The sequence below is a fragment of the Cupriavidus sp. 2SB genome (assembly GCF_005503625.1).
Taxonomy (GTDB): Bacteria; Pseudomonadota; Gammaproteobacteria; order Burkholderiales; family Burkholderiaceae; genus Cupriavidus.
The window spans coordinates 1-41,626 of sequence record NZ_SCMX01000063.1 but is presented as its reverse complement, the minus strand read 5'-3'; the positions used below and the strand labels follow the sequence as shown (position 1 = coordinate 41,626).

General features: G+C 62.7%; 34 protein-coding genes. 3 read left to right on the top strand and 31 right to left on the bottom strand.

Annotated elements, in window-relative coordinates:
- The 3 genes from rluB to FFS21_RS23990 all read right to left on the bottom strand — a co-directional run.
- Window positions 1-1,892 (bottom strand): 23S rRNA pseudouridine(2605) synthase RluB (gene rluB / locus FFS21_RS24000; protein WP_137927202.1); only part of this gene is annotated, 1,892 nt, incomplete at its 3' end.
- Between the two features lie 28 nt (window positions 1,893-1,920).
- Window positions 1,921-2,829 (bottom strand): SMC-Scp complex subunit ScpB, encoded by a 909-nt coding sequence (scpB, locus tag FFS21_RS23995; protein WP_137927201.1) that lies wholly within the window; start codon window positions 2,827-2,829, stop codon window positions 1,921-1,923.
- Window positions 2,830-3,377: 548 nt separating this feature from the next.
- Complete coding sequence (locus FFS21_RS23990; RefSeq protein ID WP_137927200.1) at window positions 3,378-4,148, bottom strand: sulfite exporter TauE/SafE family protein; 771 nt, start codon at window positions 4,146-4,148, stop codon at window positions 3,378-3,380.
- 84 nt (window positions 4,149-4,232) lie between these two features.
- On the opposite strand from FFS21_RS23990, the gene fnr reads away from it, so the two are divergent.
- Window positions 4,233-4,958, top strand: a complete 726-nt coding sequence (gene fnr, locus FFS21_RS23985; RefSeq protein ID WP_137927199.1) for a fumarate/nitrate reduction transcriptional regulator Fnr — start codon at window positions 4,233-4,235, stop codon at window positions 4,956-4,958.
- Between the two features lie 66 nt (window positions 4,959-5,024).
- Here fnr and FFS21_RS23980 read toward each other — a convergent pair whose 3' ends face one another.
- The 18 genes from FFS21_RS23980 to ugpB form a co-directional block, all read right to left on the bottom strand.
- Window positions 5,025-5,270 carry a hypothetical protein gene (locus FFS21_RS23980; protein ID WP_137927198.1) on the bottom strand — a complete coding sequence of 82 codons (246 nt, stop codon included), beginning with the start codon at window positions 5,268-5,270 and terminating at the stop codon, window positions 5,025-5,027.
- Window positions 5,267-5,494 carry a FixH family protein gene (locus FFS21_RS23975; RefSeq protein WP_137927197.1) on the bottom strand — a complete coding sequence of 76 codons (228 nt, stop codon included), beginning with the start codon at window positions 5,492-5,494 and terminating at the stop codon, window positions 5,267-5,269. The genes FFS21_RS23980 and FFS21_RS23975 overlap by 4 nt, the downstream gene beginning before the upstream one ends.
- An 11-nt stretch (window positions 5,495-5,505) precedes the next feature.
- A complete protein-coding gene (gene ccoG / locus FFS21_RS23970) occupies window positions 5,506-6,999 on the bottom strand; it encodes a cytochrome c oxidase accessory protein CcoG (RefSeq protein ID WP_137927196.1) in 1,494 nt (497 codons plus the stop codon).
- 51 nt (window positions 7,000-7,050) lie between these two features.
- Complete coding sequence (gene ccoP / locus FFS21_RS23965) at window positions 7,051-7,980, bottom strand: cytochrome-c oxidase, cbb3-type subunit III (RefSeq protein WP_137927195.1); 930 nt, start codon at window positions 7,978-7,980, stop codon at window positions 7,051-7,053.
- Between the two features lie 2 nt (window positions 7,981-7,982).
- Window positions 7,983-8,144 (bottom strand): cbb3-type cytochrome oxidase subunit 3, encoded by a 162-nt coding sequence (locus FFS21_RS23960; protein WP_137927194.1) that lies wholly within the window; start codon window positions 8,142-8,144, stop codon window positions 7,983-7,985.
- Window positions 8,145-8,148: 4 nt separating this feature from the next.
- Window positions 8,149-8,799, bottom strand: coding sequence for a cytochrome-c oxidase, cbb3-type subunit II (gene ccoO, locus FFS21_RS23955; RefSeq protein ID WP_137927193.1), 651 nt, complete (start codon window positions 8,797-8,799; stop codon window positions 8,149-8,151).
- Between the two features lie 16 nt (window positions 8,800-8,815).
- A complete protein-coding gene (ccoN, locus tag FFS21_RS23950) occupies window positions 8,816-10,264 on the bottom strand; it encodes a cytochrome-c oxidase, cbb3-type subunit I (protein WP_137927192.1) in 1,449 nt (482 codons plus the stop codon).
- A gap of 167 nt (window positions 10,265-10,431) precedes the next feature.
- On the bottom strand, window positions 10,432-10,626 hold the full coding sequence (gene ccoS / locus FFS21_RS23945) for a cbb3-type cytochrome oxidase assembly protein CcoS (protein ID WP_137927191.1): 195 nt from the start codon (window positions 10,624-10,626) through the stop codon (window positions 10,432-10,434).
- Window positions 10,627-13,194 carry a heavy metal translocating P-type ATPase gene (locus tag FFS21_RS23940; RefSeq protein ID WP_171020482.1) on the bottom strand — a complete coding sequence of 856 codons (2,568 nt, stop codon included), beginning with the start codon at window positions 13,192-13,194 and terminating at the stop codon, window positions 10,627-10,629.
- Between the two features lie 132 nt (window positions 13,195-13,326).
- Window positions 13,327-14,424, bottom strand: a complete 1,098-nt coding sequence (gene zapE / locus FFS21_RS23935; RefSeq protein WP_137927190.1) for a cell division protein ZapE — start codon at window positions 14,422-14,424, stop codon at window positions 13,327-13,329.
- Between the two features lie 97 nt (window positions 14,425-14,521).
- On the bottom strand, window positions 14,522-15,946 hold the full coding sequence (gene lpdA, locus FFS21_RS23930) for a dihydrolipoyl dehydrogenase (protein WP_137927189.1): 1,425 nt from the start codon (window positions 15,944-15,946) through the stop codon (window positions 14,522-14,524).
- A gap of 148 nt (window positions 15,947-16,094) precedes the next feature.
- A complete protein-coding gene (gene odhB, locus FFS21_RS23925; RefSeq protein ID WP_137927188.1) occupies window positions 16,095-17,351 on the bottom strand; it encodes a 2-oxoglutarate dehydrogenase complex dihydrolipoyllysine-residue succinyltransferase in 1,257 nt (418 codons plus the stop codon).
- 96 nt (window positions 17,352-17,447) lie between these two features.
- Complete coding sequence (locus FFS21_RS23920) at window positions 17,448-20,300, bottom strand: 2-oxoglutarate dehydrogenase E1 component (protein WP_137927187.1); 2,853 nt, start codon at window positions 20,298-20,300, stop codon at window positions 17,448-17,450.
- 297 nt (window positions 20,301-20,597) lie between these two features.
- Window positions 20,598-21,350 (bottom strand): glycerophosphodiester phosphodiesterase, encoded by a 753-nt coding sequence (ugpQ, locus tag FFS21_RS23915; RefSeq protein WP_137927186.1) that lies wholly within the window; start codon window positions 21,348-21,350, stop codon window positions 20,598-20,600.
- A complete protein-coding gene (locus tag FFS21_RS23910; protein ID WP_137927185.1) occupies window positions 21,347-22,456 on the bottom strand; it encodes a sn-glycerol-3-phosphate import ATP-binding protein UgpC in 1,110 nt (369 codons plus the stop codon). The genes ugpQ and FFS21_RS23910 overlap by 4 nt, the downstream gene beginning before the upstream one ends.
- Before the next feature lie 9 nt (window positions 22,457-22,465).
- A complete protein-coding gene (gene ugpE / locus FFS21_RS23905; protein ID WP_137927184.1) occupies window positions 22,466-23,314 on the bottom strand; it encodes a sn-glycerol-3-phosphate ABC transporter permease UgpE in 849 nt (282 codons plus the stop codon).
- Between the two features lie 19 nt (window positions 23,315-23,333).
- Complete coding sequence (gene ugpA / locus FFS21_RS23900) at window positions 23,334-24,215, bottom strand: sn-glycerol-3-phosphate ABC transporter permease UgpA (RefSeq protein ID WP_137927183.1); 882 nt, start codon at window positions 24,213-24,215, stop codon at window positions 23,334-23,336.
- Between the two features lie 111 nt (window positions 24,216-24,326).
- Window positions 24,327-25,637, bottom strand: a complete 1,311-nt coding sequence (gene ugpB, locus FFS21_RS23895; RefSeq protein ID WP_137927182.1) for a sn-glycerol-3-phosphate ABC transporter substrate-binding protein UgpB — start codon at window positions 25,635-25,637, stop codon at window positions 24,327-24,329.
- A 207-nt stretch (window positions 25,638-25,844) separates the two neighbouring features.
- Between ugpB and FFS21_RS23890 the strand changes: the two genes are divergently transcribed.
- Window positions 25,845-26,648 (top strand): HAD-IIB family hydrolase, encoded by an 804-nt coding sequence (locus FFS21_RS23890; RefSeq protein ID WP_137927181.1) that lies wholly within the window; start codon window positions 25,845-25,847, stop codon window positions 26,646-26,648.
- A gap of 94 nt (window positions 26,649-26,742) precedes the next feature.
- Here FFS21_RS23890 and ntrC read toward each other — a convergent pair whose 3' ends face one another.
- The 4 genes from ntrC to FFS21_RS23870 form a co-directional block, all read right to left on the bottom strand.
- Complete coding sequence (ntrC, locus tag FFS21_RS23885; RefSeq protein ID WP_137927204.1) at window positions 26,743-28,302, bottom strand: nitrogen regulation protein NR(I); 1,560 nt, start codon at window positions 28,300-28,302, stop codon at window positions 26,743-26,745.
- An 87-nt stretch (window positions 28,303-28,389) separates the two neighbouring features.
- Window positions 28,390-29,553, bottom strand: a complete 1,164-nt coding sequence (gene glnL / locus FFS21_RS23880; RefSeq protein ID WP_137927180.1) for a nitrogen regulation protein NR(II) — start codon at window positions 29,551-29,553, stop codon at window positions 28,390-28,392.
- A 5-nt stretch (window positions 29,554-29,558) separates the two neighbouring features.
- Complete coding sequence (locus FFS21_RS23875) at window positions 29,559-30,089, bottom strand: DUF4124 domain-containing protein (protein WP_237380293.1); 531 nt, start codon at window positions 30,087-30,089, stop codon at window positions 29,559-29,561.
- A gap of 185 nt (window positions 30,090-30,274) precedes the next feature.
- Complete coding sequence (locus tag FFS21_RS23870) at window positions 30,275-31,690, bottom strand: 3-hydroxylaminophenol mutase (protein ID WP_137927179.1); 1,416 nt, start codon at window positions 31,688-31,690, stop codon at window positions 30,275-30,277.
- Window positions 31,691-32,220: 530 nt separating this feature from the next.
- Between FFS21_RS23870 and FFS21_RS23865 the strand changes: the two genes are divergently transcribed.
- On the top strand, window positions 32,221-32,685 hold the full coding sequence (locus FFS21_RS23865) for a rhodanese-like domain-containing protein (RefSeq protein ID WP_137927178.1): 465 nt from the start codon (window positions 32,221-32,223) through the stop codon (window positions 32,683-32,685).
- An 86-nt stretch (window positions 32,686-32,771) separates the two neighbouring features.
- On the opposite strand, the gene FFS21_RS23860 is transcribed toward FFS21_RS23865, so the two are convergent.
- The 6 genes from FFS21_RS23860 to hrpA form a co-directional block, all read right to left on the bottom strand.
- Complete coding sequence (locus FFS21_RS23860; RefSeq protein WP_137927177.1) at window positions 32,772-33,572, bottom strand: competence/damage-inducible protein A; 801 nt, start codon at window positions 33,570-33,572, stop codon at window positions 32,772-32,774.
- Window positions 33,573-33,584: 12 nt separating this feature from the next.
- Complete coding sequence (locus FFS21_RS23855; protein WP_137927176.1) at window positions 33,585-34,457, bottom strand: EI24 domain-containing protein; 873 nt, start codon at window positions 34,455-34,457, stop codon at window positions 33,585-33,587.
- Between the two features lie 66 nt (window positions 34,458-34,523).
- Window positions 34,524-35,519, bottom strand: a complete 996-nt coding sequence (locus FFS21_RS23850) for a sterol desaturase family protein (protein ID WP_137927175.1) — start codon at window positions 35,517-35,519, stop codon at window positions 34,524-34,526.
- Window positions 35,519-36,352 carry a polysaccharide deacetylase family protein gene (locus tag FFS21_RS23845; protein ID WP_137927174.1) on the bottom strand — a complete coding sequence of 278 codons (834 nt, stop codon included), beginning with the start codon at window positions 36,350-36,352 and terminating at the stop codon, window positions 35,519-35,521. The genes FFS21_RS23850 and FFS21_RS23845 overlap by 1 nt, the downstream gene beginning before the upstream one ends.
- Before the next feature lie 29 nt (window positions 36,353-36,381).
- Complete coding sequence (locus tag FFS21_RS23840; protein WP_137927173.1) at window positions 36,382-37,362, bottom strand: YVTN family beta-propeller repeat protein; 981 nt, start codon at window positions 37,360-37,362, stop codon at window positions 36,382-36,384.
- A gap of 132 nt (window positions 37,363-37,494) precedes the next feature.
- Window positions 37,495-41,562, bottom strand: a complete 4,068-nt coding sequence (gene hrpA, locus FFS21_RS23835) for an ATP-dependent RNA helicase HrpA (protein WP_137927172.1) — start codon at window positions 41,560-41,562, stop codon at window positions 37,495-37,497.
- Window positions 41,563-41,626: the final 64 nt, after the last annotated feature.

Below are 41,626 nucleotides of genomic sequence, written 5' to 3'. Positions count from 1 at the left end.
CGCGGACGCCGTGCGCCACCACCACCCGCCCCGCCACCGCTATTGCCACGGGCATTGCCGCCGCCCTTGGCAGCCTTCGGCATCACATTGCCGTTCACCTCGCCACCGCCACGACGCGGACGGTTGCCACCGGCGTTGCTAGCATTGCCAGCGCTTCCACCACGCCCACGGCCACCTGCACCGCCAGGACCACGCGCACCGCCACCCATACCGCCCATGCCACCCCCAAACTTCGTCGAGTGTGACGTCAGCGGCGCAGGACCCGACGGGATGTAGCCCATTGACGTCTGCATCGGATCAGGCTGGCCGCGGCCGGCGTTACCGCCACCGCGATTGCCACCGGCTTTCTCGAACCGCGGCAGTCCATCCATGCCCGTGACCATGGGCATCCCCGCGATCGCAGCCTCGGTGCGCGCCTTCCGCCCGCCCACCTTGGTCATTCCCTTGCCGCCGCCCTGCTCGCCCTTGGCCGGTGCTTTCAGGCCGATATTGGCCATCAGGTTGCGCACCTCGGTGGCTTCGAGTTCCTGCCAACGGCCACGCTTGAGACCACGCGGCAACAGGAATTGCCCGTAGCGTGTGCGAATTAGGCGTGAAACGGTCAGGCCCACCGCCTCGAACATGCGGCGTACTTCGCGGTTCCGTCCTTCGGTCAGCGCTACGTGATACCACTGGTTCACACCCTCGCCACCGCCATCGGCGATCTGCAGGAAGTTAGCCTGGCCGTCGTCGAGTTCGATGCCGTGAAGCAGACGCTGACGATCGGACTCGGCCAGCTCACCCAGCGTGCGCACCGCGTATTCACGCTCCACGCCATAGCGCGGGTGCATGAAGCGGTTGGCGATATCGCCCGAAGTCGTGAAAATCAGCAGGCCCTCGGTATTGAAGTCCAGCCGGCCCACGGCCACCCACTTGCCGTTCTTGATTCGCGGCAGGCTGTCGAATACGGTCGGACGGCCTTCCGGATCCGACTGGCTGACGATTTCGCCGGCTGGCTTGTGATACAGCAACACCCGGGGCGGCTTGGTCGTAATCTTGCGGTGGATCAGCTTGCCGTTTACGCGCACCTGATCGGCCGGCAGGATCCGCTGGCCAATATGTGCCGGAAGCCCGTTGACGGAAACACGACCCTGCAGGATCAGTTCTTCCATTTCGCGGCGGGACCCCAGCCCACCGTCAGCCAACACCTTGTGCAGCTTCGGCGCATCGTCATCCGATGTCAGCTCGCGAACGGGCTTCGCCTTTGTGCGCGGAACGACCATGTCTTCCTGGTCGAACTGCTCGGAGATCACAAAGCGAAACAGATCCTCGCCACCTGCAGCCTTGAGCGCCTTGCCGGCGGGCTTCGCCGACTTGTCACCTTGACGGGATTCACCCTGGCGCTGATCGCCGCGACCACCCGGTTTGCCAGCGCCACCCTGGCCCTTGCGCTGCTGCGGGCCTGGCTTGTTGCGCCTGCCGGCCTGCTCGGCTGCTGGCTTGTTCTCACCGTCGACCATCGCAGCCTTACGTTGCGGCTGCTGCCGCCGACGGCGCTGCGACTGGCCTTCGCCCGATTCGGACTGGCGCGGATTAGCCGGCCGCATTTCCGCCCGTGGAGCCGCGACCTGTTCACCGGCATCGGCGGCAGGCGCAGGCTTGCGTCGGCCGCGTGTCCGCGGTGCTGCGGGCTGCGCACCCTCTTCGGCCTGCACCGGCGGCGCATCGGCATCACCCCGACCGGCATCCCGATCCTGGGCACCCTGGCGGCGGGACGCCACCAGGTTTCGCAGACCGCGGCGGAGGCCCTTGCGGCGCGGCGCGCCGTCCGCGCCATTGCCCGTATCGGGCGCTGCGCCGGTGTCGCCCGGCACGTCCGGCTGGCGGACGTCTTGATCAGCGGAATCAGACAAAGTATTCACTATCGATGTTGCATGTTATTCAGTTGGACACGCGCTCGTCGTCCTCGGCCGGATAAGGCGCGTCGCCCTCCAGACCCGATTCCTCGGCAACTTCCGAAACGGAAGCCTGAGTGTCCACGTGGAAACCGTTGGCATGCGCCAGCGGCACGTCGTCGTCCTGCCCGAGTGACGGGGGATCGGACTCGACGCTGCTTTCTTGTTCTTGCGATGCGCCTTCAATGACCGCGGTGGAATCGGCAGTTTCCAAATTGGCCGGCGTCTCCGCATCGGCCTTCTCGGTGTCCGCCGGCGTCACGGCGTTGGGGACCACTTCCGTGGCCGCAAAAGCCTCTTCGTCGCCAGCAGGCGGATTGGCCGTGGCGATATCTTCGAAGTCGATGGCTTGTTGATCCAGCAACGTTGCCTGGGCCTGCGCCTGAGCATCCTCAAGCGGCGGGAGTTCGTCCAGCGAACGCAAGCCAAGGTCATCGAGAAACGCCTTGGTCGTCGCATAGAGTGCCGGGCGTCCAGGAACGTCACGATGGCCGATCACTTCGATCCAGTCGCGGTCCTCAAGCTTTTTGACGACTTCCGTACTGACCGTCACTCCGCGGATTTCTTCGATGTCGCCACGCGTCACCGGCTGGCGATACGCGATGATCGCCAGCGTTTCCATCACCGCGCGGGAATACTTGGGCGGCTTTTCCGGATTGAGCCGGTCGAGATACTCGCGCATTTCGGGCCGGCTCTGAAAACGCCAGCCGCTCGCCAGCGCCACGAGTTCCACGCCACGCCGTTGCCAATCGTTCCGCAACTCTTCGAGGAGCACCCGGATCGTGTCGGCACCGACATCGTCGGCAAACAACCGTCGCAGATCACCGACGCGCAACGGTTCCTGCGCACAGATCAGCGCGGTCTCGAGGACGATCTTCGCCTCTTGGGTATTCATGTGATTGTGTGCAGCCTGTCTTTGCACCTGCCCCCGGACGAATCCCGGGGCACTGGAGATTGCAGATACAGCGAGGCCAAAGCCATCGCCATCTCGTCGCGCAGACGGTCCACGCTGGTTTCAGCGCCGCCGTGCACCTCGTTCTTTGCATCGAATTGCCGGGACTGTCCGGCAGGAGATCGTCCAGGGCCGGCAGCCATCACCGGTCGACGGACCTCTTGCGTCGCGCCTCCCCTTCGGGGCGGACATTCGCCTGGGCCAACGCATGACCAAGACGGCAAGAAACAATCGGATATCGGCTCAGGAAACTTCGCCCTGACCCGGCGTCACCTTCCACACCGCCGTCGGCCTTTTAACCAGATCTTTTGAACCGGATGGACTGTGGGGATGGTTCCGGCATGCAACTGCATGGCCAGAAACCCTGGGCGGGCATCCCTGATGAGAGAAACCGCCCCGGCGACGCCTCGTGCATGACGCGGCGCGATACCGTGGTTCTCGCGATTGTATGGCATTACCGCCGGATACCGCAACCCGGGGCTGTGGCCGATTCAGAACACCACGCAGAATCCGGCGTGCGCAAGGGTCTCCGGAAGCCATACGGCGCGGGCCACCCCCAGCAACCCGAAACCCGCCACGAGCAAAGCTGAAACGGTGCGAACCCACCGCTTGCGCGACCACTGCCGCAGGTAACCGGACAACCCCGAGATCACCAGCAGATTCGGCAAAGTACCTAGTCCGAAGGCTCCCATGACGAGTGCGCCCGACGAAGCATTGCCCGCCAACAACGCCAACCCGAGCGCACTATAGATCATTCCGCAGGGCACCATACCCCATACAAGACCCATGCCGAATCGGTGCATCGCTGACGGCACCGCGGCAGGACCGCCATGCAACCCCTGAGTCGATCGAACATGCCGCAAGAGCTTGGCGACGTGCGAAGCGATCCGCGCGACAAAACGTTCCACGGCACCCATGCGCATCTGCCAGCCGAAAAGCAACCACAATCCGGCCATGATCAGCAACAGGCTCCCCACGCCGAACAGCCATCGCTGCAATGGCAGATAGTCGTGCGCCCACGCCGCCGCACCCACTGCACCGGCCAATGCGCCGAGCAACATGTACGTCGTCACCCGGCCCGCATGCATGACGCAAATCGACATCCACCAGTGCCGTCTAGAACGGTGCAAGAACGAGACCGTCTGTTGCACTTGCTGCGGATTTTGTTCGACTGCAATAGCAATTCCTCCACACATCGCCGCGCAATGCACACCGCCAAACAGGGCAATCAGAAAAACGCTTAAAAGCACGCCAAATGGCAACTGTTCCTCGCTTCCGCGTCACTCGACGCTGTAAAATGCATGCATCGCGCCCTCGCTGCAAGCGCATTCAAACGAGCACTTCAATTGCTGACTTCCATCCCCGTTACCGAGATGTCGCCACGCTGCTCCACGTGTGCCATGGGCCAACTCTGCCTGCCCGTGGGCATGTCGCAGCAGGACCTCGTAAAAATGGACACTATCGTGCAGGAGCGCGTGCGTGTCCACAAGGGCGAAACGCTGTATCGAATGGGTGAACCGCTCTCCGCGGTCTACGCCATTCGTTTCGGCACGCTGAAAACCCACGTCACCATGGAGGATGGGCGTACTCAAATTACCGGCTTCCATCTTCCGGGAGAAGTCATCGGCCTCGATGGACTCGGCGAGATGCAACATGCATCGGATGCGACCGCCCTCGAGGACGCTGAAGTCTGCGTCGTGCGGTTCGACGATCTGCAATCGCTGTCGAATCATCTGCCTTCGCTGCAAGGTCAGTTCCTGCGACTTATGAGCAAGGAGATCTCGCAGGACCAGGTCATGCTGATCACGCTTGGCTCGATGCGTGCCGAAGAGAGACTCGCCGCCTTCCTCGTCAATATGTCCGAGCGCCTCTCCGCACGCGGTTATTCCTCCACGGAGTTCGTGCTGCGCATGAGCCGCGAGGAAATCGGCAGCTATCTCGGCCTCAAGCTCGAAACCGTCAGCCGCCTGTTCTCCCGGTTCGCGGAAGCTGGCCTGATCCAAATTCGTCAACGGCATGTGAAGATCATCGACATGGCTGGCATCAAGCAGGTCTATAGTCGCTCCTGCTAGGCGCCATCCTGCTGCAAGACCAGAGCCGCACAGCATCACGCTGTTGCGGCTTTTTTTGCGAAATTGCTATTCGAGTTCATCGGTATCGCTGAGCCTGCCCGGCATCGTGTAAAGCGTGAGACCGCTGGACAGTGCGCAGAACAGCCACGCCAGCAGAAAGCCCACGGTGTAGATCGCCTGCCTCGAAGCCTCCACCGGTTGGCCGAAGAAACTGATGTCTCCCGGGTCGACAACGGAAAACACTACCGCCGTAGCCGCGCCACCCATCAGAAACGCTGGCCACAGTACCCACATCAGCCAGCGCAACCTCATGGATGACTCCCTTGTTCCGTGGCGCTTCCGACATCGGCTTTCTCGACGACCAGTCCATGGCGGGTGGCATCGCGCACAGGGACGTCCGCATGTGTGCTGGCCAGCCAGATCGTGATACCACAACCCACCATCGCCAGCATCGGGCCGGCCATCAAGATCCACGGCCACGGCTCCTTGTACCAGGGTCGAACGGCATGGGGAGGCTGTTGGGGGCGCTGAGCCATTGCATCTCCTCTTACAAGTTGCGGGGAACGATAAAGCTTGTGCTCTGACGGATCTGCGACCGGCGTTGCGACTCGGTTTCCGCCGTGACCGTCACGTCGATCTTGTGGGTACCTTGCCTGGCGTCTTCGATCGGCACACGGATGCGAATTGGCAACAGCCGGTTCGACGTGGGATCTAGAGTGCTGGCCGTCTGGTCATACTCGACGGTGAGCCCTTTCATATCGTAGCCATCTACCTTCACATCGATTGTCACTGGTGACTCGGTGGCATTGATCAACTGCAACCGGTACACGTTCTCGACCCAGCGTCCATCCACCTCGCGACCAAGCGCTCCACGGTCTCGAATGATGTCGACCTTCAGCGGCGTGCGCATCGCCAGCGACGCGGCAAAGCCACCCATCAGTGCCAGCCAGATCACCATGTAGATCATGGTGCGAGGCCGCACCAGCCGCTTGCGGGCCTCGGCAATGGACAACGCCGATCGCATGGCATTCTCGGAGGTGTACCGGATCAGCCCGCGCGGGTACTCCAGCTTGTCCATGACCTGATTGCAGGCGTCGATACAAGCTCCGCATCCAATGCATTCGTACTGGAGGCCGTCCCGGATATCGATCCCCGTCGGGCACACCTGCACGCAGATGCTGCAGTCCACGCAGTCGCCCAGGCCGGCGGCACGGTGATCCAGCTTCCGCGAGCGGCCGCCGCGCGGCTCACCACGCCCCACGTCATAGGTCACCACAAAGGTGTCGCGGTCCACCATCACGCTCTGGAAACGCGCATACGGACACATGTACTTGCAGACCTGCTCACGCATGAAGCCGGCGGCGCCCCAGGTAGCGAACGCATAGAAAAGCATCCAGAATGCCTGCCACGGCCCCAGTGACCACTGCAGTATCTCGCTGCCAAGCTCCCGGATCGGCGCGAAATAGCCGATGAATGTGAAGCCGGTCCAGAGGGCGATCAGGATCCAGAGCGTATGCTTCGTCGTCTTGATCCTGAACTTGCGCAAACTCCATGGATCGCCATCGAGCCGGATGCGCGCGATGCGATCACCTTCCACACGCCGCTCGATCCACATGAATATTTCCGTGTAGACCGTCTGAGGACAAGCGTAGCCACAGAAGAGCCGGCCGGCGATGGCGGTGAACAGAAAAAGTGCCAGCGCCGAAATGACCAGGAGCACGGCGAGATAGATCACGTCCTGCGGCCAGAGCACAAGACCGAAAATGTAGAACTTGCGTGCTCCGAGGTCGAACAGAACGGCCTGCCGGTCGTTCCATTGCAGCCAGGGCGCACCGTAGTAGACCAGTTGCGTCAGGATGACGAGCCATACGCGCCAGCTCGAAAACGCGCCTTTCACCGAGCGCGGGTAGATCTTGCGGCGCACCTCGTACAACGCTTCTTCCGTTGCATCGTTAGCGGTCTTGGGCGGTGGCGCGGGGCGCCATCCCCGAGTCTCTGAGACCTCGGGTCCTTCAGGAGGGGATTTCAGGGGCGCATTCATGGGACTAGCCCTAATGCCCCGGTCAGCGCCGTCGCTGGCCGGGGCGGTTTGTCATTGCCCGGCTGCTCCGGCCGCAGCGCTGGAGGTACTGGAGAGTCCCCACACGTAGGCAGTCAGCATCCGGATACGCTCCGGCGTCAGGATTTCTTCGTGCGCTGGCATGTGGCCGTTGTGGCCCTTCAGGATGGCATCGACGATCGCGCCTTCCGAACTGCTGTACAGCCAGACGTTATCGGACAGGTTCGGCGCGCCCAATGCCTGGTTGCCTTTGCCTGTGCCACCGTGGCACGCCGCACAGGTCGACTTGAACGTGCTTTCGCCGCGCGATGCCCGGATCGGGTCGTAGGCCAGCCCGGACAGCGAGCGCACATACTGCGCGGTATCGCCAGCCAGCTTTGCGTCGATGACGCCAGTCAGCGGCGGCATCACGCCATTGCGCCCCTTGGTGATCGATTGCTGGATGGTGTCGGGCTCACCGCCATACAACCAGTCGTTGTCGGTCAGGTTGGGAAAGCCGCGGCTGCCACGCGCATCGGATCCATGGCACTGCGCGCAATAGTTGAGGAATAGTCGCTGGCCGATCTCGCGCGCCTCGGGGTCGGCCGCCACCTGCTTGACATCCATCTTCAGGTACTTGGCGTAGATCTGATGCTGCATGCGCTCGGCGGCCTCGCGGTGCGCGGCCAGCTCCACCTGGGACGAGGTCTTCAGCACGCCAGGATAGGCGCCCAGTCCCGGAAAGAGGATCAGATAGCCCAGTCCGAACACGCAGGCCAACAGGAACATCCACATCCACCAGCGCGGCAGCGGATTGTTCAGCTCGCGTAGGTCGTCATCCCACACGTGGCCCGTGTCGTCGGAGGTGCTGACGCCCTTTGGCATCTTGCGCTGGGAGAACAGCAGCCAGACGCACCAGGCAATGCCGATCAGCGCGATGGCCGCAATGTAGTGGCCCCAGATATCGGAGATGAAATCGCTCATGGTTACGAATTCCGCCTTGGATTGTTATCTTCGTCAGGCAAGGCAAAGGGCAGCATCGCCGATTCCTCGTTGGCGCCCTTGCGCCCCGCCGACCATGCCCACCAGCAGATGGCCAGAAATGTCACCATCGAAATGACAGTGGCAATGGCAGTGATGATCACCATGGCTTCACTCCTTCGGCGCCGCTTCCACGCGCACATTGCGGCGGTTCAGGCCCAGACCCTGCAGGTACGCCACCATCGCGTCCTCCTCGGTCTTGCCCACCAGATCCTCCGGTGCCCGCTCGATTTCCGCATCGGTGTACGGCACGCCAAGCCGTTGGAGGGCCCGCATACGCGGCTGCACCGAATCGGTCGGCAACGGCGTCTTCTCGAGCCACGGATAGGACGGCATCACCGATTCCGGCACGACATCACGCGGACTGCGCAGATGGATGCGCTGCCAGTCGTCGGAGTAGCGGCCGCCTACGCGCGCCAGATCAGGACCCGTGCGCTTGGAACCCCACAGGAACGGGTGGTCATACACCGACTCTCCTGCCGTCGAGAAATGGCCGTAGCGTTCCGTTTCGGCCTGCAGCGTGCGAACCTGTTGCGAATGGCAACCCGCACAACCCTCGCGGATATAGATATCGCGGCCCATCAGCCGCAGCGGCGAATACGGCGTGATGCCGGGATCGGGCTTGGTGGTCGAGTGCTGGAAGAACAGCGGTACGATCTGCACCAGGCCCGCAATACTCACGACGATGATCGTCGCGACAATCAGCCATCCGACGTTCTTCTCGAGCGTCTCGTGACGAAAGAAACTTTGATTCTGAGACATCGTTCTATCCTCGCGATCAGTGGGCGGAAGCCGGCAGGCTGGTCGGAATCGGCGCATCGACGGCAGGCTTGCCAACGATGGTGCGGACGACGTTGTAGGCCATGACGAACATCCCGGCCAGGAAGCAGATACCTCCGAGCAGACGGATCAGGTAGAACGGATACTTGGCTTTTACGGCTTCGACGAACGCATAAGTCAACGTGCCGTCCGGCTGCGTGGCGCGCCACATCAGGCCTTCCATCACGCCAGCAATCCACATCGAGGCGATGTACAACACCACGCCGATGGTTGCGATCCAGAAATGCCATTCGATCAGGCGGACGCTGAACATTTCCTTCTGCCCGAACAAGCGCGGAATGAGGTAATACAGGGAGCCGATCGAAATCATCGCCACCCAGCCGAGCGCGCCGGAATGCACGTGGCCGATCGTCCAGTCCGTGTAGTGAGAAAGCGCATTGACGGTCTTGATCGACATCATCGAGCCTTCGAAGGTCGCCATGCCGTAGAACGAGAGTGCGACAACGAGGAACTTGAGAATCGGATCGGTGCGCAGCTTGTGCCAGGCGCCGGACATGGTCATGATGCCGTTGATCATGCCGCCCCAGGATGGCGCGAGCAGGATCAGCGAGAACACCATGCCAAGCGATTGCGCCCAGTCGGGCAGCGCCGTGTATTGGAGGTGATGGGGACCCGCCCACATATACGTGAAGTTGAGCGCCCAGAAGTGGACGATCGACAGGCGGTAGGAATAGATCGGGCGCTCGGCCTGCTTCGGAATGAAGTAGTACATCATGCCGAGGAAGCTGGTGGTCAGGAAGAAGCCCACTGCATTATGGCCGTACCACCATTGGATCATCGCGTCCTGCACGCCTGCATAAGCGGAGTACGACTTCCACATCGACGCCGGCATCTCGATGTTGTTGACGATATGCAGGATGGCGATGGTCAGGATATAGGCGCCGAAGAACCAGTTGGCCACATAAATGTGGCGGGTCTTGCGCTTGACAATCGTGCCGAAAAAGACGATGGCATACGCCACCCAGACCAGCGTGATCAGGATGTCGATGGGCCATTCGAGTTCCGCATACTCCTTGGAAGTCGTAATGCCCATCGGCAGGGTGATCGCGGCGGCGATGATGACAAGTTGCCAGCCCCAGAACGTAAAGGCGGCGAGCGGTCCGCAGAACAGCCGCGCCTGGCACGTACGCTGAACCACGTAATACGACGTGGCAAACAGTGCGCTACCGCCGAAGGCGAAGATAACGGCGTTGGTGTGAAGTGGACGCAGACGGCCGAATGACAGCCACGGCGTATTGAAATTCAGTTCCGGCCAGATCAGTTGCGCCGCAAGCAGAACGCCTACGGCCATGCCGACGATACCCCAGACCACGGTCATGACGGCAAACAGCCGCACCACGCCATAGTTGAAGGTGTCGACGCGTGGAGACGCGGTGGTGACAGCCATTCAGACCCCCAAGCTAAGAAAGAATAAACCTATTGACGGTGTGACTTTAGAAAAACGGCACGGCCATCGTCTTGACTTCGATCAACACAACCGCATGTCCGGAGAACCGAGCGCAAATAAGTTGGTCTGTTGCGCCCACGCTGTCCCCAGGCACTTTCCCAGTGCTTCTAAGACTTGTCCGACCCGCGCGACGAACGCCCGATACGAGTCAAATCCGCAGGGGTATCGTTGTCGAGAAGAATGGCTTCGCCGGGACGCTCCAGATCGTCGTACTGGCCGGCATGCAAGGCCCACCACAAGGCACCCGCGATCAACGCGGCGAGCACCAGGCTCATCGGCACCAGCAGATACAGTGTTTCCATTCAAGACTCCCGAGGCCGCGTCGCGGTGCGCACGCGCAATAGTCGCCAGGCATTCGCCACCACCAGTAGCGAGGACAGCGACATGCCGATGCCAGCCATCCATGCGGTGACGAAGCCCGTTGCGGCCAGCGGGATTGCGACCACGTTGTAGGTAAATGCCCAGCCCAGGTTCTGGCGGATGACGCGGCGCGTTCGGCGCGCGACGGCAATAGCCGTGGCAATCTCCGCGATGCCGCCATGAGTCAACACCGCATCGGCGCCGGCCTGCGCGAGCGGGGCACCGCCACCAATTGCGATCGATACCTGGGCCTGCGCCAGCACCGGCGCATCGTTGATGCCGTCGCCAACTGCCAGCACTACCGCGCCATTGCGCTGCAGTGCGCTGACATACTCACGCTTGCCCTCAGGTGTCACGGCGCCTGCCGCAGTTGCTATCTGGAAATGCCCGGCCCACCAACGCACCGCCGCATCCGTGTCGCCGGAAACGAGGTGGCAGCGCACACCGAGCGCTTTTAACTGGCACAGCAGCGCGGCGGTCTGCGGCCGCTCGACATCGGCAAGTCGAAAGCATCCGAGGATATTGTGGGTATCGCCAAGCCAGACTTCGGTTGCGCCGGGGTGTCCGGCATCCAACCGCGCGACGCCCCCATTGACATCGCCTGACAAAACCGCTACGAATTCTCGACGACCGAGACGCACCTTACGGCCATCGACTGTTGCCTCCAGCCCCTGCCCCGGCACGTTGCGCAGATCTGTCACTGTCAGTGAGGCATCGCCGGCCGTGCCCGCCGGCTCGGCAAATGCCCGTGCGATCGGATGCTCGCCGCCACGTTCGAGGGTCCGAGCGATCTGCGCGCAGCCCGCCGCATCGAGATCGCCGAAAGTTTGCGTTTCGACGAGCGCGAATCGTCCCTCGGTCAACGTGCCTGTCTTATCGAGCATCACGTCGGTGACGCTCGCCAGCGTCTCCAGCGCATGAGCGCGCGTCAACAGCACGCCCCGCCGCGATAACGCCGCACCGGCCGCCGCCAGCGCCGCCGGCGTAGCCAGCGACAGCGCACACGGACAACTCACCACCAGCACTGCCACTGTCACCAGCACCGCACGTGACGGATCGATCCAGACGGCCCAAACCAACCCTGTTACGGCTGCCATCAGCAGCAGCAGCCCCACGAACCATCCGGCCACCCGATCCGCCAGTTGGGCGAGCCGTGGCTTGTCAGCGAGCGCGCGGTCCAGGACTGCAACGATCTCGGCCAATCGCGTTTGCGCACCGATCCGGTCAATGCGCACTTCCAGCGGACTCGCGGCATTGAAGCAACCTGCCAGCACCGCATCGCCTATTTCACGCGTCACCGGGCGCGCCTCGCCGGTCAGCATGGATTCATCTATCTCGCTCGCACCGGCCACCACCACACCATCGGCAGGCACGATCTCGCCGGCCTTGACCCGAATCCGGTCACCGGGCTGCAACCGTGCCACGGGGATGCGCTCGCCCTGCCCGCCACCATGGGCGATACGCTCGCAGGTAGCGGGAAGTTGCCGCGCGAGCATCTCGGCACCACTGCGCGAGGCCTGGCGCATACGCAATTCCAGATAGCGCGCCAGCAGCAGGAATGCCACGAACATCGTGACCGAATCGAAATAGACTTCTCCGATGCCTCGCACCGTTGCCACGGCGCTGGCGAGGAAGCCGGCAGCAACGCCAATCGCCACGGGGACGTCCATCCCCATATGGCGCTGCCGCAGCGCACGCCAGGCTCCTGCAAAGATTGGCGAGGCCGAATAGAAGACCACCGGTAGCGTCAGCGCAAAGCTGGCCCAGCGCATCAACTGAAGTTGGCCGGGATCGATCGTGGCTTCATGCGTATAGAGCGGCCACGCATACATCATCACCTGCATCATGCCGAGCATCGCCACGGCCATGCGCATCAGCAAGCCGCGCCGCTCGCGACGATCCTGCCGATCCGTGCGCGACACCTCGAACGGCCAGGCCGTGTAGCCAATGTCCGCCAACCTGCCAAGTAGTGCCGCCACACCCTGCGATGCCGCGCGCCAGCGCACGACAACGCGGCGTGTCGCCACGTTCGCCACCACCGACTCCACGCCTTCCAACTGATTCAGATGCTGTTCGATCAGCCACGCGCAGGCCGCACAACGAATGTTCTCTGGCGCGAGCGTAATCTCGCAACGCCCGTCGCCCAACTCGCGAACGAACTGGCCGCGCAACTCGGGCGTGTCGTAAGCCGCCCAAATTGGCTCGGCCTCACGCCGGGCCTCGGCATCGAGTGGGCGGGCAAAGCGGGTGATGTCGCGATAGAGGTGGCCAAAACCGGCCGCATGGAGCGTCTGCGCGAGCGTCTGGCAGCCTGCGCAACAGAAGACGCGTTGTTGCCCTTCGATAGGCGCGACTAATGGCGCGGCATCATTGAGAGGCTGGCCACAGTGAAAACAGTCGGATGCAGAATCTGAGGAGGTCGCCGTCGAGTGATTGGTGCCGACGGGAAGGCTCGCAGCACTGGCTACGGAAAGAGATGGCGCGAAGGGGGCAGGATTTATCGACGGCATGGCGCGCTTTTTTTACCCAACGGATATTAGGTAAAAAAAACTCACCCTGCGTTGATGCAAGTCAAGTCAGAAACTACCGGGGCGGATTCTCCCGCCACCGGTTTCCCACAAACAACAGCGGGCTTCCAGAGGTCAGGTCAGCGACGTGTCCATCACGCGTCGTTCCGACTCCAGGTATTCGCGCGACTGCATCTCGATGATTCGCGAGACCGTGCGATGGAATTCGCTGGCCATCTGCCCTTCCGTGTAAAGCTCGTCGGCGGGGACCTCGGCCGATATCAGCAGCTTGACCTTGTGGTCGTAGAAGACATCGATCAGCCAGGTGAAGCGGCGCGCCTCAGAGGACATACGCGGTGTCATCTTCGGCACGTCCGACAGGATCACGGTGTGGAACTGCGAAGCGATTTCCAGGTAGTCGTTCTGTGAACGCGGACCGCCGCACAGCGTGGCAAAGTCGAACCAGACCACGCCATTGGCCTTGCGCAGCGATTTGATTTCGCGATGTTCGATATGCAGTATCGGCGATTCGTCGGCCGTACCTGCAATAGACGTGAAAGCATCGCGCAGCGCAGCGCTGGCCTCGCGGCTGAGCGGCGTGTGGTATGCATCTACCTGCTCCAGTGCGCGCTTGCGGTAGTCGATGCCGGCATCGACGTTCAGCACATCCAACTTGGTTTGCAGCAATGCGATAGCTGGCAGCACGCGATCACGGTGCAGGCCGTCCGGGTACAGCAAGTCCGGGCGATAGTTCGAAGTCATCACGAACTGCACGCCGTTGTCGAACAGTTGTTGCAGCAGCCGGTGCAACATCATGGCGTCGGCCACGTCGCTGACGTGGAACTCATCGAAACAGATCAGTCGGAAGCGTCGTGCAATCCGTTTTGCCAACTCGTCGAGCGGATCGGGCCTGCCGCGTAATTCTTCGAGTTCGCGGTGTACCTCGCGCATGAACTCGTGAAAATGGAGTCGCGTCTTGCGCACCACGGGCACGCAGGAATAGAAGCTGTCCATCAGGAAGGACTTGCCGCGCCCTACCCCGCCCCACAGGTACACGCCCTTGGGCACGTCAGGATGCACGAGCCACTTTTTCAGCGTATTGTTGCGGCGGCTTTTGTAGGCCACCCATTCGTCGTAGCAATGCTGCAGCCGCGCCACGGCACGCAGTTGCGCCTCATCGGACTGATAGCCGCGCTGCTTGAGTTCGTGCTCGTAAAACTCGGTGACGTTCATCGTGGGGGCCTACGAAAATTCTGATGCTTGCAAAGCGAAAACGGCGCGCCGCAGAAATCGCGGCGCGCCGGGGTTCACCGGAAGGTGAACGGATGCATTACATATTCAACTGACGCTTGTCGACAGCCAGCGCAGCTTCGCGCATGACTTCCGACATCGACGGGTGCGGGTGGCAAACGCGGCCGATGTCCTCGCTTGCTGCCTTGAACTCCATCGCCACCACGGCTTCGGCGATCAGGTCCGAAGCGTTCGCGGCCACGATGTGCACGCCGAGGATTTCGTCGGTCTTGGCATCCGCCAGCATCTTGACGAAGCCGTCAGCAGCGCCCATGCCCAGCGCACGGCCGTTGGCCATGAACGGGAACTGACCGGACTTGTAGGCACGGCCTTCGGCCTTCAGCTGTTGCTCGGTCTTGCCGACCCAGGCGATTTCCGGGAACGTGTAGATCACCCACGGCACCGTGTTGAAATCGATGTGCGGCTTCTGGCCAACGATACGCTCGGCCACGGCCACGCCTTCGTCTTCTGCCTTGTGTGCCAGCATCGGGCCACGCACCACGTCGCCAATTGCCCAGATGCCCGGCACCTTGGTCTGGCAGTGGTCGTCCACCTCGATGAAACCGCGCTGGTCCACACCCAGGCCAACAGCTTCCAGGTTCAGGTTGTCGGTGTTCGGCACACGGCCGACCGACACGATCAGACGATCCACTTCGAGCGTCTGGTCCTTGCCGTCCTTGTCCGTGTAGTTGACAGTGACGTTGTCCTTGCCGGTCTTGACTTCGTTGACCTTGACGCCGAGGTTGAACTTCAGACCCTGCTTGGTCAGCAGCTTCTGGGCTTCCTTGGCCACGCCTTCGTCAGCGGCGCCCAGGAATGCGGGCAACGCTTCCAGCACGGTCACGTCGGCACCCAGGCGGCGCCACACCGAACCCAGTTCCAGGCCGATCACGCCAGCGCCGATCACGCCGAGCTTCTTGGGCACCGAGTCGTACTTCAGTGCGCCTTCGTTATCGCTGATCAGCTTGTTGTCGACGGTGATGCCCGGCAGATGACGAGCCTTCGAACCCGTGGCTACGATGACTTGCTTGGCAGTCAGTGTCTCGCCGTTGACTTCCACCTGGAAACCTTCGGCAGCCTTGCCTGCGAACTTGCCGTAGCCCTTGAACAGCGTGATCTTGTTCTTGCGGAACAGGAACTCGATGCCCTTGGTCATCTTGCCGACGATGTCGTCCTTGCGCTTGAGCATCTTGGCCACGTCGACCTTGATGTCGCCCACGGTGATGCCGTGGTCAGCCAGGTGGTGCGAAGCGTTCTCGAATTCTTCCGAGGAAGCCAGCAGTGCCTTGGACGGGATGCAGCCCACGTTCAGGCAGGTACCGCCCAGGCGGGCTTCGCCCTTGGGATCGTCGTAAGCGTTGCCTTCCAGGCAGGCCACGTTCAGGCCCAGCTGGGCAGCGCGAATGGCGGCGATGTAGCCGCCGGGGCCGGCGCCGATCACCAGCACGTCGAATTGTTTGCTCATGGGAATTATCTCTTTGGCACGTCATGCCCGCCGCAGGTTGGCGACCATCCGGGCACATCGCGATGGCGATGCGCTCGCCGGGTCCCCACGCCGAAGCGTGGGGACGACGACAAACGAAAGACCAAGGTCTGTCTGGGGATAGGACCGATTACAGGTCCAGCAGCAGGCGTGCCGGATCTTCCAGCGCTTCCTTCATGGCCACCAGGCCCAGGACGGCTTCGCGGCCGTCGATGATACGGTGGTCATAAGACATGGCCAGGTAGTTCATCGGACGGATCACGATCTGGCCGTCTTCCACCACGGCGCGGTCCTTGGTGGCGTGCACGCCCAGGATGGCCGATTGCGGCGGGTTGATAATCGGCGTCGACAGCATCGAACCGAACGTACCGCCGTTCGAGATCGAGAACGTACCGCCGGTCAGCTCTTCCAGAGACAGCTTGCCGTCACGGGCCTTGGCACCGAACTCGGCAATCTTCTTCTCGATGTCGGCCAGGCTCATCTGGTCGGCGTTGCGCAGGATCGGCACCACCAGGCCACGCGGCGAACCCACGGCGATACCGATGTCGAAGTAGCCGTGGTACAGGATGTCGTTGCCGTCGACCGAAGCGTTGATGATCGGGTACTTCTTCAGCGCGTGCACGGCGGCCTTCACGAAGAACGACATGAAGCCCAGCTTCACGCCATGTTCCTTCTCGAAGCGATCCTTGTACTTGTTGCGCAGATCCATCACCGGCTTCATGTTCACTTCGTTGAACGTGGTCAGGATGGCGTTGGTCGATTGCGACTGGATCAGGCGCTCGGCGATACGGGCACGCAGGCGGCTCATCGGCACGCGCTCTTCCGGGCGATCACCCAGCGCAGCGAAGTCCACCTTGGCTGCCACTTGCTGCAGCGCGGGCTTGGCCGCGGCCGGTGCCGGAGCAGCCTTGGCAGCCGGGGCAGGAGCCGAACCAGCGGCCAGCACGTCACCCTTGGTGATGCGGCCGTCCTTGCCGGTGCCGGCAACCTGCGAAGCCGACAGGCCACCTTCGGCCATCAGCTTGGCAGCCGACGGCATGGCGATGCCGCCAGCCGTAGCGGCTGCGGGGGCAGCAGCGGCCGGAGCCGGTGCAGCTGCGGCGGGTGCCGGAGCTGCAGCTGCCTGGGCCACGGCGCCAGCAGTGGCTTCCGTGTCGATCTTGGCGATGATCTCATCGGCCACCACGGTGTCGCCGTCGTTCTTGATCACTTGCGACAGCACGCCAGCCGACGGGGCCGGCACTTCCAGCACAACCTTGTCCGTTTCGATTTCAATCAGGATTTCGTCCTGAGCGACAGCTTCGCCCGGCTTCTTCTTCCAGTTCAGCATGGTCGCTTCGGCGACCGATTCAGACAGCTGCGGAACCTTGACGTCAACAATAGCCATGGTTTGGTATTTCCTCGATGTATGCGTATGTGTTTCGTTTCGGGCAGGTAGCCCCGCGATGCGCATCCCTGTGCGCGCTCGCGGGGTACCAACGAATTACTTGGTCAGAACAAAGCCCTTGAGCTTCGAGAACGCCGCGTCCAGCAGCGCCTTCTGTTGCTCGTTGTGCTTTGCGTAGTAGCCCACCGCCGGCGAAGCCGAGGCAGGACGACCGGCATAACCGAGCTTCTGGCCTTCCGTCATGTTTTCCATGATGTAGTGCTGGACGAAGAACCAGGCGCCCTGGTTCTGCGGCTCGTCCTGGCACCACACGATTTCGGTCGCGCCGGAGTACTTCTTGAGTTCTGCTGCCACAGCCTTGTGCGGGAACGGGTAGAGCTGTTCCAGGCGGATGATGGCCGTATCGGTGACTTCGCGCTCCTTGCGGGTGTTGACCAGGTCGTAGTAGACCTTGCCCGAGCACATGATCACGCGCTTGACCTTGCTGGCGTTCAGTTCCTCGTGATCGGGGATCACGGTCTCGAAATGACCCTTGGCCAGATCGGACAGCGGCGACACGGCGTCCTTGCTACGCAGCAGCGACTTCGGCGTCATGATCACCAGCGGCTTGCGGAACAGACGGATCATCTGGCGACGCAGCAGGTGGAAGATCTGGGCCGGAGTCGTCGGCTGGACCACTTGCATGTTGTGGTCCGCGCAGAGCTGCAGGAAACGCTCGATACGGGCCGAGCTGTGTTCCGGACCCTGGCCTTCGTAGCCGTGCGGCAGCATCATCGTCAGGCCCGAGGCGCGACCCCACTTCACTTCGCCGGACGAGATGAACTGGTCGATCACCACCTGGGCACCGTTGACGAAGTCACCGAACTGGGCTTCCCAGATCACCAGCGCATTCGGCTCGGCAGTCGAGTAACCGTATTCGAAGCCGAGCACGGCTTCTTCGGACAGCACCGAGTCGATCACCGTGAACGGTGCCTGGTTCTCGGACACGTTCTGCAGCGGAATATACGAGCCCGCATCCCAACGCTCGCGTGCCTGGTCGTGCAGCACGGCGTGACGGTGCGTGAAGGTGCCACGGCCGGCATCCTGACCCGTGATACGGACCGGGTAGCCCGACGCCACCAGCGAGGCGAAGGCCAGGTGCTCACCCATGCCCCAGTCCAGCATCTGGTCGCCACGGCCCATGTTCGAGCGGTCCTTGATGACCTTCTCGACCAGCGGGTGCAGCTTCAGGTGTTCGGGGATCGTGGTGATCCGCTCGGCCAGGCGCTTCAGTTCGGTCACCGGCACGGCGGTGTCGGCAGCGTCGGTCCACTTGCGGTTCAGGAACGGCATCCAGTCCACGGCGAACTTGTTCTTGAAGTTCGACAGGACCGGGTCGGCCGTATGCTTGCCCGCATCCATCGCGTTGCGGTATTCCTTGACCTTGTCGTCACCAAACGATGCGGCGGTCAGGTTCTGTGCGACGAGCTTGTCGGCGTACAGCTTGCGCGTGCCCGGATGCTGGGAAATCTTCTTGTACATCAGCGGCTGGGTCATGGCAGGGGTGTCCTGCTCGTTGTGGCCCAGCTTGCGGAAACAGATGATGTCGACCACAACGTCCTTGTTGAATTCCATACGGAAGTCAACAGCCAGTTGCATGGCGTACACCACGGCTTCGGGATCGTCGCCATTCACGTGCAGCACCGGCGCTTCGATCATCTTGACCACGTCCGTGCAATACAGCGTCGAGCGCGCATCGCGCGGGTCCGAGGTCGTGAAGCCGATCTGGTTGTTGATGACGATGTGCATCGTGCCGCCCGTGCCGTAGCCACGGGTCTGCGCGAGGTTCAGCGTTTCCATCACGACGCCCTGGCCGGCGAAGGCCGCGTCGCCGTGCACCTGCACCGGCAGCACTTCCTTGTGGCCAGCATCGCCACGGCGTTCCTGGCGCGCCTTGGACGAGCCTTCCACCACCGGGTTGACGATTTCCAGGTGCGACGGGTTGAATGCGAGCGACAGGTGAACCGGGCCGCCTTCGGTCGAGACATCGCTCGAGAAGCCCTTGTGATACTTCACGTCACCGGCCGGCAGGTCGTCGACGTGCTTGCCTTCGAATTCGGCAAACAGGTCAGCCGGCATCTTGCCCAGCGTGTTGACCAGCACGTTCAGACGCCCACGGTGGGCCATGCCGATCACGATTTCCTGCACGCCCTTCGAACCGGCGTGCTGGATCATTTCGTCCATGGCGGCGATGAAGCTTTCGCCGCCTTCCAGCGAGAAGCGCTTCTGGCCAACGTACTTGGTGTGGAGGAAGCGCTCCAGGCCTTCGGCCGCGGTCAGGCGGTCGAGGATGTGCTGCTTCTTCTCCAGCGTGAACACCGGCTTGGAACGCGTGGTTTCCAGGCGTTCCTGCCACCAGCGCTTCTGCGCCTGGTCGCTCACGTACATGAACTCGGCGCCAATGGTGCCGCAGTAGGTCTCGCGCAGATTGTTGAGCAACTCGCGCAGGCTCATCGACTCCTTGCCGAAATACGTGTTGCTGGCATTGAAGACGATGTCGAGGTCAGCCTCGGAGAAACCGTAGAACGCCGGGTCCAGATCCGGCAGGGGCGGACGCTCCTGGCGCTTGAGCGGATCGAGGTCGGCCCAGTGCGATCCGATGTTGCGGTAGGCGGCGATCAGCTGGGTTGCAGCGACGCGCTTGCGGCCCATGTCGGAATCGGCCGAGGCAACAATGGTCTTGATGGGACCCTGCTTGGCGCGCTCGGCGAACGAGGCAACGATCGGTGCGTGGGGGATGTCGCGGGCGTTGGAACCGTCCACAGCCGGGACATTCTGCATCGCGTCGAAATACGCGCGCCAGTTGTCGGGAACCGAGCTGGGATTCTGGAGGTAGGCCTCGTACAGCTCTTCCACATAGGGGGCGTTGCCGCCGAAGAGGTACGAATTGCTCTGATACTGCTGCATCATGGGGCGCTCACTATTCTCCGGGAATGCCGGAGTTAAGCGGGTTCATCAACCTTCCGCGACACGGCTTGACCGGTTAGCGGATTGCAAACAACTCTTGAGGATACTGACTGCGATACCTTGAACGAACGGCACCGACGGGAATATGTATTGCCCGGGTGCCGTTGGTCTTCGGCCTCACCGCCAGACCCGGAAGGGTCAGTTGTGCGGGGAAGGACCTAAGTCTTCACTCGCAAAAGAATAGCACGTTATCCCATCGACAGTGGGGACTTTTCGTGATGCAAAATCGAGACACTTTGATCAGGGGCCTATACGATCCGGCGCAATCCGGTCCACTGCGTCCGTGATCAGCCCGTCCAGACCCCACCCCAGCAGGTGGTTTGCGCGAGTTTCGTCATTGACCGTGTAGCACAAGACCTTGAATCCCGCCGCATGAGCCTGCCCGATGACGGCGGCATCGAGTTCGCGATGGTTGGCGTCGAGCGCCACGCAGTCCAGACGCCGCAGGCGGTCGAGCCAGTCGGGCGGCAACTTGTCGAGCAGCAGCGCGCGCGGCAGCGCTGGCGCCACTTGGTGCGCAGCTTCTAGCGCCGCCTCGGAAAAGGACGACAACAGCGGCGGCACCGCCGCGTCTCTCCACAGCGAGAGTGCATCAAGCGCCACTGCAGCACCAGTCCGGTACTCCGTACCCGGCACGGGCTTGATCTCGATATTGACCAGGAAGCCGTTGGCTTGCGTGTACCGGGCAATGGCGGCGAGCGTCGGCACTGGCTCGCCGGCGAACGCCGGGCCATGCCAGCTTCCGGCGTCGAGCGCGGCCAGCTCGCCAAGCGTCAGCGCATCGACGCGACCGCTGCCCGAGGTGGTGCGGTCCAGCGTAGCGTCGTGTATCAGCACGGCCTTGCCGTCGCCGGACAGCTTCACGTCGAATTCGAACATGCGATAGCCGAATGACGCCCCATGCCGGAACGCCGCCAGCGTGTTCTCGGGCGCCAGCTTGCCGGCGCCGCGATGGGCAATATGGCGTGGATACGGCCAAGCGGCTTGGGTCATGCCAGCGCCTCGATTCGCTTGCCGCTTTGCGTGTCGAAGAAATGCAGATGCTCGGCCGATGCGGTGATCGGCAACTTGTCGCCGGCGCGCACGGGCATGTGCGTATCCAGCCGGACTACGATCGGCTGGCCACCCAGGGTGCCATATGCATAGGAATCGGCACCGAGCGCCTCCACGACACGGACGTCGACTTCGGCGATGGCCTCGTGCGTCGCGCACGGCTCCACGTGTTCGGGACGCAGACCCAGCAGCGCCTCACCGGGCAGATGCAAACCCATTGGCAAATGGCCCAGCGTGGCGGAACCCGCCTGCCCTTCCTTCGGCACGACACGCATGCGAGCCTCGCCGCCCTGCCCCGCACCCTCGCGCACCACCGGCACGAGATTCATCGGCGGCGATCCGATAAAGCTCGCCACAAACGTGCTGGCCGGCTTGGCGTAGACGTCCAGCGGCGTGCCGATCTGCTCGACCCGACCACCGTTGAGCACCATCATGCGGTCTGCCAGCGTCATGGCCTCGACCTGGTCGTGAGTCACATAGAGGCTGGTCGTGCGCAGGCGGCGATGCAGTTCCTTGAGCTCCAGCCGCATCTGAACGCGCAGCTTGGCATCAAGGTTGGACAGCGGCTCATCGAACAGGAAGACCGAAGGCTCGCGCACGATGGCACGCCCCATCGCCACGCGCTGGCGCTGGCCACCCGACAGCGCACGCGGCTTGCGTTCCAGCAACGGCGCCAGTTCCAGGATGCCCGCGGCGTGGTTCACGCGCTGTGCGATCTCGGCCTTCGCCATGCCCCGGATCTTGAGACCGTAGGCCATGTTGTCGTACACGCTCATATGCGGATACAGCGCGTAGTTCTGGAACACCATGGCGATGTCGCGTGCCGCCGGCTCCAGGTCGTTGACGACCTTCTCACCGATATGCACCTCGCCGCCGGAAATTGTTTCGAGTCCCGCCACCATGCGCAGCAGCGTGGACTTTCCGCAGCCGGACGGCCCGACGATCACGATGAACTCGCCGTCGGCGATCTCCATATCGATGCCATGCACCACCTGCGTGCCGCCGGGGTAGGTTTTCTGTACGTTACGTAGAGACAGCTTTGCCATGCTTTGACCTTATTTTTCCGTTTCCACGAGGCCCTTGACGAACCAGCGTTGCATCAACACCACCACCACGGCCGGCGGAATCATCGCCAGCATCACGGTAGCCATCACGAGGTTCCAGTCGGTGGCGGCATCGCCGGACCGGGACACCATCTGCGTCACCCCCACCACCACCGGGGTCATCGACTTCTGCGTGGTAATCAGCAGCGGCCAGAGATACTGGTTCCAACCGTAGATGAACTGGATCACGAACAGTGCCGCGATACTTGTACGCGATAGCGGCAGCAAGACATCCCAGAAGAACCGCAGCGGCCCGGCACCGTCGATTCGTGCCGCCTCGGCCAGCTCGTCCGGGATCGTCAGGAAGAACTGCCGGAACAGGAACGTGGCCGTGGCCGACGCGATGATCGGGATAGTCAGGCCGAAGTAGCTATCCAGCATGCCCAGATCCGACACCACCTTGTATGTCGGCAAGATCCGCACTTCCACCGGCAGCATCAACGTGATGAAGATCATCCAGAAGAAGGTCTTGCGCAGCCGAAACTTGAAATAGACGATAGCGAAGGCCGAGATGATCGAGATGGCAATCTTGCCCACCGCGATGCCGAGCGCCATGATCAGGCTGTTCTTCATCATCGTGGTGACCGGCGATGCGGCCTCGCCCACGCCCTGGAACAGCACGGTGCGATAGTTTTCGATCAGGTGGCTGCCCGGGATCAGCGTCATCGGCGCGTCAAGCACCTGCTCGGCGGTCAGCGTCGATGCCACGAAGGTCAGGTACACCGGGAATGCCACCACGGCAATGCCGACGATGAGCACCAGGTGCGTGATGAAGTCCAGTACAGGACGACGTTCTACCATTGCGTTTCTCCTGTGCCTGTCAGTACTGGACCTTGCGTTCCACGAAGCGGAACTGCACCACGGTCAGCGCGATCACGATCACCATCAGCACCACGGACTGGGCCGCCGAGCCGCCGATATCCATCCCACGGAAGCCGTCGTGGAACACCTTGTAGACAAGCGTGTTCGTCGAGTTGAACGGACCCCCGTGCGTAACGGCATCGATGATGGCGAAGGTGTCGAAGAACGCGTAGACCACGTTGATCACCAGCAGGAAGAACGTGGTCGGCGACAGCAGCGGGAAAATAATGGACCAGAAGCGTTTCCACGGTCCTGCCCCGTCGATGGCAGCCGCTTCGATCAGCGATTTCGGAATGCTCTGCAGACCGGCCAGGAAGAACAGGAAGTTGTAGCTGATCTGCTTCCACGCCGCGGCCAGCACCACAAGCAGCAATGCCTGGTTGCCGTTCAGCAGGAAGTTCCAGTCCACGCCCATCTGGCGCAGCGCGTACGAGACCACGCCGAGCGTCGGATTGAACATGAACATCCACAGCACGCCGGCCATGGCCGGTGCCACCGCGTAGGGCCAGATCAGCAGCGTCTTGTAGCCAGTGGCCGCGCGCACGACGCGATCGGCAAAATACGCCAGCAGCAGTGCCACGGACAGGCCTACTACGGTCACGCCCACTGCAAAGATACCCGTCGTCTGGAAGGATTCCACGTACTGCGGGTCATTCCAGAGCGTGAGGAAATTATCGAACCCGACAAAGTCGAGGCTGATGCCGAAGGCATCCTGCTGAAGCATCGATTGCCACAGCGCCTGCCCGGCGGGCAGGAAGAAAAAGACCAGCGTGATGACGATCTGCGGCAGTACCAGCAGATACGGCAACCACGGCGACCGGAAGACAACGCGTTTTTCCATCTTTCAGGGTCCCGAGTTCGAGTCGGATTTCTAGTCCGGCTCTATAACGCAAGCGGGCGACGGTGTTGCCGCCGCCCGCCTCAGACCTTCAGGCGATTTGCCCCGAAGACCTTATTCCTTGGCCGTCTTCTGGAAGCGTTCCAGTTGCTCGTTACCACGTGCGATGGCGGTGTCCAGCGCAGCTTTCGGTTCCTTCTTGCCGGCCCACACCGCTTCGAGTTCCTCGTCGATGATCGTACGGATCTGCACCAGGTTGCCCAGGCGCACGCCACGCGACTTGTCGGTGGTCTTCACGATCATCTGTTGCACCGACACGTCCGCGCCAGGGTTCTTCTCATAGTAGCCGGACTTCTTGGTCAGTTCGTAGGCTTCCATCGTCAGCGGCAGGTAGCCGGTGGCCTGGTGCCAGTCGGACTGGATCTCCGGTTTGGACAGGAACGTGAAGAACTTGGCCACGCCCTTGTATTCCTCGGCCTTCTTGCCGCCCATCACCCACAGCGACGCGCCGCCGATGATGGTGTTCTGCGGGGCGCCCTGCACGTCCGCATAGTAGGGCAGCTGCGCTACGCCGAACTGGAACTTGGCGTTCTTGCGAATGTTGGCCAGCGAAGCCGACGAGCCCGTGAACATCGCGCACTCGCCGTTGTAGAACTTGGCCTGCGACTCCGCCTTGCGGCCGCCGTAGCTGAAGTAGCCCTTCTTGACCATGTCCTGCAGGTTCGTGATGTGCTTGACGTGCAGCGGGCTGTTGAACACCAGGCGGGCGTCGGTGCCGCCGAACCCGTTGTTCTTGCTGGCGAACAGCGTGTTGTGCCACGCCGAGAAACTTTCCAGGTGTACCCAGCTCTGCCAGTCGGTGGTGTACGCGCAGTTCACGCCGGCCGCCTTGAGCTTGGCCGAGTACTGCATCACTTCGGGCCACGTCTTCGGGGCGTCGGTCAGGCCGGCCTTCTTGAAGGCGTCCTTGTTGTAATAGAAGACCGTCGTCGAGCTGTTGAACGGGAACGACAGCATCTCGCCCTTGGCCGAGGTGTAGTAGCCCGCCACGGCCGGGATGTACGCCTTCTGGTCGAACTTCTCGCCGGCTTCCTTCATGACGACGGACACGGGCTTGATTGCGCCCTTGGCGCTCATCATCGTTGCCGTACCGACTTCGAAGACCTGCAGGATGGCCGGTGCGCTGCCCGCGCGGAAGGCTGCAATGCCGGCCGCCATGGCCTCGTCGTAGTTACCCTTGTTGACCGGCACGATCTTGTACTCGGACTGGCTCGCGTTGAACTTGGTCGCGATCTCGTTGACCTTGTCATTCAGCGCGCCCGCCATGGCGTGCCACCACTGGATTTCGACAGCAGCATGGGCGGTGCCGGCCAGCGCGAGGCTGGCGGCAGCGGCGAACTTCAACACAGTGCGTGGCAAGGACATGGGCAATTCTCCTGAGGCTTGGTTCGGTCCGTCGATTTTTTTGAAAAAGCGACCGACTGTATGCATTTTTTGTGACAGGCATGTTACGCCGCCTGATTGTCATGCGACACCGGGCAAACCCTTCTTGCTGCGGCCGATGTTGCAGCATATTGACGTCAGGCGATGGCGGGTGCCACGCTCTCCCGCTGCCAGCTACAATGCGCCGCCATGACCGCACCGATTTCCTTCGCATCGCTCCCCGACGCCGCCCTCCGCCGCGTGCGCGGCATCCTGACCGACATCGACGGCACGCTGACCACCGATGGCCGGCTGCCTGCCTCGACCTATCTCGCGCTGGACCGCCTGTCGCGCGCCGGCCTGCATGTGATCCCGGTGACCGGCCGCTGCATAGCCTGGGCCGAAATCCTGGTACGGCTCTGGCCCGTCGACGCAATCATCGGCGAAAACGGCGCGTTCTACTCCCATCTCATTGACAACAAGCTTGTGACGCGTTTCCTGGACGATGCGAGCACACGTGATGCGAACCTCTACCGGATCCATGCGCTGGGCCAGGAAATCCTGCGCGAAGTCCCGGGCTGTGCGCTGGCCTCGGACCAGGCGTGGCATGCCGCCGACCTCGCAATCGACCATGCGGAGGACGTAGCTCCGTTGCCACCGGCCGCCGTTGAGAAGATTGCGGCCATGATGCGCGGCGCGGGCATGACCGCCACGGTCAGCTCGATTCACGTGAACGGCTGGTTTGGCGCGCACGACAAGCTCTCGATGAGCCGGCTTTGTGTAGAGGAATTGCTCGGGGACGATATCGACGCGAAGCGCGACGAATGGCTGTTCATCGGCGACTCCGCCAATGACGTGGCCATGTTCGGACATTTCCCGCTGTCGGTGGGCGTGGCCAACGTCCGGGACATCCTGGACAAGCTGCCAATGAAGCCGGCTTATATCACCGAAGCAGCGGGTGGGGAGGGATTTGCGGAGATGGCGGAGCGGGTGTTGCGGGTGCAGGGGTTTTGACACGCCCCTGGTTTTCTCCCCTCTCCCGCAAGCGGGGAGGGGAGACAGGAATCAGCGGGAGAGGGAGAAAACAATCAGTGGATCAAACACCCACTCAATCAAACCCCAACTCCTGCAGCTTCCGCGTGATTGTATTTCTACCGATCCCCAGACGCGTTGCGGCTTCCACACGGCGGCCACGGGTGACGCCTAGTGCGGCTTCGAGTACGGCTTTTTCGAAACGGCGCGTCAGCACATCCATCACCTCGGGCTGACCCGCTTCCAGCATCGACTTCGCTTCGCCTGCCAGCAGGTTTTCCCAGCTTTGCGCGATAGCCGCTGCCGCGAATACCGGCGCGGCAGCCTGGCCAGGAATCACCATGGGCGGACGCGTTGCCACCATCATGTCGCCATCGCCCGACGCGTGCATGCCGTAGTCGGGCGATTCGATCGCGTCGTATTCGCTGGCCGGTCGCGACTCCGTTGCCAGGGAACGTGCCGGCGCCTGGCTGTCGCCCGTCCCCGTGCCGATCATTTCGCGCGGCAGATCCTTGACCTCGATCGTCTGGGCCGGCGCCATCACGGTGAGCCAGTTGCAGAGGTTCTCCAGCTGGCGCACGTTGCCGGGGAACGGCAGCGTGCTGACGTAGCTCAGCGCCTCGTCTGACATACGCTTCGGTTCTACGCCGAGCTCCTTGGCGCTCTTCTGCAGGAAATGGCGTGCCAGCAGCGTGATGTCCTCCGGACGCTCGCGCAGCGGCGGCAGGCGCAGGCGAATCACGTTCAGGCGGTGAAACAAGTCCTCGCGGAACAGCCCTTCCTTGACGCGCGTTTCCAGGTTCTGGTGGGTGGCAGCAATCACGCGCACGTTGGCACGCAGCGGGTTGTGCCCACCGACGCGATAGAAATTGCCATCGCTCAGCACACGCAGCAATCGCGTCTGGAGATCGAATGGCATATCGCCGATTTCATCGAGAAACAGCGTGCCGCCTTCGGCCTGTTCGAATCGACCACGCCGCATGGTCTGCGCGCCGGTGAACGCGCCGCGCTCATGGCCGAACAGTTCCGATTCGAGAAGGTCTTTCGGAATCGCCGCAGTGTTCAGCGCGATGAACGGGCCATTGGCACGCGGACTGTGCTTGTGCAGGGCGCGGGCGACGAGCTCCTTGCCGGTCCCTGACTCGCCAGTGATCATCACTGTGACGTTGGACTGCGACAGGCGTCCGATCGCGCGGAATACGTCCTGCATCGCCGGCGCCTGGCCCAGGATCTCGGGCGCATCGACAAGGCGGTCCTCCATTTCTTCTTCGCGCAGGCTCTCTTCGAGCGCACGGCGAATCAGTTCCACCGCCTTGTCCACGTCGAATGGCTTGGCGAGGTACTCGAACGCACCGCCCTGGAACGCCGCCACGGCGCTATCCAGATCCGAGTAGGCGGTCATCACGATGACCGGTAGCCCCGGATGGCGAGCCTTGAGGGCCTGCAACAGGTCGAGGCCGGAACCGCCGGGCATGCGGATATCCGAAATCAGGACCTGCGGCTCGTCCTCTTCCAGCGCCGCGAGCACGTCGCGGACATTGGTAAAACTGCGGGAGAGCAGGCTTTCACGTGCAAGGGCCTTTTCAAGGACCCAGCGGATTGATTGATCGTCGTCGACTATCCAGATCGGCTTCATGTGCGTCGCTTGTCTGCTCGGTGTCATATGGTCTCCCGTGTGACCCGCTGGTCCGCGCGCACCGGAGCGCCGTGGCACAACCGGCGATCAATGCAGCGGCAGCAGGATACGGAAGTCGGTGCAGCCCGGCCGGCTCTCGCATTCGATCAAGCCCTCGTGCTGCTGCACGAAGGTTTGAGCGAGTGTAAGACCGAGACCGCTTCCGCCATCCCTGCCCGAAACCAGCGGGTAGAAGATGCGTTCGCGTATGTCCTCGGGGATGCCCGGGCCGTTATCCGTTACATGCAAGTCCAATGCCAGCTTGTACAAACGCTTGGCAATCGTGACCTGGCGCGCCACGCGAGTGCGCAGGACAATCTGCGCGTCGCCCGCCGCAATACGCTCGTGCAGCGCCTGCGCCGCGTTGTGCACGATGTTCAGCACAGCCTGGATCAACTGTTCCATGTCGCCGCGCAGGTCCGGCAGGCTGGCATCGTAGTCACGCACGATGTCGAGCCCATTCGGGAACTCCGCGAGTACCACGGAGCGCACGCGCTCCAGCACCTCGTGGATATTCAGGTCCGAGACGATATGCGGGTGCCGATGCGGCTCCAGCAACCGGTCCACCAGCGTCTGCAGCCGGTCGGACTCCTTGATGATGACCTGGGTGTACTCGCGCAGCGCCCGTTCGGGCAGTTCGAACTCCAGCAACTGCGCCGCGCCACGAATGCCACCGAGCGGATTCTTGATCTCGTGGGCCAGATTGCGGATCAGTTCCTTGTTGGCCGAAGTGAGATCGAGGATGCGTTCCTCACGGTCGCTCCTGACCTTCTGCTCGTTGAGCAGGATCTCCACCAGCACAGTGCTGGCACTGCCCTCGATGCCGCCAATCACCACGTGCGCATGCAGCGCCTCCTGCAGTGGCGGACGCAGGATCAGGTCCTGGCGGCGCACGTCGATCTGGCGCGCAATGACCGTCTCGATCATCGCATCAAGCTCTTCCGATTCACCGAACAGGTCCGGCAAGGTCAGTTCCACCATGGCCTTGCGGGAGATGGCAAAGCTGGCCTCGGCCGCCGGATTGGCATACACCACGCGCAGGCCCGGCTGGCGCACGAGCAGCACGGGGTTGGCCACCACGTCCAGGCCGGGATGGAAGGTCACGTCGCCCAGCGGCACGACATCGGCCTCGCGCGGCTCCGCCGTGGCGGCATCCGGCTTGCGGTCCGCTCCGGTGACTTTGCGTGAGACTCCGCGAATCAGGCGACGCATTGTTTTCAATCCTTGAGGGTCGACAATTCGCGCTTCAGCGATGCCACGTTGGCCTCGCTGCGCGCGACGTCATCGCGCAGCCGTGCCGTGCGATCGAGATATTTCTGATAGTTGCGCTCGTTGCCCTGGCGCTCGGGTTCGCCGTTGTTGTATTCGGCACGCAACCCGGCAAGCTTGGCTTCCTCGCTCTGCAGCTCCTGCTCCAGCACGCCACGGCGCTCGCCGTCCCGGCTACGCTGCGTAGCGGTATCCACGCGCGGAAACGCCGCCGGCGAAGTGGCTGCTGCCTTGGCTGCGCCGCCCGACGTTGCACCGCCACCGCTGCGCGTGCCGGGCACGGTGACCACATCCGGCAGGTTCAGGCGCTTGCAGTCCTTGCTGTTGCCGGGATTGCCATTGCGGTACTCAGGCACGCCACCGGCACCCTTGCACATGTAGACATCCGACGATTGTGCAGGCGCTGGGGCGCTCCACACGGCCAGCAGGCTTGTCACGGCCATCACCAGAATGGTGAAACCCACCCGCATCTGGTGCATTGGCACGCTGTCGGCGCGGCCGTCGATCTGGTTCGGAATCGCTTGCATGAACATCGGCATGAAGGTTAGGAAAAGAGTCCCCATTCTAGCGATCAACGCTTCTGCAAAACAAAAAGGGACAGCCGAAGCCGCCCCTTCCTGGTGCAACTGTTGCCCGGTCGCAACCTGGCAACGCACGACGCGCTTTACAGCGAGTAGTACATGTCGAACTCGATCGGGTGAGTGGTCATGCGGAAACGCGTGACTTCTTCCATCTTGAGTTCGATGTAGGCGTCCAGCATCGAGTTCGAGAACACACCACCGCGCGTCAGGAACTCGCGGTCGTTGTCCAGGTACTCCAGGGACTGGTCGAGGCTCGAGCAGACGGTCGGGATCTTCGCGTCTTCTTCCGGCGGCAGGTCGTACAGGTTCTTGTCAGCCGCTTCGCCCGGGTGGATCTTGTTCATGACGCCGTCCAGGCCAGCCATCAGCAGTGCCGAGAAGCCCAGGTACGGGTTCATCAGCGGATCCGGGAAGCGCGTTTCGATACGGCGGCCCTTCGGGTTGGCAACGTACGGAATACGGATCGAGGCCGAACGGTTACGGGCCGAGTAGGCCAGCTTCACCGGCGCTTCGAAGCCCGGCACCAGACGCTTGTACGAGTTCGTACCCGGGTTGGTGATGGCGTTCAGCGCGCGGGCGTGCTTGATGATGCCGCCGATGTAGTACAGCGCGAATTCCGACAGGCCGGCATAGCCGTTGCCTGCGAACAGGTTCTGGCCGTCCTTCCACACGGACTGGTGAACGTGCATGCCCGAACCGTTGTCGCCAACGATCGGCTTCGGCATGAACGTAGCGGTCTTGCCATACGTGTGTGCCACGTTCTGGATCACGTACTTCTGCAGTTGCGTCCAGTCGGCGCGTTGCACCAGCGTGCTGAAGCGCGTGCCGATTTCGTTCTGGCCCTGGCCAGCCACTTCGTGGTGGTGCACTTCAACGGGAATGCCCAGCGATTCGAGAATCAGGCACATTTCCGAACGCATGTCCTGGAACGTGTCGATCGGGGCAACCGGGAAGTAGCCGCCCTTCTTGCCCGGACGGTGACCGCTGTTGCCGTGCTCGAATTCCTTGGCCGACGACCACGGTGCTTCTTCCGACTGGATCTTCACCGAGCAGCCCTGCATGTCGATGTTCCAGGTCACGCCGTCGAAAATGAAGAACTCGGGTTCCGGACCGAAGAAAGCGGTGTCGCCCAGGCCGGTGCTCTTCAGGTAGGCTTCGGCGCGCTTGGCGATCGAACGCGGGTCGCGGTCGTAGCCCTTGCCGTCCGACGGTTCGATCACGTCGCAGGTCAGGACCAGGGTCGGTTCTTCATAGAACGGGTCGATGTAAGCAGTACCCGAGTCCGGCATCAGCAGCATGTCCGATGCTTCGATACCCTTCCAGCCGGCGATGGACGAACCGTCAAAGGCATGGCCGCTTTCGAACTTGTCTTCGTCGAAGTGCGACGTCGGAACCGAAACGTGCTGTTCCTTGCCCTTGGTATCCGTGAAACGGAAGTCGACGAACTTGACGTCGTTTTCCTTCACGAGCTTCATCACATCTGCAACGCTCTGCGCCATGCCTATCTCCTGGAAATTCGAGGCGGTGTCTGAGAAAGCCATTGTTGGTGCGACCGATCGAAGAACCGATCCAGGCCACCCAAAAGGGACGAGGGATGTTAGCAGAAAGCGTGCCAACGAAGTCCGTCCCACGGCCGCCAATCGCACGGACTTCCCGAAAAACGTGCAGGGGCCGGCGCCATCGCACTGAGACGGGGGACGCGGATTGCATACAACTGACTGCGAACCCACTTTGCCGCGTCGGCCACATCACATCGGCCCCGCCCGTGGGCGTGGGCTCGACACCCATGAAACACCATAACGGTGCGCAACTCAAGGAAACGCACCATACAAGTGCCTTCCCCTTGCGTCAGCACCAAAACGATGCGTTCTGGCATCCGCCATTTTTCGGGCCGTCGCAACGGCCGCGCGCTAGAATAGCGCCGATCGGGGCAGGTTCACAGCCCCCTGCCGACCGCGCCCTGCTCCTGTTGTCCTTGCGCATCCCGCCGTAGATATCCCCGCCGCACTCATTGACGCCGTCAGAAAACATGACTACCCGAGACACCCTTTTGCAGACTGCCCACGACCGCCAGCAATCGAGCCAGCTTGCCTACTTCGGCGCGCTGACACCGCAAGAGTCGTATGCCCTACTTCAGGCCGACCCAAAGGCCGTGCTCGTGGACGTCCGCACGCAGGCGGAACTGGATTGGGTGGGTGGCGTTGCCTTGCCGGAGGAGCAACTGGTTCACGTGGAGTGGTCGACATATCCGGGCGGCACGCAGAACCCCAACTTCGTGGCCGAACTTAAGGCCCGCGTTCCCACCGATGCCCCGGTGCTGTTCCTGTGCCGCAGCGCTGCCCGCTCGAAGCATGCCGCACGCGTGGCCACCGAGGCAGGCTACCAGTTTGCGATGGACGTACTCGAAGGCTTCGAAGGTCCGCGCGATGAGGACCATCATCGCAAGACGGTGGAGGGTTGGTGCGTGCGAGGGTTGCCCTGGTTTGGGGCTTGAGGTTTGAATGGCCGCTCTCCCCTCTCCCGCGAAGTGGGAGAGGGGCGGGAGAGGGAAGCAAGCCTAGGGGAATGTCGAAGTCTTTACTACTGCTCGACGATCTCGAACCCCATCGCAGACACCCCACCCAGCAACATCGCATAGGCCGCCGGCACCAGCTCCGCCGGCCCCTTCACGCCGAGATCGATATGGCGTCGTCCAAAGCGGTCGCCGCGCGAGACATCGCCGACTGACGGCAGGCTGAACACGCGGATGCCGGGGAAGGTGTCCTGCACCTGCTCCATCAGCGGCGTGAGCGTCGATTCAGGTGCCTCGAACACATAGAATGCGCGCGATTGTTCCGCGTCACGATGGAACAGCGACGGGTAGTAGTGATCGAGCACCCATTCCATCATCGGCCACGCCATGACCGGGAAACCAGGCATGAAATGGTGATCGGCCACAGAGAAACCCGGAATACGGTTGTAGCTGTTCGGAATGATCCGGGCGCCCGCCGGAAACTCGCCCATCTTGAAGCGATGCTGGTTCTCGGGCCGGGTCAGGTCGGCCTTGACCGGATCCCCTTCCGCCGTCTCCGCGATGCGCAGCGCAATCTGTTCGCGCGCATCAGGATGCAGAGCCAGTTCCACGCCCAGCGCTGCTGCCGCGCATTGGCGCGTGTGATCGTCAGGCGTGGCGCCAATGCCGCCCGTGCAGAACACCACGTCCGAGCCCGCGAACGTGCGGCGCAGCGTGGCCGTGATGCGATCGCGCTCGTCGCCGATGTATTCGGCCCAGTCCAGTGCCAGGCCGCGCGCGGCCAGCAACTCGATGGCGCGGCGCATGTGCTTGTCTTCGCGACGGCCAGAGAGAATCTCGTCGCCAATGACAATCAGACCGAAACCCATGATGCCCCTCTTTCAGGATTGTTCGATGCGGCGCACGTCCGACGGCGCCAGGTCGATAACGTCCGGCCCCGCTGGCGGCGGCGTGATGGCGGCACGCTCGGCACGCAGGTCCGTCAGCGCGCGCAGGCAGAAATGGCCGAACCACAACGCCGAGAAGATAAAGATCAGCACGTAGAGCCACAGCGTGCCGGCCAGTACGACCGGAAACAGGAAGATGATGACAGCCGACCAGACCCACAGCAAGGTGGGCGCCGAGCCCAGCAGGCCCACCACCACGCCCATGGTCAGTAGCGGCACGCGATGCCGCTTCATGAGTGTCTTGCGCTCCTCCGCCGTGGCATGTTCGGCCAGTGCGTCGTAGGTCATCACGCGGTAGGTCAGCCAACCCCAGAGCACGGGCGGAATCAGCGCGAAGAACGGCGGGATCAGCCACAGCGGCAGCGTGATCACGATCAGCAGCAGGAACACTACGGTGTTGCCGAGTGCCTGGAACACGCTGCCGGCGATGCTGCCTCCGCGCGCCTTGTGCAGGTCGGGATAGCTGCGCTCCAGGTGCTTTAATACGGCGGGCACCGAGAACAGGCTGATAAAGACAAGCATCGAGGCGATCACCAGCGGAATGGCCAGCGTCAGCACGAATAGCGGCGCCACCACCGTACGCAGCGACTGCAGACCGAGCCAGTCGAGCATCGAATAGATCCAGCTCGTGAAGACGGAGCCTTCGAGCAACGTGCGGGCCGTGCCCATGATTGGCTCCCAGCCCCACCAGATCAAGCCGCCCCAGAGGACGGTGGCCAGGACAAAGGGAATGACGGTCAGCATCAGCATGCGCGGATGCATCTGGCTGACAAGAGCGCGGCCAAACGCGCGGAAGATATCGTTCATGCGATCAGGAGTGGAGAAAGCCCTGAAAGCCTAGCACAGCGCCGTGCGTCTTTCGCCTCCCAAATGTCACCCGAGCCGCAGCAGCCGCTTGATCCCCAGCCATTGCTGGGACAGGAAACCGGCGCCGTAGCTGCGGCCTTTGCCAGCAGGGGGCGGCATCTGATCGCGGATGCCCGTGGGGTAATAGGCTTCCGTGAAGACGGCGGTGCGGAACAGCATGTCCCACCACGGGAAAATCACACCGTAGTTGCAGCCGCCGAGTCGCACGGCGCGGCCATCGGCACCCTGCCGCTCGTGGCCCAGTCCCATGGCGTGGTGCGTGCGATGGAATCGCGGCGATACGATCAGCCGCTCGCCCAGCCAGCCGAAGTGCACGCGCAGATTCGCGTGCTGCAGACTTTGCAGCAACTGCGACAGCGCCACGAGCAGCACGTATTGCGAGGGTTCCACGCCCACCGCCAGTGCCACGGTCGCGAACACGGCGTCGCGCAAGATATCGTCAAGCAGGTGATTGCGGTTATCGCTCCACAGCGTCATCTGGCGCTGGCTGTGATGCACCGCGTGCAGGCTCCACCACCAGCGGTAGGTGTGCGACAACCGGTGATACCAGTAGTCGAGCAGGTCGAAGAGCAGCAGGTAGACGAAGAAGCTGACGAGCGGGATGGCAGTCACGGCGGGCCACCAGTCTTCCACATTCACACGCTGCCAGCCGAGCAGGCGCAGATGGCCTTCGATGCCATCCATCAGCGGCGCCAGCAGGAAGAACATGGCGAGCCGGAACAGTCCAAGCCGGTGGATCACCGTGTAGAGCATGTCGGTGCGGATCGCGGCGCGGTCGGTCACGGCTTCCACGGGGCGCAATTTTTCCAGCGGCCCGAGGATCAGGAACATCACGGCAATCTGCACCACACCCACCAGCAGCCATTCGGTGCCTGTGAACGCATCCTCGGCGTAACCGCCGAAGCCGAGGTTGTAGACCAGCGGCAGAATGGCATCCTGAAACACCGTGGCTTCGATCTGGCCGACCCAAAGGCTTACCCAGTTGGTAAAGGCATCCCACATTATTGTTTCGCTCCCGCCCCGGCCTGAACCGGCCCGTGCTGCACGATCCAGTTCCGGTATAGCGGATGCTCACGCAACGTGGCGAAGCAGAAGCCCTTCTGTTCGAGTCCGGTAATCAGCGGCTCGAGCACGGCTGGCGCCCAGGGGTCCTTGCGCGACCAGATGCCGAGGTGGGCCATCGTGATGTCACCGTCGCGAAGATCGCGCAGTGCCTTGTCGAGCAATGCCTGATTCGGAAATTTCTCGGACGACAACTCGTCGCCCAAGAAGCCTGCCGGCGCCCAGCCTACGTGCTTGAAGCCACACTGCTCGGCCCAGGCCAGCGTCTGCGGCGCGGTACGGCCACCCGGCGCGCGCCAGAGCGGCACCATCTGCTGCCCGGTCATCGACTGGAATGCCTGCGCGCTGCGGCGCAGTTCGGCGCAGAAAGACGCCTCGGTCATGACCGTGTCGCGTCCCGCCTGTGCGCCGAACTGCGGGCGCATCGTGACCTTGCCTTCGCGGACGCTGCGCAGGTAGACGTGATCGAAGGTATGCGTGCCGAACGCGTGGCCATCGGCGGCCAGCGATTTCCAGTACGAAGCCCAGGTGGAATCGAGCGAGTTGTCCTTGTTGACGGTCGGCTCGCTGGCCAGGAAGAACGTCGCCCGGATATGGTGCTTGCGCAGCGTCCGGGCAATCAGTTCGGCCTGGCTCATGCTGCCGGTGTCGAAGGTCAGGTAGAGCGTGCCGGCGCGGCAGGCGCCGGCCTGGCGCGCCGGCTCGGCTGCCAGTGCCACGGCGCTGGCAGATGCCAGAGCCAGCATGGCGATGCGCGAAATCAAGCTGCGCATGATGTCCTCAGCAAGAACGTGTCAACCCATCAATACAGCGGAGCGCGCGTCTTGAAATAGATGCCGTGCGGCGATTTACCTACACGGATCGTCTTCACGAGTTTGCGGCTGGCCACGTCGATCAACCCCACCGAGCGCGCCCAGCGGAACGTCACCCACAGCGTCTTGCCGTCCGCGGTCAGCTCCATGTCGTCGGGCCCCGGCAGCAGACCCGTGATATCGCCCACTTTGGACAACGTCTGCTGGTCGATGATGCTGATCGAGCCGGACACGCGGTTGGTCAGGAACAGGTGGCGCTTGTCGCCCACCGCGCGGAAATTGTGCGCGCCCTTGCCAGTCTGGATCTGCTTGACCACGGTACGCGTGCGCCAGTCAATGACGGCCACGTAGTCCGCGCCGGTCATGCCCACGAGCAGGTATTTCTGATCCGGCGTCACCCAGACGCCAGCGGGTGCTGAACCGGCTTCCATGACCCACATCACCGTCAGCGTGTTCAGGTCGATGGCGGCAATCTGGTTGGAATCCTGCAGCGTGATGAAGGCGATCTTGCTGTCTGCCGTGTACGCGATGTGACTGGGCGTTTTGGCCAACGGGAACTGCTTGGCGATCTTGAGCTGATGGCCATCCCAGCGGTACACGTCCACGCGGTCCAGGCGGTTGCCGGTGGCGATGAACCACTTGCTGTCTGGGGAAAATCCGATCTGGTAGGGATCGTCGATATTCGGCACGCGCTGCTGAACCTTGCCGGTCACCGGATCCAAGAACACCAGATCGTTGCCCACGGCATTCGCCACGATCAGCGACTTGTCGTCCGGCGTGGCGATCAGGTGGTGCGGCTCCTTGCCAACCGGAAAGGTCTCGATGACCTTCTGGGTATCCTTGTCGATTAGGGTGACGCTAGCATCACCTGAATTCAGGATGGTGACCACTTCCGCGAGAGCCGGCGCGGACACCAAGGCCAGCGCCAGGGCGCCAACCGAAACAGCTACGACACGACGCAACGCGAGCATAAGACAGTGGATTTCGATACGAACCGGGCATTCTAACGTTTCGGCTATGGAATGCGCTGACGAACTGAGAGGAATCTTTAGGGTTACTTACATTTGGATACATGTGAGGCGGCGACAGCTTCCGCCGGGTTTTCAGCGCTGCATACTCTCCCAAACCTTCTGCAGCCGCTTCACCGACATGGGCTGCGGCGTCCTCAGTTCCTGCGCGAACAGTGCGATCCGCAGTTCTTCCAGCATCCAGCGGAACTCATCCATGCGCTCATCCACCACCGCGCCCCTGCCCTGCGACCGCAGCATTTTCTCCGCGCGCTGCCATTGCTGGATCAGCGGCGACATTTCCTGCGTGCGCTGACTGTCGCGACCCGGGTCGCCCTTGAGCTTGTCCACGCGCATCGCCATACCCTTGAGATAGCGCGGGAAGTGGACGAGCTGGTTGTACGGCGTATCGGCCACGAATGACTTGCTCATCAGTCGACCGAGTTGCGCCTCCAGATCCTGATAGGCGCTACCATGCGGCTTGGCCTGCAGCAGCTTGCGTGGCAGACCCGCGTACTCCGCCAGGATCGTGCCGACGAGTCGGGCAATTTCCTGCGCCAGCAGCGAGAGTCGTGCCCGCCCCTCTTCCTTGCGCGCGTTGAATTCGGATTCGTTACGCGGCAGCGGCGGTTGCAGACAGGCGCGTTCCAGCGCCATCAGCACGATCTGGTTGCGCAGTTCCTCCTGCGACCCCAGCGTCATGTACTGCATCGCCATCTGTTGCAAGTTGGGGATGTTTTTCTCGATGAACTTGACCTGCTCGCGCAGTTGCAGCGCAAACAGCCGGCGCAGCCCCACGTGATGGATGCGCGCCGCTTCCTGCGGATCGTCGAAGACTTCCACGTCGCAATGATCGGTGCGATCCACCAGCGCCGGATAGCCAAACAGCGTCTGGTTGCCCTTGCGGATTTCCAGCAGTTCCGGCAATTCGCCGAACGACCACGAGGTCAGGTTCTCGTACTGGCCCGCCTCCGCGGCCGGCACATCGCGCGCGACAATGTTCTGGAACGATTGCTGCGCCTGTCCGCCGAACTCGGCACGCAACTGGGCCAGGTTGCGGCCCATGTCGAGTTGCCGGCCGTGCTCGTCGATGACCTTGAAGTTCATCGTGTGATGCACTGGCAGCGTCTCGAGCTTGAAATCGGCGCGGCGGATCATGGTGCCGGTCTCGGCGCGGATATCGGCAATCAGCACGTCGATCAGGTCGCCCTCACCAAACGGCTGGCGATCGACAAAACCTGCTGCGTAATCGGGCAGCGGCACGCAGTGACGGCGCAGTTTCTGCGGCAGCGATTTCAGCAGCAGGTGCACCTTCTCCTTGATCATGCCCGGCACGAGCCATTCGGCGCGATCGGGCCGCACCTGATTCAGTGCGTAGAGCGGCACAGTCAGCGTCACGCCATCACGATGGCTGCCCGGCTCGAAGTGGTACGTCAAACCCATGTCGATACCCGCCACGGGCAGGATCTTCGGGAACAGGTCCGTCGTGATACCGGCCGCCTCGTGCCGCATCAGCTCGTCGCGGTTCAGGTACAGCAGCTTGCGGTCCTTGGGCAGCTTCGCGGCCTCGGCCTGATACCACTGCTCGAACGACACCTGGTTGTGGATGTCGGCGGGAATCGCACCATCGTAGAACGCATAGATCAGCGCGTCGTCTACCAGCACGTCCTGCCGGCGCGACTTGTGTTCCAGGTTCTCGATCTCGCGCACCAGACGCTGGTTATGGGCGAAGAACGGCAGGCGCGTATCGAACTCGCCTTCCACCAATGCACCACGGATAAACAGTTCGCGCGCTTCCTTCGGGTTCATCGGCCCGAAATGCACGCGCCGGTGCTGGTACACGGGCAGGCCATATAGCGTGCCGCGCTCCATCGCCACCACCTGTCCCGCCTTTTTTTCCCAGTGCGGCTCGCTCCAGCTCACGTTGAGCAGGTGGCGCCCCACCTGTTCAATCCACTCGGGTTCCACGCGCGCCAGCGTTCGTGCAAAGAGGCGGCTGGTCTCCACCAGTTCGGCGGCGATGATCCAGCGGCCCACCTTGCGGGCGATCAGAGAACCCGGCCACAGGTGGAACTTGATCCCCCGCGCGCCCAGATACTCGCGGCCCTTGCCGTCGGCTTCGTCGAGTTTCAGTCCGACGTTGCCGAGCAGGCCCGTCAGCAGCGCCTTGTGCACCTGTTCGAAGGTCGGCTCGCTCTCGTTGAGCCGCCAGCCCTGCTCACTCACCGTGGTCAGCAGTTGCGAATGCACATCGCGCCATTCGCGCAGCCGCACGTGCGACAGGAAGTTGCTGCGGCACTGGTCCTGCAACTGGCGGTTGGTCTTCTTGTGTGCCACCGCCTCCTCGAACCACTTCCACAACTTGACCCAACCGAGGAACTCGGACTTTTCGTCCATGAACTTGCGATGGGCCTGATCGGCGGCTTCCTGCGCATCGGGCGGACGGTCGCGCGGGTCCTGCACCGACAGCGCGCTGGCGATGATCAGCACCTCGCGCAGACACTGGTGATCGCGCGCGGCCAGAATCATGCGGGCCACGCGGGGGTCCAGCGGCAACTTGGCCACTTGCCGGCCCGTGGACGTGAGCTGATTCGATTCGTCGAGCGCCCCCAGTTCCTGCAGCAACTGGTAGCCGTCGGCCACGGCGCGGCCCAGCGGCGGCTCGATGAACGGGAACGCCTCGATATCGGTGAGCCGCAGCGCCTTCATACGCAGGATCACGGCAGCCAGCGACGAGCGCAGGATCTCCGGATCGGTAAAGCGCGCACGGCCCTGGTAATCGCTTTCCTCGTAGAGCCGGATACAGACGCCATCGGCCACGCGGCCGCAACGACCCGCGCGCTGGTTGGCGGCGGCTTGCGAAATCGACTCGACCTGGAGTTGCTCGACCTTGTTGCGGTACGAATACCGCTTCACGCGCGCCAGCCCGGTATCGACGACGTAGCGGATGCCCGGCACGGTCAGCGAAGTTTCCGCCACGTTGGTGGCCAGCACGATGCGGCGCGCGTTGGATGGCCGGAACACGCGCTCCTGATCCTGCACGGACAAGCGCGCGAACAGCGGCAGGATCTCCGTATGCGGCGGATGGTGCTTGCGTAGCGCCTCGGCCGCCTCGCGGATTTCGCGCTCGCCAGGCAGGAAGACCAGTACGTCGCCCGGGCCCAGGCGGCAAAGTTCGTCCACGGCGTCGACGATGCCATCGAACAGGTCGCGCTCGCGTGCTTTCTCGCCCTTCGGCGGGGCGTCGGCCGGCTTGTCCTCCTGAATCGGTCGGTAGCGAACTTCCACGGGATACAGCCGTCCGCTGACCTCGATCACCGGCGCCGGCTTGCCATTGCGCGCGAAATGCTCGGCAAAGCGCTTTGCATCGATCGTCGCCGACGTGATGATGACCTTGAGATCCGGCCGCTTGGGCAGGATCTGGCGCAGGTAGCCGATCAGGAAATCGATGTTGAGGCTGCGTTCGTGCGCCTCGTCGATGATGATCGTGTCATAGGCGCGCAGGAGCGGGTCATTCTGCGTCTCGGCCAGCAAGATGCCGTCGGTCATCAGCTTGACAGAGGCGCCTGCGGACATCGCATCGTTGAACCGCACCTGGTAACCCACGTGCTCGCCCACCGGCGTGCCCAGTTCCTGCGCGATTCGCTTGGCCGTGGACGTGGCCGCGATCCGCCGGGGCTGCGTGTGGCCGATCAGCCCGCCGCCGGGCTTGCCTTCCCGCGCCGGCCCGCGCCCGATCGACAGCGCGATCTTCGGCAACTGCGTGGTCTTGCCCGAGCCGGTCTCGCCGGACACGATAACCACCTGGTTGTCGCGCATGGCCTGCGCGATCTCGTCGCGGCGGGCCGAAACCGGCAGCGCCTCGGGGAACGTGATCTCAGGCAGCGGATTGGCCAAGCGCTCCGGCTGTGGCGGACGCGGCTCACGCGGAAGACGAGGCGGGCGAGGCGCGCCGTCTGTTGGTTTTTGAGACCGGGGCGGCCGGGCCTGCTGCTGCGGCTTGGCGGCCTGAATCGGCTGCGGCTTCTGCTGCGCCTTCTGCGGCAGACGGGGCGGCCGCGTGCCGCCGCCTGCGTCACGCGGAGCGGGCTGCTGGCTGGCCGATTTCGATGGGGCCGCGGCAGGCTGGGCCGGGGCTTGTTTGGCGGGGCGTTGTGCTGACATTGGCCGGGATTATAATCCGCCGCATGAACGCCAGAACCGACTCCCCCGCACAGGACCCCGATCC

Excerpts from the sequence above, each read along its gene's own strand:
- scpB (WP_137927201.1), bottom strand. The coding sequence starts at position 2,829 with ATGAATACCCAAGAGGCGAAGATCGTCCTCGAGACCGCGCTGATCTGT.
- FFS21_RS23980 (WP_137927198.1), bottom strand. The coding sequence starts at position 5,270 with ATGAGGTTGCGCTGGCTGATGTGGGTACTGTGGCCAGCGTTTCTGATG.
- FFS21_RS23975 (WP_137927197.1), bottom strand. The coding sequence starts at position 5,494 with ATGGCTCAGCGCCCCCAACAGCCTCCCCATGCCGTTCGACCCTGGTAC.
- ccoG (WP_137927196.1), bottom strand. The coding sequence starts at position 6,999 with ATGAATGCGCCCCTGAAATCCCCTCCTGAAGGACCCGAGGTCTCAGAG.
- ccoP (WP_137927195.1), bottom strand. The coding sequence starts at position 7,980 with ATGAGCGATTTCATCTCCGATATCTGGGGCCACTACATTGCGGCCATC.
- FFS21_RS23960 (WP_137927194.1), bottom strand. The coding sequence starts at position 8,144 with ATGGTGATCATCACTGCCATTGCCACTGTCATTTCGATGGTGACATTT.
- ccoO (WP_137927193.1), bottom strand. The coding sequence starts at position 8,799 with ATGTCTCAGAATCAAAGTTTCTTTCGTCACGAGACGCTCGAGAAGAAC.
- ccoN (WP_137927192.1), bottom strand. The coding sequence starts at position 10,264 with ATGGCTGTCACCACCGCGTCTCCACGCGTCGACACCTTCAACTATGGC.
- ccoS (WP_137927191.1), bottom strand. The coding sequence starts at position 10,626 with ATGGAAACACTGTATCTGCTGGTGCCGATGAGCCTGGTGCTCGCCGCG.
- FFS21_RS23940 (WP_171020482.1), bottom strand. The coding sequence starts at position 13,194 with ATGCCGTCGATAAATCCTGCCCCCTTCGCGCCATCTCTTTCCGTAGCC.
- zapE (WP_137927190.1), bottom strand. The coding sequence starts at position 14,424 with ATGAACGTCACCGAGTTTTACGAGCACGAACTCAAGCAGCGCGGCTAT.
- lpdA (WP_137927189.1), bottom strand. The coding sequence starts at position 15,946 with ATGAGCAAACAATTCGACGTGCTGGTGATCGGCGCCGGCCCCGGCGGC.
- odhB (WP_137927188.1), bottom strand. The coding sequence starts at position 17,351 with ATGGCTATTGTTGACGTCAAGGTTCCGCAGCTGTCTGAATCGGTCGCC.
- FFS21_RS23920 (WP_137927187.1), bottom strand. The coding sequence starts at position 20,300 with ATGATGCAGCAGTATCAGAGCAATTCGTACCTCTTCGGCGGCAACGCC.
- ugpQ (WP_137927186.1), bottom strand. The coding sequence starts at position 21,350 with ATGACCCAAGCCGCTTGGCCGTATCCACGCCATATTGCCCATCGCGGC.
- FFS21_RS23910 (WP_137927185.1), bottom strand. The coding sequence starts at position 22,456 with ATGGCAAAGCTGTCTCTACGTAACGTACAGAAAACCTACCCCGGCGGC.
- ugpE (WP_137927184.1), bottom strand. The coding sequence starts at position 23,314 with ATGGTAGAACGTCGTCCTGTACTGGACTTCATCACGCACCTGGTGCTC.
- ugpA (WP_137927183.1), bottom strand. The coding sequence starts at position 24,215 with ATGGAAAAACGCGTTGTCTTCCGGTCGCCGTGGTTGCCGTATCTGCTG.
- ugpB (WP_137927182.1), bottom strand. The coding sequence starts at position 25,637 with ATGTCCTTGCCACGCACTGTGTTGAAGTTCGCCGCTGCCGCCAGCCTC.
- FFS21_RS23890 (WP_137927181.1), top strand. The coding sequence starts at position 25,845 with ATGACCGCACCGATTTCCTTCGCATCGCTCCCCGACGCCGCCCTCCGC.
- ntrC (WP_137927204.1), bottom strand. The coding sequence starts at position 28,302 with ATGAAGCCGATCTGGATAGTCGACGACGATCAATCAATCCGCTGGGTC.
- glnL (WP_137927180.1), bottom strand. The coding sequence starts at position 29,553 with ATGCGTCGCCTGATTCGCGGAGTCTCACGCAAAGTCACCGGAGCGGAC.
- FFS21_RS23875 (WP_237380293.1), bottom strand. The coding sequence starts at position 30,089 with ATGCACCAGATGCGGGTGGGTTTCACCATTCTGGTGATGGCCGTGACA.
- FFS21_RS23870 (WP_137927179.1), bottom strand. The coding sequence starts at position 31,690 with ATGGCGCAGAGCGTTGCAGATGTGATGAAGCTCGTGAAGGAAAACGAC.
- FFS21_RS23865 (WP_137927178.1), top strand. The coding sequence starts at position 32,221 with ATGACTACCCGAGACACCCTTTTGCAGACTGCCCACGACCGCCAGCAA.
- FFS21_RS23860 (WP_137927177.1), bottom strand. The coding sequence starts at position 33,572 with ATGGGTTTCGGTCTGATTGTCATTGGCGACGAGATTCTCTCTGGCCGT.
- FFS21_RS23855 (WP_137927176.1), bottom strand. The coding sequence starts at position 34,457 with ATGAACGATATCTTCCGCGCGTTTGGCCGCGCTCTTGTCAGCCAGATG.
- FFS21_RS23850 (WP_137927175.1), bottom strand. The coding sequence starts at position 35,519 with ATGTGGGATGCCTTTACCAACTGGGTAAGCCTTTGGGTCGGCCAGATC.
- FFS21_RS23845 (WP_137927174.1), bottom strand. The coding sequence starts at position 36,352 with ATGCGCAGCTTGATTTCGCGCATCGCCATGCTGGCTCTGGCATCTGCC.
- FFS21_RS23840 (WP_137927173.1), bottom strand. The coding sequence starts at position 37,362 with ATGCTCGCGTTGCGTCGTGTCGTAGCTGTTTCGGTTGGCGCCCTGGCG.
- hrpA (WP_137927172.1), bottom strand. The coding sequence starts at position 41,562 with ATGTCAGCACAACGCCCCGCCAAACAAGCCCCGGCCCAGCCTGCCGCG.